45 protein-coding genes (2 of these 45 only partly in view) are annotated in these 57,671 nt (G+C 70.0%); 30 read left to right on the top strand and 15 right to left on the bottom strand.

Annotated features, from left to right (window positions below; all coding sequences use genetic code 11):
* Positions 1-325, bottom strand: the 5' portion of a protein-coding gene (locus tag OHT77_RS17005) for an SsgA family sporulation/cell division regulator (protein WP_328829316.1). The gene continues 92 nt to the left of window position 1, outside the view; the window shows 325 of its 417 coding nt (coding positions 1-325); the start codon lies at positions 323-325; the stop codon falls past the left edge of the window.
* Between the two features lie 446 nt (positions 326-771).
* Positions 772-1,683, bottom strand: coding sequence for a LysR family transcriptional regulator (locus OHT77_RS17000; protein ID WP_328829315.1), 912 nt, complete (start codon positions 1,681-1,683; stop codon positions 772-774).
* A 102-nt stretch (positions 1,684-1,785) separates the two neighbouring features.
* Between OHT77_RS17000 and OHT77_RS16995 the strand changes: the two genes are divergently transcribed.
* Together OHT77_RS16995 and OHT77_RS16990 are read left to right on the top strand one after the other, a co-directional pair.
* Positions 1,786-2,616 (top strand): SDR family NAD(P)-dependent oxidoreductase, encoded by an 831-nt coding sequence (locus tag OHT77_RS16995; protein ID WP_328834262.1) that lies wholly within the window; start codon positions 1,786-1,788, stop codon positions 2,614-2,616.
* A 101-nt stretch (positions 2,617-2,717) separates the two neighbouring features.
* On the top strand, positions 2,718-4,958 hold the full coding sequence (locus tag OHT77_RS16990; RefSeq protein ID WP_328829314.1) for a DEAD/DEAH box helicase: 2,241 nt from the start codon (positions 2,718-2,720) through the stop codon (positions 4,956-4,958).
* Here the strand turns inward: OHT77_RS16990 and OHT77_RS16985 are convergent.
* Positions 4,953-7,568, bottom strand: coding sequence for a discoidin domain-containing protein (locus OHT77_RS16985; protein WP_328829313.1), 2,616 nt, complete (start codon positions 7,566-7,568; stop codon positions 4,953-4,955). The genes OHT77_RS16990 and OHT77_RS16985 overlap by 6 nt on opposite strands.
* Positions 7,569-7,726: 158 nt before the next feature.
* Positions 7,727-9,007 (bottom strand): serpin family protein, encoded by a 1,281-nt coding sequence (locus OHT77_RS16980; RefSeq protein ID WP_328829312.1) that lies wholly within the window; start codon positions 9,005-9,007, stop codon positions 7,727-7,729.
* A 281-nt stretch (positions 9,008-9,288) separates the two neighbouring features.
* Between OHT77_RS16980 and OHT77_RS16975 the strand changes: the two genes are divergently transcribed.
* From OHT77_RS16975 to OHT77_RS16950, 6 genes are all read left to right on the top strand, one after another.
* On the top strand, positions 9,289-10,656 hold the full coding sequence (locus tag OHT77_RS16975) for a DUF4190 domain-containing protein (protein ID WP_328829311.1): 1,368 nt from the start codon (positions 9,289-9,291) through the stop codon (positions 10,654-10,656).
* 147 nt (positions 10,657-10,803) lie between these two features.
* Positions 10,804-11,556, top strand: coding sequence for a GntR family transcriptional regulator (locus OHT77_RS16970; protein WP_266772134.1), 753 nt, complete (start codon positions 10,804-10,806; stop codon positions 11,554-11,556).
* Positions 11,557-11,959: 403 nt separating this feature from the next.
* The gene (locus OHT77_RS16965; RefSeq protein WP_328829310.1) at positions 11,960-12,151 is read left to right on the top strand and encodes an SPOR domain-containing protein; all 192 of its coding nucleotides are present in this window, start codon (positions 11,960-11,962) and stop codon (positions 12,149-12,151) included.
* Positions 12,152-12,174: 23 nt separating this feature from the next.
* A complete protein-coding gene (locus tag OHT77_RS16960) occupies positions 12,175-12,585 on the top strand; it encodes a (deoxy)nucleoside triphosphate pyrophosphohydrolase (RefSeq protein WP_328829309.1) in 411 nt (136 codons plus the stop codon).
* 435 nt (positions 12,586-13,020) lie between these two features.
* Positions 13,021-13,428: an ATP-binding protein gene (locus tag OHT77_RS16955; RefSeq protein ID WP_402022617.1), complete on the top strand. Its 408-nt coding sequence runs from the start codon at positions 13,021-13,023 to the stop codon at positions 13,426-13,428.
* A gap of 251 nt (positions 13,429-13,679) precedes the next feature.
* Positions 13,680-16,352, top strand: coding sequence for a SpoIIE family protein phosphatase (locus OHT77_RS16950; protein WP_328829307.1), 2,673 nt, complete (start codon positions 13,680-13,682; stop codon positions 16,350-16,352).
* 25 nt (positions 16,353-16,377) lie between these two features.
* On the opposite strand, the gene OHT77_RS16945 is transcribed toward OHT77_RS16950, so the two are convergent.
* Positions 16,378-18,000: a hypothetical protein gene (locus OHT77_RS16945; protein WP_328829306.1), complete on the bottom strand. Its 1,623-nt coding sequence runs from the start codon at positions 17,998-18,000 to the stop codon at positions 16,378-16,380.
* A 195-nt stretch (positions 18,001-18,195) separates the two neighbouring features.
* Here OHT77_RS16945 and OHT77_RS16940 point away from each other — a divergent pair, with 195 nt between their 5' ends.
* The 3 genes from OHT77_RS16940 (at position 18,196) to OHT77_RS16930 (ending at position 20,549) form a co-directional block, all read left to right on the top strand.
* A complete protein-coding gene (locus tag OHT77_RS16940; RefSeq protein WP_328834261.1) occupies positions 18,196-19,326 on the top strand; it encodes a hypothetical protein in 1,131 nt (376 codons plus the stop codon).
* Positions 19,327-19,410: 84 nt separating this feature from the next.
* Entirely contained in the window at positions 19,411-19,551 is a 141-nt protein-coding gene (locus OHT77_RS16935) for a hypothetical protein (protein ID WP_328829305.1), read from the top strand.
* Complete coding sequence (locus OHT77_RS16930) at positions 19,548-20,549, top strand: phosphotransferase family protein (protein ID WP_328829304.1); 1,002 nt, start codon at positions 19,548-19,550, stop codon at positions 20,547-20,549. Before OHT77_RS16935 ends, OHT77_RS16930 begins: the two co-directional genes overlap by 4 nt.
* On the opposite strand, the gene OHT77_RS16925 is transcribed toward OHT77_RS16930, so the two are convergent.
* From OHT77_RS16925 to OHT77_RS16910, 4 genes are read right to left on the bottom strand one after another with little or no spacing between them, the layout of a single operon-like run.
* A complete protein-coding gene (locus OHT77_RS16925) occupies positions 20,524-21,300 on the bottom strand; it encodes a succinate dehydrogenase/fumarate reductase iron-sulfur subunit (RefSeq protein ID WP_328829303.1) in 777 nt (258 codons plus the stop codon). The genes OHT77_RS16930 and OHT77_RS16925 overlap by 26 nt on opposite strands.
* Positions 21,297-23,243: a fumarate reductase/succinate dehydrogenase flavoprotein subunit gene (locus OHT77_RS16920; protein ID WP_328829302.1), complete on the bottom strand. Its 1,947-nt coding sequence runs from the start codon at positions 23,241-23,243 to the stop codon at positions 21,297-21,299. The genes OHT77_RS16925 and OHT77_RS16920 overlap by 4 nt, the downstream gene beginning before the upstream one ends.
* Positions 23,243-24,064, bottom strand: a complete 822-nt coding sequence (locus OHT77_RS16915; protein ID WP_328829301.1) for a hypothetical protein — start codon at positions 24,062-24,064, stop codon at positions 23,243-23,245. The genes OHT77_RS16920 and OHT77_RS16915 overlap by 1 nt, the downstream gene beginning before the upstream one ends.
* Before the next feature lie 18 nt (positions 24,065-24,082).
* Positions 24,083-24,373 (bottom strand): hypothetical protein, encoded by a 291-nt coding sequence (locus OHT77_RS16910; RefSeq protein WP_019058435.1) that lies wholly within the window; start codon positions 24,371-24,373, stop codon positions 24,083-24,085.
* A gap of 293 nt (positions 24,374-24,666) precedes the next feature.
* On the opposite strand from OHT77_RS16910, the gene OHT77_RS16905 reads away from it, so the two are divergent.
* The 7 genes from OHT77_RS16905 to OHT77_RS16875 all read left to right on the top strand — a co-directional run bounded on the left by OHT77_RS16905 (position 24,667) and on the right by OHT77_RS16875 (position 35,906).
* The gene (locus tag OHT77_RS16905) at positions 24,667-26,832 is read left to right on the top strand and encodes an ABC transporter family substrate-binding protein (RefSeq protein WP_328829300.1); all 2,166 of its coding nucleotides are present in this window, start codon (positions 24,667-24,669) and stop codon (positions 26,830-26,832) included.
* A 275-nt stretch (positions 26,833-27,107) separates the two neighbouring features.
* Complete coding sequence (gene typA / locus OHT77_RS16900) at positions 27,108-29,015, top strand: translational GTPase TypA (protein WP_328829299.1); 1,908 nt, start codon at positions 27,108-27,110, stop codon at positions 29,013-29,015.
* Between the two features lie 684 nt (positions 29,016-29,699).
* On the top strand, positions 29,700-30,734 hold the full coding sequence (locus OHT77_RS16895) for an ABC transporter permease (protein ID WP_328829298.1): 1,035 nt from the start codon (positions 29,700-29,702) through the stop codon (positions 30,732-30,734).
* Between the two features lie 97 nt (positions 30,735-30,831).
* Positions 30,832-32,640 carry an ABC transporter substrate-binding protein gene (locus OHT77_RS16890; protein ID WP_328829297.1) on the top strand — a complete coding sequence of 603 codons (1,809 nt, stop codon included), beginning with the start codon at positions 30,832-30,834 and terminating at the stop codon, positions 32,638-32,640.
* 94 nt (positions 32,641-32,734) lie between these two features.
* A complete protein-coding gene (locus OHT77_RS16885) occupies positions 32,735-33,715 on the top strand; it encodes an ABC transporter permease (protein ID WP_328829296.1) in 981 nt (326 codons plus the stop codon).
* A gap of 8 nt (positions 33,716-33,723) precedes the next feature.
* Entirely contained in the window at positions 33,724-34,785 is a 1,062-nt protein-coding gene (locus OHT77_RS16880) for an ABC transporter ATP-binding protein (RefSeq protein ID WP_328829295.1), read from the top strand.
* An 11-nt stretch (positions 34,786-34,796) separates the two neighbouring features.
* Complete coding sequence (locus tag OHT77_RS16875) at positions 34,797-35,906, top strand: ABC transporter ATP-binding protein (RefSeq protein ID WP_328829294.1); 1,110 nt, start codon at positions 34,797-34,799, stop codon at positions 35,904-35,906.
* 264 nt (positions 35,907-36,170) lie between these two features.
* On the opposite strand, the gene OHT77_RS16870 is transcribed toward OHT77_RS16875, so the two are convergent.
* The 5 genes from OHT77_RS16870 to OHT77_RS16850 form a co-directional block, all read right to left on the bottom strand.
* Positions 36,171-37,217 carry an ABC transporter ATP-binding protein gene (locus OHT77_RS16870; protein WP_328829293.1) on the bottom strand — a complete coding sequence of 349 codons (1,047 nt, stop codon included), beginning with the start codon at positions 37,215-37,217 and terminating at the stop codon, positions 36,171-36,173.
* 26 nt (positions 37,218-37,243) lie between these two features.
* Positions 37,244-38,284 carry an ABC transporter ATP-binding protein gene (locus tag OHT77_RS16865; RefSeq protein ID WP_328829292.1) on the bottom strand — a complete coding sequence of 347 codons (1,041 nt, stop codon included), beginning with the start codon at positions 38,282-38,284 and terminating at the stop codon, positions 37,244-37,246.
* A 50-nt stretch (positions 38,285-38,334) separates the two neighbouring features.
* Entirely contained in the window at positions 38,335-39,315 is a 981-nt protein-coding gene (locus OHT77_RS16860) for an ABC transporter permease (RefSeq protein ID WP_328829291.1), read from the bottom strand.
* Between the two features lie 103 nt (positions 39,316-39,418).
* Positions 39,419-41,152 carry an ABC transporter substrate-binding protein gene (locus OHT77_RS16855; protein WP_328829290.1) on the bottom strand — a complete coding sequence of 578 codons (1,734 nt, stop codon included), beginning with the start codon at positions 41,150-41,152 and terminating at the stop codon, positions 39,419-39,421.
* Between the two features lie 93 nt (positions 41,153-41,245).
* The gene (locus OHT77_RS16850; protein ID WP_328829289.1) at positions 41,246-42,271 is read right to left on the bottom strand and encodes an ABC transporter permease; all 1,026 of its coding nucleotides are present in this window, start codon (positions 42,269-42,271) and stop codon (positions 41,246-41,248) included.
* Between the two features lie 449 nt (positions 42,272-42,720).
* On the opposite strand from OHT77_RS16850, the gene OHT77_RS16845 reads away from it, so the two are divergent.
* The 5 genes from OHT77_RS16845 to OHT77_RS16825 are packed head-to-tail and all read left to right on the top strand — an operon-like array spanning position 42,721 to position 48,355.
* Positions 42,721-44,355 (top strand): peptide ABC transporter substrate-binding protein, encoded by a 1,635-nt coding sequence (locus OHT77_RS16845; RefSeq protein WP_328829288.1) that lies wholly within the window; start codon positions 42,721-42,723, stop codon positions 44,353-44,355.
* A 54-nt stretch (positions 44,356-44,409) separates the two neighbouring features.
* On the top strand, positions 44,410-45,333 hold the full coding sequence (locus OHT77_RS16840; protein WP_328829287.1) for an ABC transporter permease: 924 nt from the start codon (positions 44,410-44,412) through the stop codon (positions 45,331-45,333).
* Positions 45,326-46,306 (top strand): ABC transporter permease, encoded by a 981-nt coding sequence (locus OHT77_RS16835; RefSeq protein WP_328829286.1) that lies wholly within the window; start codon positions 45,326-45,328, stop codon positions 46,304-46,306. The genes OHT77_RS16840 and OHT77_RS16835 overlap by 8 nt, the downstream gene beginning before the upstream one ends.
* 8 nt (positions 46,307-46,314) lie before the next feature.
* Positions 46,315-47,289 carry an ABC transporter ATP-binding protein gene (locus OHT77_RS16830; RefSeq protein WP_266772177.1) on the top strand — a complete coding sequence of 325 codons (975 nt, stop codon included), beginning with the start codon at positions 46,315-46,317 and terminating at the stop codon, positions 47,287-47,289.
* Positions 47,282-48,355, top strand: coding sequence for an ABC transporter ATP-binding protein (locus OHT77_RS16825; RefSeq protein ID WP_328829284.1), 1,074 nt, complete (start codon positions 47,282-47,284; stop codon positions 48,353-48,355). The genes OHT77_RS16830 and OHT77_RS16825 overlap by 8 nt, the downstream gene beginning before the upstream one ends.
* Positions 48,356-48,505: 150 nt before the next feature.
* On the opposite strand, the gene OHT77_RS16820 is transcribed toward OHT77_RS16825, so the two are convergent.
* Entirely contained in the window at positions 48,506-50,623 is a 2,118-nt protein-coding gene (locus OHT77_RS16820) for a S9 family peptidase (RefSeq protein ID WP_328829283.1), read from the bottom strand.
* Positions 50,624-50,838: 215 nt separating this feature from the next.
* Between OHT77_RS16820 and OHT77_RS16815 the strand changes: the two genes are divergently transcribed.
* From OHT77_RS16815 to OHT77_RS16785, 7 genes are all read left to right on the top strand, one after another.
* Positions 50,839-51,033 carry a hypothetical protein gene (locus OHT77_RS16815; RefSeq protein WP_019058412.1) on the top strand — a complete coding sequence of 65 codons (195 nt, stop codon included), beginning with the start codon at positions 50,839-50,841 and terminating at the stop codon, positions 51,031-51,033.
* Positions 51,034-51,056: 23 nt separating this feature from the next.
* Complete coding sequence (gene mshB / locus OHT77_RS16810) at positions 51,057-51,956, top strand: N-acetyl-1-D-myo-inositol-2-amino-2-deoxy-alpha-D-glucopyranoside deacetylase (protein ID WP_328829282.1); 900 nt, start codon at positions 51,057-51,059, stop codon at positions 51,954-51,956.
* Entirely contained in the window at positions 51,956-52,372 is a 417-nt protein-coding gene (locus OHT77_RS16805; RefSeq protein ID WP_328829281.1) for a DUF6113 family protein, read from the top strand. The genes mshB and OHT77_RS16805 overlap by 1 nt, the downstream gene beginning before the upstream one ends.
* Positions 52,373-52,522: 150 nt before the next feature.
* Positions 52,523-55,030: a hypothetical protein gene (locus tag OHT77_RS16800; protein ID WP_328829280.1), complete on the top strand. Its 2,508-nt coding sequence runs from the start codon at positions 52,523-52,525 to the stop codon at positions 55,028-55,030.
* A 149-nt stretch (positions 55,031-55,179) separates the two neighbouring features.
* Positions 55,180-56,106 (top strand): ABC transporter ATP-binding protein, encoded by a 927-nt coding sequence (locus OHT77_RS16795; RefSeq protein ID WP_266772186.1) that lies wholly within the window; start codon positions 55,180-55,182, stop codon positions 56,104-56,106.
* A complete protein-coding gene (locus OHT77_RS16790) occupies positions 56,103-56,843 on the top strand; it encodes an ABC transporter permease (RefSeq protein WP_328829279.1) in 741 nt (246 codons plus the stop codon). The genes OHT77_RS16795 and OHT77_RS16790 overlap by 4 nt, the downstream gene beginning before the upstream one ends.
* Before the next feature lie 5 nt (positions 56,844-56,848).
* A protein-coding gene (locus tag OHT77_RS16785) for a sensor histidine kinase (RefSeq protein WP_328834260.1) crosses the window boundary here: on the top strand, positions 56,849-57,671 show its 5' portion. The gene runs 377 nt beyond the window's last position; only the first 823 of its 1,200 coding nucleotides appear in the window; it begins with the start codon at positions 56,849-56,851; the stop codon falls past the right edge of the window.

Below are 57,671 nucleotides of genomic sequence, written 5' to 3'. Positions count from 1 at the left end.
GGAAGTGGTGCAGGGCGACGCTGTCGAAGCGGATCATCGCGATGCCCTCCGGAGAGTGGAACTCAACTGCCGTATGCGCGGGGCCGTATGGCCTGATGTGCACGTTGCCCATCCCGGCCGGGGTCACGAGACCCTCCTCCAGCAGCGCCCGCGCGAACGTCCACGTCACCTTCTTGCCGTCGAGCGATATCCAGGCGGGGAACAGGAGTTGGACGGCGAAGGGGTCCCCCGAGGAGTAGCGAAGGGTGACCGTGACGGCCAGCTCCTGGTCGTCGTCGGCGATCAGGCGGGCGCCGGTGGGCTGTTCCAGGGTGAGGTGGTTCATGGGCGGTCTCCGAACTCGGGCGGGGCGGCGGCCTGTTGTGCCGGCACATCCTGTTGAGAGCGCGGAGGGGCGGTTGATTACGCCGGGACGGAAGAAGGTTGATGTGATCTGGGCCACGTTCCGCTGACGACGGTCCCGCCGCCGCGTACGCCCGGATCTGCGAGGAGCAGCAGCCATCGGTCGCTGGTGGCGTAACTCCCCGTTGCTGCCACCCCCAGTGGTCTCGGAGCCCAAGCCGACGGACCCGGTGACCGGGGGAGAGGGCGGTGGTGAGGGTGACGGCGTAGGCCATGGCGACGGATCGCCGGGCGAGCCCGTGAAGGAGACGCCGTACCCCGTCGTCCCGGAGCCCACGACCACACCCGCCCCTTCGGCCGACCAGCCCTGTACCCAGGCACCGGAGTCGGGTCGGACGAGCGCATAGCCGTACCGCGGGTGCGTCCCGCTCAGCGGCCCGTCGCCAGGCGGCACGCCTCCGCGTACGCCCGGACCAGGGGGCGTGCACCGTCCTCGCGCCGCCACGCGAGGGCGTAGCGGCTCGGCGAAATCCCGTGCACCGGGCGGGTGATGACCCCGCCGAGGGTGATCAGCCGGGCGTTGCCCGTGGCGACCAGGCAGACACCCAGGCCGGCGGCCAGCGCCTCGTACGTCTCCTCCGTGCTCGCGATCTCCGCGCCGATGCGCGGTGGCCGTCCGCCGCGTTCGTCCAGGGCGAGCCAGTGGTCGCGCAGGCGGCCCGCGCTGGGCGGGAGGGCGAGGAACGGTTCGTCGAGGAGGTCCGCGAAGTCGATGTGGGGGCGGCTCGCGAGGGGGTGCGTGTCCGCGAGCGCGAGCAGGCGGGGTTCCTCGGCGACCACCGTCCAGTCGTAGCGCTCGCCGCTCGTCGCCTCGGGGAGGGGCAGCCAGACGAAGGCCACGTCCGTGTCGCCGTCGGCGAGTCCGGCGGTCGGGTCGTCCCAACTCACCTGGCGTAGCCGGACGGTGGCCTCCGGACGCGCGGCCGTGAAGCGGGAGCGGATCGCGGGCAGGAGGCCGCCGCGGCCGGGGCTCGTGCTCATGCCGACCACCAGCGTGCCGCGTTCGGCCGCGCCGACCTCGGCCAGCGCGGACGCGCCCTCCGCCCAGACCGCCAACAGCCGCTCGGCGTACGGCAGGAGAGCCGCACCGGCCGGGGTGAGCGCGACGCCCTGCCGGTCGCGCCGGAACAGTTCGGCGCCCAACTGCCGCTCCAGCGCCCGGATCTGTTTGCTCAGGGCGGGCTGCGACACGTACAGCCGCTCGGCCGCGCGCGTGAAGTGCAGCTCCTCGGCGACCGCGACGAAGTAGCGCAGGTCCCGCACATGGACGTCCGTCGTCATAACCAACGGTTATCAGAGCGGGTCTTGGACGGGCAACCGGCGGCGGCAGCAAGGTGGTCGGTGACGGAAGCACGTGAACTCACCCGAATTCCTGGAGTCCTGATGAACAAGGTGTGGCTGGTGACCGGTGCGAGCAGCGGATTCGGGCGGGCGATCGTCGAGGCGGCGCTCGCGGCCGGTGACGTGGTCGTCGGCGCGGCCCGGCGGACCGAAGGCCTGGACGACCTCGTCGCCGCCCGGCCCGACCAGATGGAGACACTGCGCCTGGACGTCACCGACACGGGGGCGGCGCAGGCGGCCGTACGGGATGTGGTGGCGCGGCACGGGCGGATCGACGTGCTCGTCAACAACGCGGGCCGTACGCACGTCGGCGCCTTCGAGGAGACCACCGAGCAGGAACTGCGCGACCTGTTCGACCTGCATGTCTTCGGGCCCGCCGCCCTCACGCGCGCGGTACTGCCGCACATGCGGGAGCGGCGCTCCGGGGCGATCGTGCAGATGAGCAGCATGGGCGGCCAGATGTCCTTCGCGGGCTTCTCGGCGTACAGCGGAACGAAGTTCGCCCTGGAGGGACTGTCCGAGGGGCTCGCGGACGAGGTCGCCGAGTACGGCATCAAGGTGCTCGTCGTGGAACCGGGCGCCTTCCGCACCGCCCTCTTCGACACGGCCCGGGCCGGGGTCAGCCCCGACAGCGGGGTCTACGCGCGCGTGAGCGAGACCCGCGCCTCCGTCGCCGCCAACGCCGGCATCCAGCCCGGCGACCCCGCCAGGGCGGCGGCCGTCGTCCTCGCCGCCCTCGACGCCGAGAACACCCCGCTGCACCTGCCGCTGGGGGAGGACGCGATCGGCGCGGTGCTCGGGCATCTGGACCAGGTGCGCGCCGATGTCGAGGCGTGGGAGAAGCGGGCGCGGGCAACCGGGTTCGAGGCCTGACAGCGGGCCCGCGGGCGGCCGGGGGTGCCGTCCCGGTCCGGTTGTCAGTGGCGCGTGCCACGATGGGTGGGCACCGGGACGACTGGGGAGGGGGGGGTGACATGGAGGGCGAGATTCCGCGGGCCGGACGGCGGGCCAGGGAGCTGTGCGAGCGGGGCACGCAGCTGTACGACGTGGCGCGCACCCTGCGCGCCGACCACACGCGCGCACTCGACGCCGTCCGCTCCGCCTTGGAGCCCCTGCGGGCCGAACTGGTCGCGCAGGAGCTGGAGTCGATCCCGGTCGCCCGCCTGAAGGACGTCACCGAGGGCCGGCTGCGGCTCGGGGCGGTGGAGGCGGCGGGGCTGACCTCCGTGCGCGCGGTGCACCAGGCGAGCCGGTACGAACTGCGGCAACTGCCCGGCGTAGGACAGCAGACCGCCGACCGCGCGCTCGCCGCCGCCCGGCAGATCGCGCGCGCCGTCGCGGAGACCGTCTCCGTCCGCATCGACGTCGACCACCCCGAGCCCCGCACCACCGCCCTGGTCATCGCGTTGCAACGGCTCGTGGAGGCGGGCCCGGAGCTGCGCCGCGCGCTGGACGCGGCCACCCGGCTCGACGAACGGCTCGGCGCCCTGCTCCCCGTGGCCCGCCCCGCCAGCAGCAAGCTCCTGATGGCGCTCGCCAGCCGGAGGCGGAGGGACGGCGCGCTCGCCGCGGTCGCCGAGATCCGTGAACTGGTCGGCGACCCGGCCGCCAAGGACGCACGCCTGCTGATCGCCCAGGCCTCCACCGACCTGCTGCGCCCGTCGGTCTCCGAGATCGAGGCCTGGGTCGACTTCGAGCTGCGCTCCGCCGAGTACTACAGCCAGCTCGCCGAGGTCGACGGCCAGCAGCCCGACCTCGCGGCCAGCGAGGGCTTCCTCCCCGCGGAGCTGGCCGAGCGCGTGCACGCCCAGCCGCTGGACGACACCCACCGCCGGGTCTCCCTGCGCGGATACCAGTCGTTCGGGGCGCGCTTCGCCCTGGCCCAGCGCCGGGTCGTCCTCGGGGACGAGATGGGGCTCGGCAAGACCGTCCAGGCCATCGCCGCCCTCGCCCACCTCGCGGCCGAGGGCCAGCACCACTTCCTGGTGGTCTGCCCGGCCAGCGTACTGATCAACTGGACCCGTGAGATCCGCACCCGCAGCACCCTGCGCGCGCTGCCGGTGCACGGCCCGGACCGGCACGAGGCCTACGCGGAGTGGGGCGAGCGCGGCGGGGTCGCGATCACCACGTTCGACACCCTGCACACCCTGCCCGCACCGGCCGACCCGTCACCCAAGGGCAGGAGGACGGCCACCGACGCGCCTACGGCCCCCACCCCGGGCATGCTCGTCGTGGACGAGGCCCACTACGTGAAGAACCCCGACACCCGGCGTACGAAATCGGTCGCCCTGTGGACCGAGCGCTGCGACCGCGTCCTGTTCCTCACCGGCACCCCCATGGAGAACCGGGTCGAGGAGTTCCGCACCCTCGTCCGCCACCTCCGCCCCGACCTGCTGCCGGCCGTCCGCAACGGCACGGCGGCGGCCGGACCGCACGCCTTCCGCAAGTCCGTCGCCCCCGCCTACCTGCGCCGCAACCAGAAGGACGTGCTCACCGAACTGCCCGCCCTGGTCCAGGTCGACGAGTGGGTGGAGCTGGGCGCCGCCGACCGCGACGCGTACGACCGCGCGGTCGGCGACGGCAACTTCATGGCGATGCGCCGCGCCGCCTACGCCAACCCCGAGAAGTCCGCGAAGCTCCAGCGCCTGCGCGAGCTGGTCGCCGAGGCCGCGGACAACGGCGTGAAGGTGGTCGTCTTCTCCTACTTCCGTGACGTCCTCGCCGCGGTGGAACAGGCCCTGGAGAAGGGCGTGTTCGGCCCCATCTCCGGCAGCGTCCCGGCGGCCCGGCGACAGCAGCTCGTCGACGACTTCACCCAGGCCGCCGGCCACGCCGTCCTGCTCTCCCAGATCGAGGCCGGCGGTGTCGGCCTCAACCTCCAGGCCGCCTCCCTCGTCATCCTCTGCGAACCCCAGGTCAAGCCGACGGTGGAGCACCAGGCCGTGGCCCGCGTCCACCGCATGGGCCAGATACGCACGGTCCAGGTGCACCGCATGCTCGCCGCCGACAGCGTGGACGACCGGCTCCTGACCATCCTCAAGAACAAGGACCGCCTCTTCGACGCCTTCGCCCGGCGCAGCGACCTGGCGGAGGCGACGCCGGACGCGATCGACATCTCCGACGCGTCCCTGGCCCGCCGCATCGTCGAGGAGGAGCAGCGCAGGCTGGCGGGCGAGCCGACCGAGCCCGTTGCCAAGGAGATTGGGCGGTCATGAGCGCACGTCGAGTTCGGCGAGCGCGGCACCCGTACCGCCCCGCACGCTGACGCGGACATACCGCGCGGGTGTCCCGTCCGGGGCGTGCCAGGTCCGCCGGTCGGTCGAGACCTCGACGGTGACAAACGTCGGCCGCTTCGTCCAGGTGGGCCGCACCGTCCCGACGCGCTCCGCGTGACCCAGGTCGACGGTGAGGGACCCGCGGTCGGCGTCCGGGGACCAGGAGGTCGCGGGGCTGCCGTCGACCGCCGCCTCCGGGTAGCGGCCGGAGACCGAGGAGGTCGCCGTCGCCGGGTGACAGCGAGCCAGGTCGGCGGTGGGGGTGAGATCGGGGCGCCGGGTCTTCAGGGTGACCGTGCCGGAGAGGGTGCGGCGCCCCTCGGGGGTGTCCAGCACGAAGGGCGCACCGGATCGCAGCCGTACCGTCGTCGTCTTCGCCCCGATCGCGATGTCGTACGTACGCCCGCGCCAGCGCAGCCCCGACAGGCGTACACCGTCGGTGAGTTGGGGCGGCAGGCTCGGGTCGAGGTGGAGGGTGTCGGGGCGCAGACGCAGCCCGGTGAGGCCGTGGGTGAAGACCTGGAGGAAGCCGCCCTTCCCGGTGAGGAAGTCCTGCGCGGGGGAGCCCGCGAGCGGGTCCGACGCGCCCGCCTTGTCACCGCGCGACTCCGAGAACAGGGCGAACGGACCGCGCGCGAACGGCTGGTAGGCCCGCCGCAGGTAGGTGTACGCGGCACAGCCCGGCTCGTCGATCGCCGCCGCGTCGATCGCGTGGACGGCGTCGGTCATGGCGGGACCGTCCGGGTCGGTGCGGCCCGCGTAGTAGTCGAGGGTGGCGGCAGCGGCACCGGCCGGCATGGGCCACTCCAGCGGGTAGATCAGCAGCACGGTGTCGGCCTGCTTGATCTGGGAGCCGTTGTAGCCGTCGTACTGCAGGAAGATCCTGCGCTTCGGGTCGTAGGGGATGCGCAGATGGTCCGCGACGGTGAGCCAGTCGCTGGGGGCGGGGGTGCCGAGGGCGCGGGCCGCGTCGGTCGCGGCGCGCAGGGCGGTGGCGGCGACGGCGTTGGTGTAGACGCCGTCGTCGACGCCGTTGCTGTACTCGTCGGGCCCGGCGACCTCCTTGACGGAGTACGAGCCGTCGGTGTTCTTCGTGGCCCGTGAAGTCCAGTACTGCGCAAGGCCGTTGAGGAGGGGCCGGCCCCGGGTGCGGAGCCAGGTGCGGTCGCCGGTGGCGAGGTAGTACTGCCAGGCGGCGAGGGCGATGTCGCCCTGGAGGTGGTTCTGGGTGAGGCAGTGCGGGGGCTGCCAGCTCTGGCACTCGTTCCACAGCCGACCGTGACTCGCGCTCGTCCAGGGGAAGAACAGCCCCTTCACGGCGGTCTTCGCGGCGTTCTCGGCGGCGGCCGTGCGGGTGCGGTAGCGGTATTCGAGGACCGGGCGGGCGAGGTCGGGGTGGGTGGCCAGCAGCGACGGGAACATCCACGTCTCGGCGTCCCAGAACACCATGCCCGCGTAGTTGTCGCTGGTCAGTCCGGCGGGCGCGATGCTGTTCCGGGCGCCGGACCGCAGCGCGGACAGCAGCCCGTACTGGGCGGAACGGACCCAGAGTTGGAGATCCGGATGTCCCGGCACCTCGATGTCCGACGCCCACAACGCCCGCCACGCGGCGGTGTGCGAGGCGAGCAGCGCGTCCCACCCGCGCCGTGCGGCCCGGACGGCGGCGTCCTGCGCGGCGGACCGGGGATCGGGCGAGGTGAGGGAGGTGTCGACGCCGACGTACTTGGTGGCGGTGTAGGTCCGCCCGGAGCGCACAGGGACGACGCTTGCCTGGCTGGCGCTCAACTCGCCCTGTTTATTGGCACGTTGACCACGCCCCGGCGCGTCCAGCACGGAGGCGACGGCCCCGTCGACGCCTGTCCCGTCCGTGCGGAAGGCCACGCCGATGGTGTGGTCGCCGAGGTGTCCGCCGTCGGTCCGCGTGATCCGGCGGGCGCCGCGCCCGTCGAGCCGGTCGGTGAGGGTGAGCCGACCGTCCCAGTGCGGGGTCGCGCGCAGGCGTACGGCGCCGGTGTGCGGGGCGTCGCGGGCGGCGAGGACGTCGTAAACGAGGTCGGTGCGGCGGCCGTCGGTTGTGGTCCAGGTGAGGGACGTACGGACGGAGCCGCAGCGGAGGTCGAGGGCCTGGCGGTAGTGCGAGACCCGGCCGCGGTCGCCGTAGGTCTCGGCGCCGGCGGTGACGTCGAGACCGGTCCAGTTCGGGAGCCCGGCGAGCGCCTCACGCCCGGCGGTGTTCGCGGGGCCACGGGCGTAGAGGCCGGAGACGAACGTGCCGTCGTAGCGCGGGGTGTAGAGCGGCCACCCGGTCTTCTCGCCGGTCGCGGCATAGCCCGCACCGGCGGGTGAGACGCGGGTGCCGAGGTAACCGTTGCCGACGTAGGGGTGGTACGTGTCGGTGGGGTCGATCCGGGTGGCGGAGGGGGTCCAGCCGGGGGTGCCGCAGTCGGCGCGGGGATGGGCGCGGGGCGCGGCGACCGCCGGGGAGAGGGTGAGCGGGAGGAACAGGGCGGCGGCGAGGAGGGGGAGCAGAAGGCGGGTGGGTTTGGGCACCGTTCGACGATGGGGTGCGGCGGGGAGCGGGAGTGGAGGGCGCGCGGGGGGTTACCACGGACGGGGGTGGGTGAGGGGTTCCCCTGCCCGGGTCGGTCGGTCTGTCGCAGCGGGCGGGTGCCTCCCGCTACGACCGGAGAGGGAGGCGTATCGCCGCATCAGGGCGTGGGGTTCGGGGTGTTCCCGTACGGGGTCGGGTCGGTGACCCACCCGGCTGTCAGGGCCAGGCGGGACTCGCGGTGTACGGCCAGGAAGGCGAAGGGGCGGTCGAAGCGGGCCCTGACGACGGTGGTCGTGCAGCGGAGGTCCGGCGGGGCGCCGCCCGGGGCCGTGGCGACGGCGGTGACCGCGGCGGCGCGGAAGCCGAGGGCGCCGAACTGGGCGATCGTCGACTGCTCCGCCTGCCCGATGGCCAGCGGGGACGGGCTGATGCCGGGGAAGTGACCGGCCCTCGGGTCCAGCGCCGTGGTGAGCCCGAACAGGCCGCGCAGGTAACGGAGATCGTGCCGCGCGCGCAGGTCGTACGCCACGGTCGTGACGGACAGCTCCGGCGGTTGCGGTGTGGCACAGCGTTGTTGCTCGACCCGCAGGCCCGGTCCCACGTCCCCGTACGGGAGTTGGCCGCCGGGCACCACGGGGATGCGGCGGGCCAGGATCTCGACTCCCGTGCCCAGCACCTGGGCCGGGGTCATGTGCTGCTCGCCGAGCAGGAGGTGGACGTCGATGCCGTTGTCGCCGGGGACCTTGAGTTCGGTGACATGACCGTGCGGGCCGCCCGCCACGCCGACCCGGTCGAGCCGGACACCGGTGCGGTGCAGCCCGGCCAACCGCCGCCCCCGCCACGGTCCGGCGTCCGGGGTGAGCATCAACTCGCCGAATTGGCGCGGCCATTCGGTCCGCAGCGCGAGCGCGCTCGCCAGGACCAGCTGCACTCCCTCGTCCAGCGCGACCGGCATCCGCTCGATGAGCCCGCCCGTCCGCTCGGCGGCCCACGCGTCCAACTCCCGCTGACAGGAAGGCAGATCCTCGGTCAGTACGCCGTGCGTGCCCGCCGGGAGCCCGGCCCGCCACTCCTCCCGTACGGCCAGTTCGGGTCCGGTCCACAGCCCGAGTGCGGAGTTCAGGCCAGGCATCGCCGCCATCCCGGCCAGCAACTCCCGTGCGGCGGCGGCAGCTTGGTCGCCCGGTACCCCCACCGCGTCCGCGAGTTCCGCCCGCGCGGCCCCCGACGCCCCGTCGGCGAGAAACGCGAGCAGCGGCCACACCCCGGCCGCCGAGAAGACCGTGGCGCCGGCCAGCGGGGAGGCCGGGCCGTGGACCGCCGAGTCACCGCTCAGCGCCTCCGCCCAACGCGCCGTCAGCCGATTGACCGCGTCGACCGTCCGTCCCGTCGCCGGTACCTCGACCACCGCGCCCCGACCCGCCGTTCCCCCGCCCATCGCGCCCCGCCCCGCTCCCAATTCCGCCCCCGTGGATCCCGTAGCGCAAGATCACGTCCCCGCGCACGGGAAGGCTATCGTCGGCACCCCGGCCCCCGATGATCAGCCCCGGCCCACCGCGCGGCAAGCGCGTTCACCGCCCGTACCGTCCCCCGCGCAACCCGCATACCGCCCCCGCTCATCTCACGCTTACCATGCGCCAAGTCGTACGACAGTCCCGCATCTGAAGATCTCCAGCGCTCCCCCCGGAGATCCCCGCCTGAACCAGGAGCACGGTACCCGTGTCCATACCTCCGCCTCCGGAGCCCCAAGGGCCGTCCACCCAGGGCCCCGAGAGCCCCCAGGACCAGCCGCCGGCCCCGGGTCCGTCTCCCACCCCGCAGGCAGCCACCCCGTACAACCCGTACGCCCCGCCGGAGTCGAAGCCGCAGGACCCGTACGCCCCGCCGCCGTACGCACAGCCCCAACTCCCTTACGGGACACCGCCGCAGAGCCCTTACGCCCCGTACCCCCAGGGTTCCCACACCCCTCCGGGGCCCCCGAGCCCCTACGGGCCCCAGCCCTATCAGACCTGGGGGCAGGGCTACACCCCGTACAACAACCCCGCGCCCCTGAACGGCATGTCCGTCGCCGCGCTCGTGCTCGGGATCCTGTGCTGCATACCGGGCGTCGGAGTCGTCCTCGGGCTGATCGCGCTGAACCAGATCAAGAAGCGGGGCGAGCGCGGGCGGAGCATGGCGGCGGCCGGGATGGTGCTGTCGGCGTTCGGGCTGATGGTCTGGGTGCTCGGCGCGACCGGCGCGGCGACCGGCCTCTGGGACGACATGAAGGACAGCGCGCGCAACAACACCAGCGCCTCGCCCGCGAAGGGCGAGTGCTTCGACGCGCCCAGCGGTTCGCTGGAGGGCCGGGCGTACGACTTCGACGTGGTGCCCTGCTCCGTCGAGCACGACGGCGAGGTGTTCGCCGTCGTGCAGATGGACGGCGGCGGCTACCCCGGGGACAAGGAGGTCACGGCCACCGCCGACGACAAGTGCTACGCCCTCCAGGACGCGTACGCCATGGACGGCTGGGCCGTACCCGATGACGTGGACATTTACTACGTCACCCCGACCTCGCAGAGCTGGAGCCTGGGCGACCGCGAGATCACCTGCGTCTTCGGCAACACGGACGAGGACGCGAGCCTGCCCGGCGGTTCGCTGCGCAACGACGCCACGACCCTCGACCAGGACCAGGTCGCGTATCTGAAAGCGGCTCACGTCCTGAACACCGCGCTGGACTCGGCGCCCGACGCGCAGTACGTCGAGGACGACCTGCCGGGACACCGGGCCTGGGCGGGCCGCGTCTCGACCGCGCTGACCCGGCAGGCCGACCAGCTGGAGGGCCACGAGTGGCCGGCCGCGTCGAAGCAGCCGGTCGCGGACCTGGTCAAGGACCTGCGGGCGGCGCAGAAGGAGTGGGCGAAGGCGGCCACGGCCTCCGACGCCGACGAGTTCTACGCCCACTACGACAAGGGCGCCGACCTCATCGACCCGAAGAAGTCCGTCACCGCCCGCAAGGCTCTGGGGCTCGCCACGACCCCTCCGTCGTACGACGGGAACGACAGCGGCGGGGACGGCGGGGGAGACGCCGGCGGCATGGAGGTGTGACGGCTCCTATAGCGGGGAGAAAGTGCCTGGGTAAAGCCCACGCCGGGCATAAGTCATCACATCGAGTGATTCTCTGGCCTTTGCTTGCATGGCACAACCCACGGTTGCCAGGCTGTTGCTGTCTGTACAACCTGATGGGAGCGGCCAGTGACATTCGGTGAGCAGCCGGCGTATCTGCGCGTCGCGGGTGATCTCCGCAAGAAGATCGTCGACGGCCAGCTGCCCCCGCACACCCGGCTGCCCTCGCAGGCTCGGATCCGCGAGGAGTACGGGGTCTCCGACACGGTCGCGCTCGAGGCGCGCAAGGTGCTGATGGCGGAGGGGCTGGTCGAGGGCCGCTCCGGGTCGGGGACGTATGTGCGCGAGCGTCCCGTGCCGCGGCGCGTGTCCCGCTCCGGGTTCCGGCCGCCGGCCGGTGCGACGCCGTTCCGGCAGGAGCAGGCCGAGGGCGAGGCGCGCGGCACCTGGGAGTCCAGCAGCGAGCAGGCCGAGGCCAGCGGCACCATCGCCGAGCGGCTCGCGCTCCAGCCCGGCGAGCGCGTGATGTGCACGAAGTACGTGTTCCGGGACGCCGGCGAGACGATGATGCTCTCCACGTCCTGGGAGCCCCTCGCGGTGACCGGACGTACGCCCGTGATGCTGCCCGAGGAGGGACCGCTCGGCGGGATGGGGGTCGTCGAGCGGATGCGCGCGATCGACGTCGTCGTCGACAACGTCACCGAGGAGGTCGGCGCCCGGCCGGGCCTCGCCGAGGAGTTGCTCGCCCTGGGCGGAGTCCCCGGGCATGTGGTCCTGGTCATCCAGCGGACGTACTACGCCTCGGGGCGCCCGGTGGAGACGGCCGACGTGGTGGTCCCGGCGGACCGGTACCGGATCGCGTATCACCTGCCGGTGAAGTAGCGCACCGGCAGCGGTGGTGAAGCGGCGCACCGAGTGGTGCAACGGGGCGTGCGGTGTGGTGCGTCGTAGTGCGTTTCAGGTGAAGTAGCGCACGCTTCCCGGCAGTTGGTCCGGCTTGTCGGCGGAACCGGTCAATTCGCCCTGCCCTGCGGGCCGTTGGATTCCGGTCTTTCTCGCAGGTCGTTCACGGCACCTGTAGCGTGCCTCTCACCGGAAGCATCGAGGTGCGCCAACGGCGCGTTCATCGGTGTGCGCCCCCTGCGTCTTGGCTGGTTGCGTACCTCTTTGTGAAAAGCCGTATTCGCTGCGTGAAGGTTAGGCGTAGGCTCCGGCATATGCGGATTGCGGTTTCCTTATGGGGTGGGGCACGGCACGAACCGCGAGCTGGAAGCGGAGGGGCGCGATGAACGACAACACGATCACCCTGCCCTGGCTCGTGATACGGCAGGACGACAACGGCAATCGCTACCGCGTGGGCAGGTACGCGACCCGCGCCGAGGCGCAGAAGATCGCGGACAGCCTCGACGACCGCGGGCACAAGCAGCTCTACTGGGTCGAGCGGATCGGCCAGCACGGCGACGCGACCCGCAACTGACCGCACCCCGTAGGCTCCCGCGCATGACGACACGGATCGTGGTGGTCGGAGCCGCCCTGTTCGACGACGGCCGCCTCCTCGCCGCGCGCCGCAGCGCACCCCCCGAACTCGCCGGACGCTGGGAACTCCCCGGCGGCAAGGTCGAACCCGGAGAGCGCCCCGAGGCCGCGCTGGTACGCGAGTTGAGCGAGGAGCTCGGCGTCGACGCGGAGACCGTCGAGCGCGTCCCCGGCGAATGGCCCCTGAAGTCCCCGTACACCCTCCAGGTCTGGACGGCCCGCCTCCGCCCCGGCTCACCCCAGCCGCACCCCCTCGAAGACCACGACGAACTCCGCTGGCTCACCCCCGCCGACATCTGGACCGTCGACTGGCTCGACCAGGACGTGCCGGCCGTACGGGAGACACTCGCGCTGCTCGATGCCCGGGCCCGCTGAGGCTGCCGCTGGCTCTCGACGCGAGGGTGCTGCTAGGTGGTTGGCGGCGCTCGACGCCCGATCGCGCTGAGGGCGTCGCCAACTCCCGATAGGAGGGCGCGCCGAGTCGGCTGTCTGCCTGCCGGGACGCCTGGACATGCTGAAGCCCTCGCCGGTTCTCAGCCCCCCAGCCCGCCGGAACTGTCGTCGCTTCTCGTCACCTCAGCCCGCCGGAGCTGTCGTCCCCTCTCGCCACCCCGGCGCCCGGAAGCCATCGCCCCCTCGGCACCGGGGCGCGTCGAAGTAGCAGCCCTGCATGTCGGGGGAGCGTGTCGGGCTCGGCGTACGCCGTTCGTGCCACAGTGCGCCCTTGGGGACGGTACCGGGCCCGAGATATCGGGTATGTGCCCATTAACCCCATGAAATCGGACATGGGTGTGCTGGCTGGCCCGGGATGTGATCGGCTTGATCGACACCGAAGGCGACTGCGTCGAGTGGACGTTCCCCGCGGACCCGGGGGCGGTCCGCACCGCGCGCTCGGCGGTGCGCGGCCAGTTGCGCGACTGGGAGCTCGACGCGCTCGCCGACATCGCGGCGCTGCTCGTGAGCGAGCTGGTGACCAACGCGTTGCGGCACGCCACGGGCCCTATCGGTGTCCGGCTGGTCCGTCCCAAGGGGCCGGGCGGTGTGCTCCTCGTCGAGGTCTCCGACCCGCTGCCCGACCCGCCCCGCGAGCGCGTCGCCCGCCCCGAGGACGAGAGCGGCCGGGGTCTCCAACTCGTCGCGGGCGCCTGCGTCCGCTGGGGTACCAGGCCGGGCGAAACGGGCAAGACGGTGTGGTTCGAGCTGGCCGTACCCGGGTGATCCGACCTGTACGGACCGGACAGGCGTGTCCATCGACTGGTTCAGGCCTGTGACGGTTGTCGATCCGCGTGGTTCGACTGCGTGTCCGCTGGTTAGAAGACTGGGAGTGTTGTCGCAGGCAGGTCCGAAATGCATCGGGATTGTCCTGTGATCGTGAACACCGTGTTGTGCGGCGCCGTAGTGCTGGATACTGCGGGCAGCCGCCCCCGGTGACTGGTGCCGGACGCGGTGAGCTGGAGGGGACGGTTCGCGTGAGCGAGATACCAGCGAAGGCCACGGAGTCCGAGGACCCGTCGGACCGCGCGAGGGCTGAGGCCGCGGGTTACATCGACGTGCCCGCCGAGGACTCCTTGTCCGTCGGCGACGCCATGTGGCAGAGCAGTCCACCCGGCTCGATCTACGACTACATCAAGGTCGCGTCCTTCTCCATCGGCCCCGACGGGCTCGTCGACCAGTGGAGCCTGCGGGCCGAGCAGCTCTTCGGCATCTCCACGGAGCGCGCGGTGGGCATGGATCCCATCGAGGCGTTCGTCGATCCCGAACTGCACGAGCACGGCCAGCGGAAGATGGCCGAGATCCTGGACGGCCGTGAGTGGACCGGCGTGGTGCCCTTCAAGGCGCCGGAGAGCGCCGAGGGCGAGCCGGGCAAGGAGGGGCTCGCCGAGGTCTATGTGATGCCGACCCGGACCGAGGAGGGCGAGCGGGCCGCGGTCTGCATCGTCGTCGACGTCCGCATCCTGCGCCGCATAGAGACGGATCTCGCCGCGTCGCAGTCGATATTCGGTCAATCTCCGTTCGGGTTCCTGCTGATCGACCCCGACCTGCGGGTCCGCCGGGCCAACCAGCAGATAGCCAACACCTTCGGCGGCACCCCCGACGACCACCGCGGCCGGGGCGTCCACGACTATCTGCAGAGCCCCGAGGCCGAGCGGATCACCGCGACCCTGCGCCGCGTCCTGGAGACCGGCAACTCCATCACGGACATGCAGGTCACCGGTCTGGTGCCGGGCTCCGACGAGCGCCGCCACTGGTCCATCAACCTCTACCGCGTGCACAGCGGAAGCGGCCGTCCGATCGGCATCGCCTGGCTCGGCACCGATGTCACCGAGCGCCGCGCCGCCGCCCGCGAGGCCGCCTCCGCGCGGCGCAATCTCGCCCTTCTGAACGAGGCCGGCGCCCGCATCGGGAACTCCCTCGACCTGGAGACCACGGCCCGCGAACTCCTCGACGTCGTCGTCCCCGGCTTCTGCGACCTCGCGACCGTCGACCTCTACCAGGGCCTCCTGGCCGGCGACGAGACCCCGCCGGGCCGCGCCGACGGCAGCGCCGAACTGCGCCGGGTGGCCTTCGCCAGCGCGGTCTCCGACGCCCCCTTCGTCGGCGGCGGCGCCCCCGTCTCCGTGGGCGCGGTCCACCACTACCCCTTCAACTCGCCCTGCGCGGACGCCCTGCGCACCGCCCGCCCGCAGTACGTGCCCGCCGAGGAGGGCGGCCTCGTCCAGTCCACGCTGGCCGTGCCGATGGTCGCCCACGACACCGTCGTAGGACTCGCGCAGTTCGCGCGGACGAAGGGCAGCGAGCCGTTCGGGGACCGGGACCGGGATCTCGCGGTGGAGCTGGCGGCGCGGGCCGCCGTCTGCATCGACAACGCGCGGCTGTACCGGCGCGAGCACGAACGGGCGTTGATACTGCAGCGGTCCCTGCTCCCGCCCGGCGACCCGGAGGCGTCCGGCCTCGACATCGCGTGTCGTTACCTTCCCGGGAACGCGGCCACGGAGGTCGGCGGCGACTGGTTCGACGTCATCGAACTCCCCGGCCACCGCACCGCGTTGGTGGTCGGCGACGTGATGGGCCGCGGGCTGCGCGCGGCGGTGGCGATGGGTGAACTCCGCACCGCCGTCCGTACGTTGGCCCTCCTCGACCTCGAACCGGCCGAGGTGCTCTCCGCGTTGGACGAGATCGCCCGCGGCCTCGGCACCCCCGGTGGCGTCCAGCAGGCCACCCGGGCCGCCCGCCGCCCCCGCGAGGCCGACCTCTCCGAGGTGTACCTCGCGACCTGTATCTACGCCGTCTACGACTCGGTGACCAGGCGCTGCACCTTCGCCAACGCGGGCCATCTCCCGCCGGTCCTGGTCGAACCGGGCGAGGCGGCGCTGATGCTCGACGTCCCGCCGGGGATGCCCCTGGGGGTCGGCGGCGAGCCCTTCGAGGAGGTGGAGGTCGAACTCCCCGAGGGCGCGCTGCTCGCGCTCTACACGGATGGACTGGTCGAATCCCGCGACCACCCCCTGGACGAGGGACTCCAGGCCTTCGTGGGCGCGCTGACGGACCCGGCGACCCGCAACCCGGCCGCCGACGACCAGCCGCACGCCAAGACGGCCCTGAACGCCGACACCCACCGTGACCTGGAGGACGTCTGCGACCACGTCCTCAGCACCCTCGACACCCACCACGGCGAGGACGACATCGCGCTCCTCATGGCCCGCGTCCAGGGCCTGCCCGAGGACTCCGTCGGCGACTGGACCCTCCCGCGCGAACCACGCAGCGTGGGCCGCGCCCGCGAGTACGCCCGCGGCCGCCTCCAGTCCTGGGACCTCGAACCCCTCGTCGACACCGCCGAGTTGCTCGTCAGTGAACTGGTCACGAACGCGCTGCGCTACGGCGAGGGCGAGATCAGGCTCCGCCTCCTCCTGGACCGCACCCTGGTGTGCGAGGTCTGGGACGCGGGCCTCGTCCAGCCGCGCCGCCGCCGCGCCCGCGACACGGACGAGGGCGGCCGGGGCCTCCAACTGGTCGGCCTCCTCTCGGCGGCCTGGGGCTCACGCCGGACGCCACGCGGCAAGACGGTGTGGTTCGAACTGCCGCTGCCCGATGGGGAGAACGGGATGGTGGACCCGGCGGAGGCGCTGCTCAGCCTGTTCTGACGGCTCCGGCTCCGGCCGCGCTGTGCTACGTCGGCGGAAGGCCCCGCCGTTTCCGGGTGTCCGGGCCGCCGAAGCCGAGGGGCGGCCCGCCGTCCGGGTCCTCGCCCAGGAGGATTCCGCCGAGGACCGCACCGCCGACCCCGCTCGTGTGCTCGTCGGCGACACCGGCGTACGGGTTGCCGTGCATCCGGACGTCCTGTTCGGCCAACTCCCGTGCCTCCAGGGCGAGTGCGTCGGCTGCGGCGGGGTCGGTGTCGAGCAGCCGTTGCGCTTCGGCCAGGCGGGTGCGGGCGTCGACGCCCACGGCACCCCGGTGCGTGCCCACGAAGCCGTCGGCCGCGCTGATGTCGGTGCGGGCCACGAGCCGTGCGGCGAAACCGAGGACGCCGTCCCGGCCTGCACCCAGCGGTAGCAGGGCCCGCGTGATGCGGCGGAGGGCGTCGAGAGGGTCGTAGGGGGCATCGCTGGTGAGCTCTTCGCGGACGGTGGCAAGGGTGGCGTGGGCGGAGGCGAGGCCGGAGGGGGTAGCGGCCCGCGCCCGTGCGAGCTCGGCCTCCGCGCCGGTGAGGGCGGCCGGTACCAACTGGGCCGCTTCGACCAGGGAGTTGGCGAGCCGTTCGACGCCGGTGAGGAAGGTGTCGGCCTGGCTGATGGCCCCCTCGGCGGCGCGGAGGTCGCGGATCGCTCTGCCGGTGTCTCCCAGGTCGGTCGCCTGGCGGGCCTGGTTGAGGTGCGTGGTGGCGAACACGAGCCGGTCCTTGGCCTGTTCGACGTAGCCGGTGACGGCGGTGGCGGCCGGGGCGCCGGGTGCGGGATGCCGGGCTTCCAGGTCGGCGAGGGCGGTCTCCACGGCCCCGGTACGGCCGGCGAGTTCCCGGAACCGTCCCTCCGCGACACCGAGGGCGTCACCCATGTCCCGCTCCAGCGCACGGAGTTGATCGAACCCGGGCGCTTCGGCATCGAGCCGCCGCCCGGCCTCGGCACACCGCCCGACGATCCCGGCGAGGGCCTGCCGCCGGGCGGCCTCCTCCTCCGGCGCCGGGACACCGTGCTCGTACCGCACCCGTATCGCGAACGCGGCGGAGAGCTCCCGCTCGGCCTCACGCAGGGCGTCCGCGAACGGCGCGACGGCATCCACCCCGAACCGGTCCTCGGCGAAGGCGAGTTCCTCCCGGCTGGTCCGCAGACAGTCGTCGGCCTGCACGAGGGCGGTACAGGCCTGCCGTTCCCGTACGGGGAGCGGGGTCACGGGCGGCTGGGGCGACACCACGCCGGGGGTCGTACGGGTACGGGCCCTACGGGTACGGCGGACGTACCCGTACCCCGCGAGGACGACGACTCCGCCCACGGCGACGAGGGGGAGGACGAGGTCGGCGGGGGAGGTGCTTCCGTCGGAGTAGTACCCGGAGTGGTCCTCAGGGTCCTGCGCGGTGGACCGGCGTGCGGCTTCGGGCTCGGTGCCCTGCACGGAGGCACGTGCGACGGGCTCGCCCCGGCCGGCCGCAACCGGAACCTCCCCCTTGATCGTCATCACCGGCAACACCAGCCACACGACCCCGGCCGCCCCACCCACCACGGCATGCACCACCCGCACGGATATGTGGGAGGTCCCGCGCCGCGGCCGGCCCCGTATCAAGGATGACGTCACATTTCGGAGCGTATGAGCAGGAATGCGGGCGCGCGACCGGGGTGGGCTTCGGGTGGGACGTGGGGGAGCGGGGTCGGTGAGTGGGGTGAGAGATGTACGGCTATGGGGAGGGGTGACGTGGGGATGGAACGGCGTGCAGGGGGTTCGGGCGCGGAGGCGGGCTCGGGGGAGGGGGACATATCGGGTGGTCCCGAGATGGCGGGCGAAGCCGAGGCGGGTGGGCTTGCCGGAGCCGCTGCTCCCCCCGAGGCCGCCGACGGCGCCGTACCCCCACAGGGGCCACCCGCACCCGCCGACGAAAGCAGCACTGCCGGGCGGGGTGGGAGGGCGCGGTGGATTCGGCGGAGCCTGGTCGCGTTGGTGGTCGCCCTGGTGGTGCCCGTCCTCGGCGCGGAGGGCGCCCTGCGCCTCAATTACACCGGTGACCTCGCCGACGGCACGTACACCCGGAGCAAGGACGCGATCTGGCTGGGGCACGCCTGGGTGGACGGTCGTAAGACCGACGCCGACCTGACAGCACTGGCCGGTCGGCTCAAGGGCACCGGTATCCGCGACCTGTACGTCCATTCAGGCCCCCTGGAGCACGACGGCACCCTCCCGGAGTCGGACTACCCCAAGGCGGCCTGGCTGATCGAGTCCGTGCACAGGGAACTCCCCGGCGTCCGCGTCCAGGCCTGGCTGGGGGACAAGCTCGCCACCGAGAGCCCGGACGGCCTGCGCCTGCAGAACCCCGGGACCCGTACCGCGATCGTCACCTCGACCCGCCAGATCCTCGCCGCCGGCTTCGAGGGCGCCCACTTCGACCTGGAACCCCTCCACTCCGGCGACGCGGACTACCTCGACCTCCTCGACCGGCTCCACGCGGTCACACGAGCCCACGACGCCCAACTCTCCGTCGCCGCCCACCAGATCGACCCGCTCCCCGCGTTCCACTCCTTCTGGGGCACCGTCACCGACCACCCCAAGTGGTGGTCGCAGGCGTACTTCGGCCAGGTCGCCCGCCGAGTCGACCAGATCGCCGTGATGTCGTACGACACGATGCAGCCCCTGCAGAGTCTCTACGGCGGTTACGTCGCCCAGCAGACCTCGCTCGCCCTGGAGGTCACCCCGGACTCCACCGACCTCCTGATGGGTCTGCCCTTCTTCCACGAGAACCGCTTCGGCCACCACGCCTCCGCCGAGACCGTCCCCGCCGCCGTACGCGGCGTCCGCCTCGGCCTGTCCCGCACGGACGCGGACCGTACGAACTTCGGCGTCGCCCTGTACGTCGACTTCGCGGCGACGGAGGCGGACTGGACGGCGTACCGGGAGGACTGGGTGCGCTGAGCAGGGCACGCTCAAGTGCCGTAAAACCGGGTGCTGTTCACCTCCCGGGGTGCGATGATCCGGCGAGCCTGAAGGGGGTGGGGGATGGGGTGGACGGGACTGGCCGCCGCGGCCTGTGCGCTGGCCGCGTCACCCGTCGCCGGGGAACCCGCCCACCAGCGCAGGGAGATGCCCGTCGCCATGCCCGTCACGACGACTCCGCTCACGGCCACCGCGCCCCGATGACCGCAACCCGCAGGACCCTCACCCCCACCGACCTCGCCCCCTACGCCCGCACCCTCGGTCACACCCTGGACGGCGTGACCCGTCTCCGGGGCGGTTCGAAGAAGGGCGTCTACCGGCTCACCTTCCGGGACCGTTCGACCGCCGTGGCCTACGTCTGGTCCCCGGACGAGGACCTCTGGGACGCGGGCCCCGCCGACCCCCGGGACCCCTTCTCCCACGCCTCCGGGCTCGACCTGTTCACCGCGGCGGCGCACCGCCTCGCCGCAGCAGGCGTCCGCGCTCCCCGCCTCCTTCACGCCGACCCCTCGCACACCCACCTCCCGGCGGACGTGGCGCTCGTCGAGGACCTCCCGGGCGGCACCCTGGAGGACCTGCTGGACGGTGACGCCGTAGTGGAGACGGGCGTGCTGGAGCGGACGGCGGCCCTGCTCGACACCCTGCACGCGTGCACCGGCCCGCGCTTCGGGAAGGTCGCGGTCGTGGACAACGGCGGTTCCTCGTACGGCGGTTCGTGCGAGGCGGTCGTTGCGGAACGGGCTCTGAGCGACCTCGACGAGCTACCGGCGCGCGATCCACGAGCGGCAGCCGCACACCCTCAACTGGCCGAGGCGATAGGGGCGTTGGCCGCTCAAGTGCAGCCCCGCACCGGACCCCCGACCCTCATCCACGGCGAACTCGGCCCCGACCACGTCCGCGTGACCCCCGACGGCGACCTCGCCCTCATCGACATCGAGGGCCTGATGTACTTCGACGCCGAGTGGGAGCACGTCTTCCTCCGCCAGCGCTTCGGCCGGCACTACGACGCCCTGCGCACCGACGACACCGTGGGCCTGGACGAGGCCCGCCTGCGTCTCTACCGACTGGCCACGCATCTCTCCCTCGTGGCGGGTCCCCTCCGCCTGCTCGACGTCGGGGACTTCCACGACCCGGAGTTCATGCGCGGCATCGCCGAGCACCACCTCGGCCTGGCCCTCAGCTTTCTGGAGAGCGCCTCCTGATCTTCGACCCCAGCCACACCAGCGGGTCGTACTTGCGGTCAACCGCCCTTTCCTTCAAGGGGATCAGCGCGTTGTCCGTGATGTGGATGCCCTCGGGGCAGACCTCGCTGCAGCACTTGGTGATGTTGCAGTAGCCGAGGCCGTGTTCGTCCTGGGCGGTCTTCTTGCGGTCGAGGCCGCTCTCGGCCGCCGCGTCCAGCGGGTGCATGTCCAACTCCGCGACCCGCATGAGGAATCGGGGACCGGCGAACGCCGTCTTGTTCTCCTCGTGGTCGCGCACCACATGGCAGGTGTCCTGGCACAGGAAGCACTCGATGCACTTGCGGAACTCCTGCGAGCGGTCGACGTCCTCCTGCATCATCCGGTACTCGCCGGCCGCGACTCCCTCCGGCGGTACGAACGCCGGAACCTCCCTGGCCTTCTGGTAGTTGAAGCCGACGTCCGTGACCAGGTCGCGGACGACGGGGAAGGCACGCAAGGGCGTGACGGTGATCGTCTCCTCGCGGGTGAACACCGACATGCGGGTCATGCACATCAGCCGGGGGCGGCCGTTGATCTCCGCCGAGCACGAACCGCACTTGCCCGCCTTGCAGTTCCAGCGCACGGCGAGGTCGGAGGCCTGGGTGGCCTGGATGCGGTGGATGATGTCGAGGATCACCTCGCCGTCGTTGACCTCGACCTCGAAGTCCTCCAGGTCGCCGCCCTCGACGTCCCCCCGCCACACCTTGAAGCGGGCCTCGTAGCTGCTCACTCGTAGAGCTCCTCTTCGGCGAGGTACTTGACCAGCTCTTCCTTCTCGAAGAGGGCGAGCAGGTCGGCGCGGATGGGGTCGGTCGTCTCACGGGTCAGGCTGATCTGGCCGGACACGGGGTCGGTGGCGGCCGCCAACCCGCCTTCGGGGTGCGTCAGTTGGCAGATCAGGTTGATGCGGCGCCAGTCGCGGTTCATGCCGGGGTGGTCCTCGCGGGTGTGTCCGCCGCGCGACTCGGTGCGCTCCAGCGCGGCCCGCGCCACGCACTCGCTGACCAGCAGCATGTTCCGCAGGTCCAGGGCGAGATGCCAGCCCGGGTTGAACTGCCGGTGGCCCTCCACTCCGGCCCGGCGTGCCCGGACCCGCAGGTCCGACAGTTTCTCCAGCGCCTGTTCCATCTCGCCCTCGCGGCGGATGATGCCGACGAGGTCGTTCATGGTCTGCTGGAGTTCCTGGTGGAGGGTGTACGGGTTCTCAGGGGTACGGCCGTTCTCCTGGCCGGGTTCCGGGCCCTCCGCCGAGAACGGGCGCAGTGCCTCCGCCGCCGCCAGGTCGACCTCGGTGTCGTCCACCAGGGGCCGTTCCGCCGCCAGGGCCGCCGCGTGGTCGGCCGCGTGCCAGCCCGCCCGGCGGCCGAACACCAGCAGGTCGGACAGGGAGTTGCCGCCCAGCCGGTTGGAGCCGTGCATGCCGCCGGCCACCTCACCGGCCGCGAACAGCCCCGGTACCCCGCGCGCCGCCGCCGTGTCCGAGTCGACCGCGATGCCGCCCATCACGTAGTGACAGGTCGGGCCGACCTCCATCGCCTCGGCGGTGATGTCGACGTCGGCGAGTTCCTTGAACTGGTGGTACATGGACGGGAGTCGGCGCCGGATGACCTCCGCCGGCATGCGTGTTGACACGTCCAGGAAGACCCCGCCGTGCGGTGAGCCGCGGCCCGCCTTCACCTCGGAGTTGATGGCGCGGGCGACCTCGTCGCGGGGGAGCAGTTCGGGGGGACGCCGGTTGGTGTCCGGGTCCTCGTACCAGCGGTCGCCCTCCTCCTCCGACTCGGCGTACTTCTCCTTGAAGACGTCGGGGATGTAGTCGAACATGAACCGCTTGCCCTCGGAGTTGCGCAGCACCCCGCCGTCGCCGCGCACCGACTCGGTGACGAGGATGCCCTTCACGGACGGCGGCCAGACCATGCCGGTCGGGTGGAACTGCACGAACTCCATGTTGAGCAGCGGCGCCCCCGCGAGCAGCGCCAGCGCGTGGCCGTCGCCCGTGTACTCCCACGAGTTCGACGTCACCTTGAAGGACTTGCCGATCCCGCCCGTCGCGATCACCACGGAGGGGGCTTCGAGGACCAGGAAGCGGCCGGTCTCGCGCTCGTAGGCGAAGACCCCGGAGACCCGGCTGCCGTCCTTCAACACCCGTGTGACCGTGCACTCCTGATAGACCTTCAGACGGGATTCGTAGTCACCGGTCTCCTTGTGGTCCTCCTGCTGGAGCGACACGATCTTCTGCTGGAGCGTGCGGATCAGTTCGAGGCCCGTGCGGTCGCCGACGTGCGCGAGGCGGGGGTACTCGTGGCCGCCGAAGTTGCGCTGCGAGATCCGGCCGTCCTTCGTACGGTCGAAGAGGGCGCCCCAGGTCTCCAACTCCCATACCCGGTCCGGGGCTTCCTTCGCGTGCAGCTCCGACATGCGCCACTGGTTGAGGAACTTGCCGCCGCGCAGGGTGTCGCGGAAGTGGACCTGCCAGTTGTCGTGTTCGTTGACGTTGGCCATCGCCGCCGCGATGCCGCCCTCGGCCATCACCGTGTGGGCCTTGCCGAACAGCGACTTGCAGATCACCGCCGTACGGGCACCGAGCTCGCGTGCCTCGATGGCGGCCCGGAGGCCCGCGCCACCGGCACCGACCACGACGACGTCCCACTCCTGTCGCTCGACCACGGACATCAGAAGAACCTCGGATCGTTGAAAGCGCCGGAGGCGACCAGGTACACGTAGAAGTCGGCAGCCGCCACGCTGATCAACGACGCCCAGGCGAGCTGCATATGACGGTTGTTCAGTTTCCCGACGAACTTCCACGCCCGGTAGCGCACGGGATGCCTGGAGAAGTGCTTGAGCTTGCCGCCGACGATGTGCCGGCAGGAGTGGCAGGAGAGGGTGTACGCCCAGATCAGCACGATGTTGGCCAGGAAGACGAGGGTGCCGAGGCCCATGTGGCCCCAGTGGTAGTGCTCGTCGCGGAAGGTCAGCACGGTGTCGTAGGTCAGGGTGCCCGCCACCAGGATCGCCGCGTAGAAGAAGTACCGGTGGACGTTCTGCAGGATCAGCGGGAAGCGGGTCTCACCGCTGTACTTCTTGTGCGGCTCGGCCACCGCGCAGGCCGGGGGCGAGGCCCAGAAGCCGCGGTAGTAGGCCTTGCGGTAGTAGTAGCAGGTCAGCCGAAAGCCGAGCGGGAAGATCAGGATGATGATGGCGGGGGAGATGCCCCACCAGCTCCCGAAGAGATCCGCGTTCGGGCCCGCGTGCATGGTCCGGCAGCGATCGGCGAGACAGGGTGAGTAGAACGGCGAGACATAGGGCGCCGTGTAGTAGTTCGAGTCCGCGAAGGCCCGCCATGTCGAGTAGACGACGAAGGCCAGCAGTCCGGCGGCGGTGACGGCCGGGGCCAGCCACCAGCGGTCGGTCCGCAGATGCGGGGCGTCGATCGCGGCGCGCGTACCGGTGTGTACGCCGCCGCTCTTCGGTTGGGGTTCCGTACCAGTGGCCAAGTCAGGACTCCGGTCGGTTCAGGGTGCGTGGCGGTCGTGGGCGCCGAGTCCCTCGTCGTCCGAGTCCGTCCACAGGGTGTTGTCGTAGGGGGTGTCGGGGATGGAGACGAGATCGGGGCGCCGGGGGCGCTCGATCCCTGGTGCGGCGTCACGCAGCAGCGCGACGCTCTCGCGCAGACGGTCGGCGTCGGCCTTGACCCTGCGCATCTCCAGGCCGCCGCTGCCGAATTGGTTCTCCAGCCGTCCCACCGACCTGAACAGGTCGTCGAGACAGCGCTGGACTGACGTCAGTTCGTCGTGCACGGACATGACGTGACCTCACTTCCGCGGGCGTCGGCCCTGGACGGCAACGTTCATGCGCCTGCGAGTGTTGCGCGTCACACCTGCCGGTGGGAAGCGGTGTGCACGGATTGGCCGGGGTGCGTTGGTGTGTACGGGGGCAGATTCGACCATTGCGCCGCACGGGTGGGCTTCCCGGCGCCCCTCGCCGTGTCGCCCCCGAAGGCCGAACCGTTTCCTCTTCAGTGGCGGCATAGATCTGATCAGCTCCATATACCACCAAAAGTGATCAGAAGTCCCGCGGTCCACCGGAGGTAGCAGTGATGTCCCACGACGGCGTCAGACTGCGCGCGGTCATGCGCTCGGTCGTCTTCCTCACCGCGGGCGCGCTCGCGGTGCCCACCCTCGCGTCCTGCGGCTCCGACGACGAGTCGGGCAAGCCGCTCGCCGCCCAGGACATCGCCCCCGCCGGGCGCGACCTGGTCGCCGACGGCGGCACCCTGCGCTGGGCCGTGGACGACGTACCGGAGACCCTCAACACGTTCCAGTCGGACGCCGACGACGCCACCACCCGCGTCGCCGAGGCCGTGCTGCCCGCGATGTTCCGGCTCGACGCGCAGGGGCGCCCGCAGCGGGACGCCGACTACCTGGAGTCCGCGAAGGTCGTCGACACCGAGCCCAAGCAGGTCGTCCTCTACAAGCTGGACCAGCAGGCCGTGTGGAGCGACGGCCGCGAGATCGGTGCCGCCGACTTCGCCGCCCAGTGGCGCGCCCTGTCCGGCAAGGACTCCGCGTACTGGACCGCCCGCAACGCCGGGTACGACCGCATCGAGAAGATCGAGCGCGGCGCCAACAACCTCGAGGTCAAGGTCACCTTCAGCAGGCCGTACGCCGACTGGAAGGCGCTGTTCTCGCCGCTGTACCCCAAGGACGTCATGGGCACCCCGGACGCCTTCAACGACGGCGCGCGCCGCAAGCTGAAGGTGACCGCCGGGGCGTTCTCGGTGCAGAAGGTCGACCGCAAGGACAAGGAGATCGTCCTCGGCCGCAACCCGCACTGGTGGGGCCGGCCCGCGAAGCTCTCCCAGATCGTGCTGGCCGCCGTACCGCTGGACAAGCGGGCGGCCGCGCTCGCCGACGGCAGTGTCGACCTGGCCGAGATCGACCCCGCCGACGCGAGCCGGATCGCCCTCGCGGGCCGGGCCAAGGGGACGAGCACCCCGCTGCAGGGCGCCACCCCCACGGGCAAGGACGAGAACAAGAACGAGAGCCGGCAGAAGAAGAAGCTCAGCAAGAAGGAGCGCAAGGCGCTCGCCAAGTTCCTGCGCCAGCAGGACGCGCTGCGCGCCTTCACCGTCCGCCGCTCGCTGGAGCCCGCGTACACCCAGCTCGCCCTCAACGGCTCCGAGGGCCCCCTCGCCGACGAGCGTGTCCGGCGTGCGGTGGCCCGCGCGCTCGACCGTACGGAACTGGCGAAGGTCGTCCTCAAGCCGCTCGGCCTGCCCGCCGTGCCGGTCGGCAGTCACCTCGCGCTCTCCGGGCAGGCCGCGTACGCCGACAACAGCGGCGCGCTCGGCGGCCAGGACACCACGGAGGCGCAGGCGCTGCTCGCCGACGCCGGCTGGGTGCCCGGCGGACCGGTCAAGGACAAGGGCGAGAAGGCGGCCGGGTCCGAGGGCAAGAAGAGCAAGAAGTCCGATGACGGTGCCGAGTCCGAGGGCGGCTCCGACGGGCAGTACATCGTCGGCGAGGACAACAAGGACCCGCAGGACCACACCAAGAAGCACGGGCACGGCGACGAGAGCTCCAAGCACCTCGCCGACGGCAAGCAGTACGACGGCCGCAAGGTGAAGCAGGGCGGGGCGCCCGGCGCGTACGCCCCCAAGGGCACGGCCGCCCCCGCCGACGCGAAGACCGGTCTGCTCGCCAAGGACGGCAAGCCGCTCGCCCTCCGCTTCGTGCTCCCCTCCGGCACCGGCTCGGAGTCGCTGGGCGCGGTCGCCGACAGCATCTCCCGCATGCTGGAGAAGGTCGGCATCCGCACCGAGATCACCAAGGTCTCCGACGACAGCTACTTCAAGGACCACATCGCGTCCGGCCAGTACGACCTCGCCCTCTACTCGTGGCCCGCGTCCGCCTTCCCCGCCACCGACGCGCGCCCGATCTTCGCCAAGCCGGTCCCGGCCGCGGACGGCTCGCTCAACGTCGAGCAGAACTACACCCGCGTCGGCACCGACCAGGTCGACCAGCTCTTCGACCAGGCCGCCTCCACCCTCGACGAGGACGAGTCCGCCGCCCTGGTCCGCAAGGCCGACGCCCGCATCTGGGCGGCGGCCGGCTCGATCCCCCTCTACCAGCGCCCCCAGCTCACCGCGGCCCGCAGGACCCTCGCCAACGCCGGCTCCTTCGGCTTCCAGACCCCGCTCTACGAGGACATGGGCTTCCTGAAGAAGGGCGCGACCCCGTCCGCGAGTCCCACCAAGGACTGACCTCCCGCACACCGGACGCGTACGGCCGCCGCCCCGCAGCGCATTGCGGGGCGGCGGCCGTCGTGGCGAGAGGAAAAGGAACGCGGCGGGGCCGGTTTTCTCCTGGCCCAGGGCCCGTGCGGCCGGGCGCGGTGCCGTCCGTAAGGCCCTGCGGAGGCCTCATCCCCATACGCCACGTACGATGGGGTAAGGCCGTGGCGTGTCCAGCCCGGCAGGGTCCGCGTAACACAGAGGTACGCGCAGGCCTTCCTCACTCTCCGGGAGTTCGCCGCAATATGGCCACGCGCCACGACATCCGCAACGTCGCCATCGTCGCCCACGTCGACCACGGGAAGACGACCCTCGTCGACGCCATGCTGAAGCAGGCCGGTGCCTTCGCCGCGCACGCCGCCGAATCGCTCGACGACCGAATGATGGACTCGAACGATCTGGAGCGTGAGAAGGGCATCACGATCCTGGCCAAGAACACGGCCGTGAAGTACCACCCGAAGGATGGCGGCGACGTCATCACCATCAACATCATCGACACCCCGGGCCACGCCGACTTCGGTGGCGAGGTCGAGCGCGGTCTGTCGATGGTGGACGCGGTGGTGCTCCTCGTCGACGCCTCCGAGGGCCCGCTGCCCCAGACCCGCTTCGTGCTGCGCAAGGCGCTCCACCAGCGCCTGCCCGTCATCCTGTGCATCAACAAGACGGACCGCCCCGACTCCCGGATCGACGAGGTCGTCAACGAGACGTACGACCTCTTCCTGGACCTGGACGCGGACGAGGAGCAGATCGAGTTCCCCATCGTCTACGCGTGCGCGCGGGACGGCGTGGCCTCGCTGACCAAGCCGGAGAACGGCACGGTCCCGCAGGACAGCGACAGCCTGGAGCCCTTCTTCTCCACGATCCTGGCGCACGTCCCGGCCCCCCAGTACGACGAGGAGGCCCCGCTCCAGGCGCACGTCACCAACCTGGACGCCGACAACTTCCTCGGCCGTATCGCGCTGCTCCGTGTCGAGCAGGGCGAGCTGCGCAAGGGCCAGACCGTCACGTGGATCAAGCGCGACGGCACGATGTCCAACGTGCGCATCACCGAGCTGCTGATGACCGAGGCGCTCACCCGCAAGCCGGCCGAGATGGCGGGCCCCGGTGACATCTGTGCCGTGGCCGGTATCCCGGACATCATGATCGGCGAGACCCTCGCCGACCCCGAGAACCCGATCGCGCTGCCGCTCATCACGGTCGACGAGCCGGCGATCTCCATGACCATCGGCACGAACACCTCGCCGCTGGTCGGCCGCGGCGGCACCGGCAAGGGCGCCTCCGCGAAGGCCGCCGTCAAGGACCGCAAGGTGACCGCCCGCCAGGTCAAGGACCGCCTGGACCGCGAGCTGATCGGTAACGTCTCGCTGCGCGTCCTCGACACCGAGCGCCCCGACGCCTGGGAGGTGCAGGGCCGCGGTGAGCTGGCGCTGGCCATCCTGGTCGAGCAGATGCGCCGTGAGGGCTTCGAGCTGACCATCGGCAAGCCGCAGGTCGTCACGCAGATCATCGACGGCAAGGTGCACGAGCCGGTCGAGCGCATGACGATCGACGTGCCCGAGGAGCACATGGGCGCGGTCACGCAGCTCATGGGCGTCCGCAAGGGCCGGATGGACAACATGTCCAACCACGGCTCCGGCTGGGTCCGCCTGGAGTTCGTCGTCCCGTCCCGCGGCCTCATCGGCTTCCGTACGGAGTTCCTGACCGGTACGCGCGGCACGGGCATCGCCCACTCCATCCACGAGGGCCACGAGCCGTGGTTCGGCGTGCTGACGACCCGTAACAACGGCTCGCTGGTCGCCGACCGCGCCGGTGCCGTCACCGCCTTTGCGATGACGAACCTCCAGGAGCGCGGTGTGCTGTTCACCGACCCCGGCACCGAGGTGTACGAGGGCATGATCGTCGGCGAGAACTCGCGCGCCGACGACATGGACGTGAACATCACCAAGGAGAAGAAGCTCACCAACATGCGCTCGGCCGCCGCCGACTCGTTCGAGGCGATCGTCCCGCCGCGCAAGCTCTCCCTGGAGCAGTCCCTGGAGTTCTGCCGCGACGACGAGTGCGTCGAGGTGACCCCGGAGGCCATTCGCATCCGCAAGGTCGTCCTGGACCAGAAGGAGCGCGGCCGCTCCGCGAGCCGCGCCAAGCACGGCTGACGCATACGATCGCAGGCGCTGTGAGGCGCTGATACCGGCCAACTGAGCCCGGGCGTCCCCATCTTGGGGGCGCCCGGGCTTTTTGCAACCGGTTTTGCCCCTGCCCTCCGGGGCAGTGTGTCCGTAATGCGGAGATCCTCGCCCGATAGCCATGTAACAAGTCCGTTTCGTGGCCTTCTCGAGGCGAACAGTTTGTCCATGTTTTGGAAGATGTACGCGTCAGCTGTGACTGAATTGAGATTTAAAGACAGTGGTCGGCACCTGACACATGGCAGATAGTTAGCCGCGTAGCGCTCGGGTCAATGGGTCACCGCGCCGTGGGGACGGCGCCGACTCGCGAGCACCAGGGGGTGTCTGACCCTCCGTCAGGGGTGACGGAGGAAAGACGTCTACCCCCTCCTGTTGGTGAACACGTGGAGTCATGAGGAGGAGCCCCATGCGTGGTGTCACGAACGCCAGGTGGGACACGCCGTCCGTCAGTAGCAACTTCGCCCGCCCATACGGAGATTGGCTCTGAGGAGTCGGCCGGTGGTGTAGTGCCGCCGTTCAACTACGCGCGTCCGGCTGCGGGGTTACCGCCGCACCGGGACGCTCCTGACCTCTCTCCGTGATCCGACCGGTGACCGCGCACACCCTGCGCCGGCCGCCCGCTCGGCACACCCACACCTGTGAAATGGGCGAACAGTGACCAGTCCTATCGACATTGAGGACGGCGGAACCTCGGTCGTCGTCGACGGCGAACCGGGGCCGCAGACCGAACCCGAGGCCAAGAAGCTGGAGGGACGCTCTCCCGGCCAGCTGATGTGGGTCCGCTTCAAGCGCGACCGCACCGGCGTCATCTCGGCGTACGTCGTGGCGTTCTTCTTCCTCGTCGGACTCCTCGCTCCGCTGATCTCCAAGCTGTACGGCAAGGACCCGTACACCGTGTACGCGGACGAACGCCCCGACCTCTTCGACAGCGCGGGCGTCCCGCTGCAGCCCAACGGCGGCATCAGCAGCCAGTTCTGGTTCGGCCTCGAACCCGGCAACGGCTACGACGTGTTCACCAAGCTCCTCTACGGCATCCGCACCTCGCTGATGATCTCCGTCTGCGTGACGATCGCGACCGTCCTCACCGGCATCCTGCTCGGCGTCGCGGCCGGCTACCTCGGCGGCAGGTCCGACTACTTCATCAGCCGGGTCATCGACTTCCTCCTCGCCTTCCCCGCCCAGCTGTTCTTCATCGCCAGCATGCCGGTCGTGGTCTCCCTCTTCGTGAGCCCCACCGACGAGACACCGACGTACGTCCGTGTCGTGGCCCTCATCGCCGTGCAGTGGTTCCTCGGCTGGATGAGCCTGGCCCGCATCCTGCGCGGCACCAGCCTGGCGCTGCGGGAACGGGAGTTCATCGAGGCGGCGCGGGTCAGCGGGGCCTCGCCCTGGCGGATCATCAGCAAGGAGATCCTGCCCAACGTGGTCACGCCGATCCTCGTGCAGTCCACGTACATGCTTCCCGGCTTCGTGACCGCCGAGGCCGGACTGTCCTACCTGGGTGTGGGCATCGTCGAACCGACGCCGGACTGGGGACAGATGTTCTCCAAGGCGTCGACGGAACTGGTGATGCAGAACGACATCACCTACATGTTCTTCCCGGGCGTCTCGATGATCATCTTCATCGTGGCCTTCAACCTGCTCGGGGACTCGGTCAGGGACGCCTTCGATCCCAAGACGGCGCGCTGACCGTCCGTTGGTGGGCGTCCGCGCCCGACTACCGCACGGATCTCGCACGGCACTTCCCATGTGCACTGGTGACACACAGATAGGTGGAAACTGAGTGATGAGTAGGGGCGGACGCCACGCATACGCCGCGCTCTCCGTGCTCGCGGCCGGGGCTCTTGTGCTCACCGGTTGCAGCAAGGGCGGCAGCGACGCGAGCGACAACAACAAGCAGGACAAGGAGAACGCGGCAAGACAGCAGAAGTCGATCAAGTTCGGCGACGCCGCGGACTCCACCGGACCGGCCGCGGCCGTACCCGGCGCCAAGCCGGGCGGCTCGATCGAGGTGCTGCAGCGTGACAGCTACGCCCACCTCGACCCGGCCCAGATCTACGTCTCGGACGAGGGCTCGCTCGCGACCCTGATCCACCGCGGTCTCACCGGCTACAAGACGACCACGGCCGACGGCAAGGGTCACGAGGTCGTCGGCGACCTCGCCACCGACTCCGGTACCACCACGGACGGCGGCAAGACCTGGAAGTACACGCTCAAGGACGGCATCAAGTTCGCCGACGGGACGCCGATCACGTCCAAGGACATACGCCAGACCGTCGAGCGGCTCTTCGCGCCCTTCATCAACCAGGGCCCGTCTTACCTCCAGCAGTGGCTGGCCGGCACCTCCGGCGCCGACTACCGCAAGCTGCTGCCGGACGGCCCGTACAAGGGCAAGCACCTGCCGGACAGCGTGCTGGAGACGCCGGACGCCAAGACCGTCGTCTTCCACTTCAAGACCCCGCACGCCGACCTGCCGTACGCCCTCGCCATGGCGGGCTACGCGGTCGTCTCCGCCAAGGGCGACACCCAGGCCAAGTACGACAAGTCGCCGGTGACGAGCGGCCCGTACAAGATCCAGTCGTTCAAGTCGGGCAAGTCGATGGTGCTCGTGAAGAACACCAACTGGGACCCGAAGACGGACCCGATCCGTCACCAGTACGTGGACCAGTTCAACTTCACGTTCAACCAGCAGTTCGAGACGTCGACGAAGGCCCTCCTCGCGGACAGCGGCGCGGACCAGACCGGCATCAGCTTCAACAACCAGGTCGACGCGGGCAACCTGTCCAACGTCCTCAAGGACCCGAAGATGAAGTCCCGCACGATCTCCGGCTACCAGCCGTACGTGGGACAGATGAACATCAACATGAGCCACACGGCCATGAAGGACAAGACGGTCCGTGAGGCCATCGCCTACGCGCTGCCCATCACCCCGTTCGTCCGCGCCTTCGGCGGCACCGACGCGATGGAGGTCGCCGGCGGTCTGATCAGCCCGACCGTCTCCGGCTACGACGCCGCGTTCGACCCCTTCGGCAAGAAGAAGAAGCCCGCCGGTGACCCGGTCAAGGCCAAGGAGCTGCTGAAGAAGGCCGGCAAGCTCAACATGAAGCTGACCTTCGGCTACACCAACACCCCCGAGGGCCAGCAGTACTCCACCGCCATGGCGGCCGGCCTCAAGAAGGCCGGCTTCAACGTCCAGCGCCAGGAGATCCCGGCCGAGACCTACTACGACCAGGTCTCCAAGCTGGACAACAACTACGACATCTTCCACACCGCGTGGGGCGCGGACTGGCCGTCCGCCTCGACCGTCATCCCGCCGCTCTACGACGGCCGCGGCATCGCCGACGGTGCGCAGAATTACTCCCAGGTCAACGACCCCAAGGTGAACGCCGACATCGACGCGGCGAACAAGATCACCGACCCGGTCAAGGCCGCGGCCGCCTGGGAGAAGATCGACCAGTACCTCGTGAAGGACGTCGTCAACGTCGTCCCGACCGCGTACTACAAGCAGACCCAGATCGCCGGCTCCAAGGTCGGCGGCCTCGTCTACGACGACGTCATCGGCGGCGTCGACCCGCGACGCCTGTTCGTCAAGTAACCGCCGTCCGTCCGGCACCCGGTGCTCCCACCCCGCTCAGGGGCGGCGCACCGGGTGCCGGGCGGCCCGCCGACGTCAGAGAGCTGCCCCTGTCATGCTGCGCTTCCTCGTCCGCCGGTTCCTCGGCGCCGTCGTCATCCTGTTCCTGCTGAGCATCGTCACGTTCCTGCTGTTCTTCGGGATGCCACGCGACCCGGGCCTGCTGATGTGCGGCAAGACGTGCAACCCGACCAGCCTCGCGAACATCCACCACGTGCTCGGCCTCGACAAGCCGATCAGCACGCAGTACGGGATCTTCCTGAAGAACCTCGTCATGGGCAGCAACGGCTTCGCCCAAGGCCCGTGCCCCGCCCCGTGCTTCGGGTACTCGTACCACACCAACGACCAGGTCTGGGCGACGCTCATCGACCGGCTGCCCACCACGGTCTCGCTCACCCTCGGCGGCGCCTTCTTCTTCCTGCTCATCGGCCTCGGCACCGGCCTGCTCGCCGCCTGGAAGCGGGGCACGATCATCGACAAGACGGCCACCGCCGGGGCGATGGTGCTCAGTTCGATGCAGATCTACTTCCTGGGACCACTCGCACTGGCGCTGCTGGTCTACCAGACCCACATCTTCGACAAGCCGGCGTACAACAACTTCACCGCCAACCCGATCAGCTGGTTCGCGGGGCTGATCATCCCCTGGGTGGTGCTGTCCACGATCTTCGCCGCGCAGTACACCCGTATGGCGCGCTCGGCGATGATCGAACAGCTCCAGGAGGAACACGTCCGTACGGCCAAGGCGAAGGGGATGTCCCGCAGATACGTCTTCTTCCGCTACGCCTGGCGCGGCTCGCTGATCCCCATCGTCACCATCTTCGGCATCGACCTGGGCTCACTGCTCGGCGGCGCCATCATCACCGAGTACACCTTCAGCCTGCCGGGCCTCGGCAACCTCGCCGTCCAGGCGGTGTTCTACAGCGACCTGCCGCTGCTGCTGGGCGTGATGATCTTCTCCGCCACCATGATCCTCCTCTTCAACATCATCGTCGACGCCTGCTACGCCTTCATCGACCCGCGCGTGCGGCTGGCCTAGGAGCACTCGTGACCACATTGACCAAGGAAGCCGGTGCACCCTCGCCGGCCGACGCGGGTGCCTTTCTCTCGGTGCGGGACCTGCACGTCAGCTTCAAGACCGAGGACGGCATCGTGCGTGCCGTCGACGGCCTCTCCTTCGACGTCGAACGCGGCAAGACCCTCGGCATCGTGGGGGAGTCCGGCTCGGGCAAGTCGGTCACCAACCTGACGATCCTCGGCCTGCACAACCCGATGTTCACCACCGTCGAGGGCGAAATCCTCCTGGACGGGCAGGAGTTGACCACGGCACGCGAGCCCGAGCTGGAGAAGCTGCGCGGCAACAAGGTCGCCATGATCTTCCAGGACCCGCTGACCGCGCTCTCCCCGTACTACACGGTGGGCCGTCAGATCGCCGAGCCGTACATGAAGCACATGGGCGCCTCGAAGAAGGTCGCGTGGGAGCGCGCGGTCGAGATGCTCGGCAAGGTCGGCATCCCCAACCCGAAGGAACGGGCCAAGGACTACCCGCACCAGTTCTCCGGCGGTATGCGCCAGCGCGCGATGATCGCCATGGCGCTGGTCTGCGACCCCGACCTGCTGATCGCCGACGAGCCCACCACGGCGTTGGACGTGACCGTCCAGGCCCAGATCCTTGACCTCCTCAAGGACCTCCAGCAGGAGTTCGGCTCCGGGATCGTCTTCATCACGCACGACCTCGGTGTCATCGCCGACATGGCCGACGACATCATGGTCATGTACGCGGGCAACGCGGTGGAACGCGGCACGACGAACGACGTCCTGCGCTCACCCCAGCACCCCTACACCTGGGGCCTGTTGAACTCCATGCCGCGCCTGGACTCGGACCTGAGCGCCCCGCTGGCCCCGATCCCCGGCGCCCCGCCCTCCCTCCTGAACCCGCCGTCGGGCTGCCGTTTCCACCCCCGCTGCACCTTCCAGGACCGGGTCGGCGGCACCCGCTGCGTCACCGAACGCCCGCTGCTCGCCCCCGACCGCGCCTCGGCATGCCACCTGACGGCGGACCAGAAGCGGACCATCTTCATCGAAGAGATCAAGCCCCGACTGGGCTAGGAGGAGACGTCATGACAGAGGACCTCGTCCTGCCCGCCCCGCGCGACGGAGTACCGGAGGACTCCGGTGACCCGCTGCTCGTGGTGGAGGGCCTGACCAAGCACTTCCCGGTGAAGGGCGGCTTCCCGATCCGCCGAACGGTCGGCGCCGTCCAGGCCGTCGACGGCATCGACCTGACCGTGCACGTGGGGGAGAGCTTCGGCCTCGTCGGCGAGTCCGGCTGCGGCAAGTCGACCACGGGCCGGCTGATCACCCGGCTCCTGGAGCCGAGCGCGGGCAGCATCACCTACCGCGGCCAGGACATCTCGCACGCGAGCCGCAGCCAGTTGGCGCCGATCCGGTCCGAGATCCAGATGATCTTCCAGGACCCGTACTCGTCGCTGAACCCGCGGCAGACGGTCGGAAAGATCATCTCGGGGCCGATGGAGATCAACGGCATCCAGCCGGAGGGCGGCCGTGAGAAACGGGTCCGCGAACTCCTGGAGATCGTCGGTCTCAACCCCGAGCACTACAACCGCTTCCCGCACGAGTTCTCCGGCGGCCAGCGCCAACGCATCGGTGTGGCAAGGGCGTTGGCCCTCGACCCCAAGCTGATCGTGGCCGACGAACCGGTCTCCGCCCTGGACGTCTCGATCCAGGCCCAGGTGGTGAACCTCCTCCAGGAGGTCCAGCGGGAACTCGGCATCGCCTTCCTCTTCATCGCCCACGACCTCGCCGTCGTACGGCACTTCTCGCACCGCGTGGCCGTCATGTACCTCGGCAAGATCATCGAGGTGGGCGACCGGGACTCCATCTACACCCGTCCCCGGCACCCCTACACCCACGCCCTGCTCTCCGCGGTCCCCGAGGTCAACCTCGGCGACGACCAGGCCGTAGGCCGCGAACGCATCCGCCTCGCCGGCGACGTCCCCTCCCCGATCTCACCTCCCTCCGGCTGCCGCTTCCGCACCCGCTGCTGGAAGGCCCAGGACAAGTGCGCGGCGGAGGAGCCACCCCTCATCCAGATCGAGGGCAACCGCGCCGCCCACCTCACGGCCTGCCACTTCCCGGAGGAGCCGACGATCGAGGCGCGCGACGAGGACATCATCCTGGACCCGGCGCTGACGGCGCTGGAGGAGTAGGAGCAGGGGTTACGGCCTTACGGCCGGGGTCGGCCGACACGCCCTTGCCCGCACCGCCGCACAGGCCGGTGCGGGCAGGGGCGTATCGGCGCCGCCCGCACGCCGGGCCGGCTCAGCGGCCAGGGGACCGCGCTCTCCTCGTGACGAAGGCCCGCGCCTGGGTGGGCGCGGGCCTTCGTCCCCTGGAACCGGACGTTCATGGGCTCGGGTCAATGGGCCGGTGAAAGTCCGTTCCTGAAGGGGGCGGCTGACTAAAGGGGTGTGTCAGGCCGCCGCCTCGGGGTCCTTGGAGAGGCGGGGTCCCGGAACGGTGTCCGCCGTCTCGGGGAAGTGGCACGCGGTGAGGTGGCCCGGCTTGTTGCCCTCGACCTGCACCAGCGGCGGAGCCTCCGTCGCGCACTTCTCCACCGCCTTCCAGCAGCGGGTCCGGAAACGGCAGCCCGTGGGCGGGTTGATCGGCGACGGTACGTCACCGACCAGCCGGATGCGGTCCCGGGCGGGCGTCTCGTCCACCGTGGCCTCGGGCACGGCGGACAACAGGGCCCGCGTATAGGGGTGGCGCGGGTTGCCGTACAGGTCGTCGCGGTCGGCGATCTCCACGATCTTGCCGAGGTACATTACCGCGACCCGCTGTGAGAAGTGCCGGACGATCGCCAGGTCGTGGGCGATGAACACGAACGCGATGCCGAGTTCGCGCTGGACCTTCTGGAGCAGGTTCACGACCTGCGCCTGGATGGAGACGTCCAGGGCGGAGACCGGCTCGTCGGCCACGATCAGCTTCGGTTCGAGCGCCAACGCGCGGGCGACACCGATGCGTTGACGCTGGCCGCCGGAGAACTCGTGCGGGAAGCGGTTGTAGTGCTCGGGGTTGAGACCGACGATCTCCAGCAGCTCACGGACGCGGGCCTCGCGGCCGCCGGCCGGGTTGATCTCGTTGATCTCCATCGGGCCGGACACGATCTTGCCGACCGTCTGCCGCGGGTTCAGCGAGGCGTACGGGTCCTGGAAGATCATCTGGATCTCGGACCGGATCGGCGCCAGCTGCTTGCGGTTGGCGTGGCTGATGTCCTGGCCGCGGTAGTGGATCGTGCCGCCGGTCGGCTCCAGGAGCCGGGTGATCAGCCGGCCCGTGGTCGACTTGCCGCAGCCGGACTCGCCGACCAGGCCCAGGCTCTCGCCCTCGCCGACCTGGAAGTCCAGCCCGTCGACGGCCTGGACGGCACCGATGGTGCGCCGGATCGGGAAGCCGCCCTTGATCGGGAAGTGTTTGGTCAGCCCGCTGACGTCCAGGAGGGGGTTCGCGTTGCTCATGATGGTGAAGTCCCGTTTCTAGTACGTCAGTTGTGCTGGGCTACGGCGAGAAGGTCGGCGAAGAGTTCCTGGCGCTGCGCCGTGGTGAGATGGCAGGCGGAACCCCGGCCGTCGACCACCTCCAGCACGGGCCGTTCGCTCGAGCACCGTCCGCCCTCGACCTGCTCCGCGAAGGTGCACCGCGGGTGGAAGCGGCAGCCGGTCGGCGGGTTGAGCAGCGAGGGCGGCGAGCCGGGGATCGGCGACAGCGGTACGTCGACCGGTCCTTCGAGGCTCGGCATGGAGCTGAGCAGACCGAGCGTGTACGGGTGCTGCGGGTCCGTCAGCACTTCCTTCTTGGTGCCGCGCTCCACGCACCGGCCGCCGTACATCACGAGGACGTCGTCGGCGATGTCGGCGATGACGCCGAGGTCGTGCGTGATGAACACGATCGCGGTGCCGAACTCCTGCTGGAGGTCCTTCAACAGGTCCATGATCTGGGCCTGGACGGTCACGTCGAGGGCCGTCGTCGGTTCGTCGGCGATCAGCAGCTCGGGGTCGCAGACCAGCGCCATGGCGATCATCGCGCGCTGGCGCATACCGCCGGAGAAGAGGTGCGGGTAGTCGTCCACCCGGACCTCGGGCTGGGGGATCCCGACGCGCTTCAGCATCTCGATCGCGCGCTCGCGGGCCTCCTTCTTGGAGGCACCGGTGTGCTTGCGGTACACCTCGCTGATCTGTTTGCCGACCGTGTGGTACGGCGACAGCGAGGCCAGCGCGTCCTGGAAGATCATGGACATCTTGTTGCCGCGCAGCCGCTCCAGCTCCCGCTCCGTGGCGCTGAGCAGCTCCTTGCCGTCGAGCAGGATCTCGCCGTCGATCGCCGTACGGTCGCGGTCGTGGAGGCCCAGGATCGCCAGGTTGGTGACGGACTTGCCGGAGCCCGACTCACCGACGATGCCGAGCGTCTTGCCCTTGACGAGGTCGAAGGACAGCCCGTCGACGGCCTTGACGATGCCGTCCTCGGTGGAGAAATGGACCTTCAGATCCCTGACGGAGAGGAAAGGCTGCTGATCGGTGCTCGTCACGGGGACGCTCCTGGGGGGTGATGCGGGGGGTAGGGGGCAACGGGCGGAGGTCAGGCGAGCCGGATCCGCGGGTCGATGAAGGCGTAGGCGGCGTCGACGATGATGTTGAAGAACACGATCGCGGCGGCCGCCAGGACGGTGACCCCGAGCAGCATCGGCAGGTCGCTCTGGTTGACGGAGGTCACCGCGAGCCGGCCGATGCCCTGGAGGCTGAAGACCTGCTCGGTGATGATCGCGCCGCCGATCAGGGTGCCGAGGTCGATGCCGAACACCGTGACGATCGGGCCCATGGCGCCGCGCCAGGCGAAGCGCAGGAACACGTTGGCACGCGAGAGGCCCTTGGCGCGGGCGGTGCGGACGTAGTCCTCGCTGAGCTGCTCGACGAGCTGGGAGCGGGCCATGCGGGTGTAGTTGGCGGTGAAGATGATCGACAGCACGATCCACGGCAGGAGCAGACCGGAGAACCACGAGATGGGGTTGTCGGTCAGCGGCGTGTACGAGGGCTGGTCGAGGATGCCGGCCTTGAAGACCAGGAAGTACAGGGCCAGGTAGCCGATGAAGTAGATCTGGAGCGAGGAGCCGAGCAGCGACGCCGAGGTGGCGAACTTGTCCAGGAACTTGCCCTGCTTGAGCGCGGCGATCATGCCGGTGCCGACGCCGAAGACCAGGAAGATGGCGGCCGAGCCGAAGGCGAGCGAGAGGGTCAGCGGCAGGCGGTCCATGATCGTGCCGAAGACGGGCTCGTTGTTGGCGAAGGAGTAGCCGAGGCAGGGCGCGTTGCAGTTCCCGAAGCCGCTGTAGTCCCGACCGACGAAGATCCCCTTCAGCCAGTACCAGTACTGGACCGGGATCGGATGGTCGATGCCCAGGTTGTGCCGGATCTGCGCCAGCGAGGCCGGCGTGCAGTTCTTGCCGCAGGACATCATGGCCGGGTCACGCGGGACGGCGTAGAAGAGCCAGAAGGTGATGGCGCTGATGATCAGCAGAATGACCAGCGCGCCGATCGTACGGCGGACAAGGAAGCGGAACATGGGGTCAGGACTCTCCGGGCGAGGCGCCGTTGCCGGGGCGTGAGGGGTGAGGGGCCGGTGGGGGCGGCCCCGTGACGGGGCCGCCCCTGGTGCCGGGGGGCGCCTACGCCTTGGCGTAGAGCTTCGTGAGCGCGATGCAGGTGTTGGCGGCGTCGTAGACCACGTTGCCGACCTTGGTGCCGTGCATCCAGTTGCGGATGGAGTGGTAGTCGGGGACGCAGGCGGCGAGCTCCATGACCTGCTTGTCGATGGCGCCCCACGCCTTGTTGGCGGCGTCGCCGTCGGTGATCAGGGACGCGGCCGCGATGGCCTTGTCGACGCTCGGGTTCTTCAGCTGCGAGTAGTTGCTGCGGCCGTCACCGATGTTCTTGCCGTCCCAGCAGGGGTAGAAGACCGAGTAGCCGCCCGGCCAGTCCGGGCTCCAGCCGGCCGCGAACAGGTCGTACTGGTTGTCGATCTTGCCGATCTGGGTGTAGAAGGTCGACTTGTCGATCTGCTTGTTGACGACCGTGAAGCCGGCGGCCTCCAGCGCGTTCTTGATCGCGACGGCCTGCTTCACCGCGTTGTCCGACGTCTGGTAGGCGATGACCAGCTTCTGGCCGACCTTGCCGGCCTCCTTCAGGAGGGCCTTGGCCTTGACCGGGTCGCCACCGGGCTTCTTGGTCTTGCCGTACAGGTCGAACTCCGTGTAGCCGGGCGTCACCGGGCTGAAGATCGTGGTCGCGATCTCGCTGGTGGAGGCACCGCCGCGGATGGTCTGGAGCTGCTGGAGCGGCCAGGCGTAGTTGATGGCCTGGCGGACCTTGACGTCCGTGATGCGGGTGGTGTTGATCGGCCAGTAGTAGGTCACCGCGTCGACCGCGGTGAGGACCTGGGCCTTGAGCTTCGCGTTGGTGAGGACCTGCTGGGTCCGCTCGGCGGCGACCTCGTTGAAGATCGACATCGTGTACTGGTCGTTGCCCTTGTCCGCGATGTAGCGGTCGGTCGACGTCAGCGTCTCGAAGCCGAACTGGAAGACGAACTTGTCCGGGTAGGCGTTGCGGATCGGGTCCGTCGCCGGGTCCCAGTGCGTGTTGCGCGAGTACGTCAGGGACTTGCCTATGTTGCGGGCCTCGATCCGGTACGGGCCACAGGAGAACGGCTTCTTGTCGTACTTCTCCTTGGTGTCCTTCGACTTCTTCACCAGGGAGTAACCACGCATGGCGAGCGTGAAGTTGAAGTCACCGCGGGCCTCGTTGAGGCGGAAGGTGACGGTCTTGCCGTCGATCTCGATGGAGTCGAGGTTCTTGCCCTCGTAGGGACCCGTGTACTTGTCGCCGCCCTGGAGGAACTGCTGGACGTAGCGGGGGCCCTCGGTGATGAAGGAGGCGAAGAGCCGCTCGAAGGTGTGGCGGACGTCGTCCATGGAGAGGTCGGAGCCGTCCTCCCACTTGATGCCGTCCTTGATGGTGAACGACCAGGTCTTGCCGCCGTCCTTCATCGTGCCGGCGTCCGTCGCGACGTCGCCGACGAGGGTCTGGGCGCCCTTGGAGTCCATCTTGTAGCCGGTCAGACCACGCATGATCGGGACGGTGATGGCGCCCTCGGTCGAGACGTAGATCTGCGCCGGGTCCAGGTGGTCCATGTCGAACTGGTCGAGCCCGTAGATCGTCCCGCCCTTGACCGCGCCCGTGACCTCCGGGGCGGGGCCGGTCGAGTCGGCCTTGGTGCCGACCTCGATCTTGGCGGCCTTGGCCTTGCTGACCGAGGGGACCTTGTTGTTGCCCGAGGACGAGCCGCCGCCGCCACAGGCGGTCAGCACGGAGCTCGACGCGGCCACCACGCCGGTCGCGATCATGAAGTTTCTACGGGAAAAAGACACAGTAACCCTGCCTTACGGGTGGGACGGACCAGCCGGACGACATTGACCGGACCGGAGATGAGAGATGGGTCAGCGCTTGGACTTCGGGTCGAGCGCGTCGCGCGCCGAGTCGCCGAGCAGGTTGAACGCCAGGACGAAGATCACCATGGAGAGGCCCGGGAAGAGCATGAAGGTGAAGTCCTGGGTGTAGAACTGGGCGCCCCGCTGGATCATGACGCCCCAGTCGGGGGTCGGGTCGATCATGCCGACTCCGAGAAAGGCGAAGCCCGCCTCAGCGGTCACGTAGGCCGGGAGCATGAGCGTGGACTGGATGAGGATCGGGGTCCACAGGTTCGGCAGCAGTTCCTTGAAGACGATGCGCGCCGGTGACGCCCCGGTCACCTTGGCGGCCTCGACGAACTCCCGCTCGCGCAGGCCGAGTACCTGGCCGCGCAGCAGTCGGGCGATGGACGCCCAGCCGAAGAACGAGAGCATGATGATCAGCGCGGTGGCTCGCAGCCAGGTCGGGATGTTGTCGTCGGCGGCGACGAACAGGCCGAACACCACCGGCATGAACGCGATGATGAACAGCGTCGAGGGGATCGACAGCACGATGTCGACGATCCGGCCGACGATGTAGTCCGTCTTGCCGCCGAGGTAGCCCGCGGTCACACCGATCACGACGCCGACGGCGGTGGTGATCAGGGTGGCGGCCAGGGCGATGCCGAGCGAGGTCCGGATCCCGTAGATCAGGAAGGTGAAGACGTCGCGGCCCAGCTGCGGTTCGATGCCGAACCAGAACTGGGAGCTCATGCCGCCGTTCGCGCCCGCCGGGTACGAGAAGGCGTCGAGCAGGCTCGGGTCCTGGCTCGCGTACGTCGTGTACGGGTCCTTGCCGTACAGCTTCGATATCAGCGGTGCGGCGATCGCGACCACGAAGAAGAAGATCACGATGATCGCCGATATGACGCCCGTACGGTCCCGTTTGAAACGGCGCCACGCGAGCTGACCCGGGGACCGGCTCTCGTTGGCCTTCGAGGCGGGAGAAGTGATCGACTTCTCGAGGCTCTCGTCGGTCACTTCGAGCGGGACCGCGGATGAGGTTGGGGGGATCATGCTGCTCCTGGCCCAAGGGGGTCTGAATGAGACTCCGCAGGGCACTCCCCTACGGGCTACGCCGGACTTTTTCAACGCAATTCATGCAAGGTCAATAAAATCTGGGTCGACTTGGGTTTCTCTTTACCTTCTTTGCCGAGTCATGACCATTCCGTAGCTACGCGGGTAGCGTGCCGTGATCGATCCGTGCTTTATATCGGGCCAACTGCACTAAACGGGCAATGAGTTCGTTATGCGGACGCCTCTGTATCGGAATGCGTACACCGGGGCGTCACAATCCAACGGTTCTGCATCGCTTCGCGGTGATCCATTGTGCTCCTCCCGAGAGATCGACTGAACGGACCCCCCGGGTAGCTCGAACGGGTGGGCCCGCAGGCGGTATGTGCCTTATGAGTCGATATTTGCCGGTAATGGATCGGCATGGTTCGGCTTTCCTGAGGAGGCACTCGATGCGTGGAGCCACGCACGCCAAATGGGCCGCTTGCGCGGCGGCGGTAGCCCTTGCGGCGACCGCCTGTGGGGGCGGCGGGAGCAGCAGCGGCGGCGGCGGTGACGGCAGCGCGGTGCTCAGCGCCTCCTGGGGAGACCCGCAGAACCCGCTGGAGCCGGCCAACACCAACGAGGTGCAAGGCGGCAAGGTCCTCGACATGGTCTTCCGCGGTCTGAAGCGGTACGACCCGAAGAGCGGCAAGGCCGAGGACATGCTGGCCGACAAGATCGAGACCACGGACTCGCAGAACTTCACGGTCACCGTGAAGAGCGGCTGGAAGTTCAGCAACGGCGAGGCGGTCACCGCGAAGTCCTTCGTCGACGCCTGGAACTACGGCGCCAGCCTGAAGAACAACCAGAAGAACGCGTACTTCTTCGGGTACATCGAGGGCTACGACAAGGTCCACCCCGACAGCGGCTCGCAGTCCGCCAGCACGCTCTCCGGGCTGAAGGTGACCGGCACGGACACCTTCACCATCAAGCTCACCCAGAAGTTCTCGACCTTCCCGGACACCCTCGGCTACGCGGCCTACTCGCCGCTGCCGTCGACGTTCTTCTCGGACCACGCGGCCTGGCTGAAGAAGCCGGTCGGCAACGGGCCGTACACCATCTCGTCGTACACCAAGGGCTCGCAGATGCAGCTCAAGAAGTGGGACGGGTACACCGGTTCGGACAAGGCGCAGAACGGCGGGGTGACCCTCAAGGTCTACACCGACAACAACACCGCCTACACCGACCTGATGGCCGGCAACCTCGACCTCGTCGACGACATCCCGGCCTCGCAGCTGAAGAACGTCAAGAGCGACCTCGGTGACCGGTACATCAACACGCCCGCCGGCATCATCCAGACCCTCGCGTTCCCGTACTACGACAAGAACTGGAACAAGAGCGGCTCGGACAAGGTCCGCCAGGGGCTGTCCATGGCCATCAACCGGGACCAGATCACCAACACGATCTTCCAGAAGACCCGCACCCCGGCCACCGACTGGACCTCACCGGTGCTCGGCACCGAGGGCGGCTTCCAGGACGGGCTGTGCGGGGACGCCTGCAAGTACAACCCGACCGAGGCGAAGAAGCTGGTCCAGGAGGGCGGCGGGATCCCCGGCGGCCAGGTCAAGATCACGTACAACGCGGACACGGGCTCGCACAAGGAGTGGGTGGACGCCGTGTGCAACTCCATCAACAACGCGCTCGGCAACGACAAGGCATGCGTCGGCAACCCGGTCGGCACCTTCGCCGACTTCCGCAACCAGATCGGCCAGCACAAGATGACCGGGCCGTTCCGGGCCGGCTGGCAGATGGACTACCCGCTCATCCAGAACTTCCTGCAGCCGCTCTACTACACCAACGCCTCCTCGAACGACGGCCAGTGGTCCAACAAGGACTTCGACAAGCTCGTCAACCAGGCCAACGCGGAGACGGACACCGCCAAGGCGGTCAAGCTCTTCCAGCAGGCCGAGGGCGTCGTCCGGGACAACATGGCGGCCATCCCGCTCTGGTACCAGAACGGCAGCGCGGGCTACTCCGACCGGCTCTCCAACGTGGCGCTCAACCCGTTCAGCGTCCCCGTCTACAACGAGATCAAGGTCAGCTGAGCCGACGACAGGGGCGGTCTCGCACGAGGCCGCCCCACGATCCCCGGAGCCCCCATGGGACGGTACGTAATCCGGCGTCTGCTGCAGATGATCCCGGTCTTCATCGGCGCCACACTGTTGATCTTCCTGATGGTGAACGTGATGGGCGACCCCGTCGCGGGCCTGTGCGGCGAGCGGCAGTGCGACCCGGCGACCGCCGCCCAGCTCAAGCGGGAGTTCGGCCTCGACAAGCCCGTGTGGCAGCAGTACCTGACCTACATGGGGAACGTCTTCACCGGTGACTTCGGTACGGCGTTCAACGGCCAGAAGGTCACCGAGCTGATGTCGACCGCGTTCCCGGTCACCATCCGGCTGACCCTCGTGGCGATCGTCATCGAGATCGTCGTCGGCATCGCGCTCGGTGTGATCACCGGCCTCAAGCGCGGCCGCCCGATCGACACCACCGTGCTGCTGCTCACCCTGGTCGTCATCTCCATCCCGACCTTCGTCACCGGTCTGCTGCTGCAACTGCTGCTCGGCGTCGAATGGGGCTGGATCAAACCGTCCGTCTCCCCGGAGGCGACCTTCAGCGAACTGATCGTCCCCGGGCTGGTGCTGGCCTCGGTCTCCCTCGCGTACGTGACCCGGCTGACCCGGACGTCCATCGCGGAGAACCGGCGCTCCGACTACGTCCGCACAGCCGTCGCGAAGGGCCTGCCGAAGCGCCGGGTGATCGTCCGGCACCTGCTGCGCAACTCCCTCATCCCGGTGGTCACCTTCATCGGCACCGACATCGGCGCCCTGATGGGCGGCGCCATCGTCACCGAGCGGATCTTCAACATCCACGGGGTCGGCTACCAGCTCTACCAGGGGATCGTCCGCCAGAACACCCAGACCGTGGTCGGCTTCGTGACCGTCCTCGTCCTGGTCTTCCTGGTGGCGAACCTCCTCGTCGACCTCCTCTACGCCGTACTCGACCCGAGGATCCGCTATGCCTGAGCAGCCGTTCGAACCGGAGCGCGCCATCGCCGGCACCGGCATGGGCGGACCGATGGACCTCGCGACGAGCGAGGCGGAGACCCTGGAGAAGACACCAGGAGGACCCGAAGGCACGGGCCCCGCGGGCAAACCCCGCTCCCTCTGGTCGGACGCCTGGCGCGACCTGCGCCGCAACCCCGTCTTCATCATCTCCGCGCTCGTCATCCTCTTCCTGGTCGTCATCTCCCTCTGGCCCTCGCTGATCGCCTCGGGCAACCCCCTCAAGTGCGATCTCGCCAAGGCCCAGGAGGGCTCCCAGCCGGGCCACCCCTTCGGCTACGACGGCCAGGGCTGCGACGTCTACACCCGCACGGTCTACGGCACCCGTACGTCGGTGACGGTCGGCGTCCTCGCCACGCTGGGGGTGGCGATCTTCGGGTCCGTGCTCGGCGGACTCGCCGGGTTCTTCGGCGGGGTGTGGGACTCGATCCTGTCCCGGGTCACCGACATCTTCTTCGCGATCCCCGTCGTCCTCGGCGGTCTGGTGCTGCTGTCCGTGGTGACCAGCAACACGGTCTGGCCGGTCATCGGGTTCATGGTGCTGCTCGGCTGGCCGCAGATCTCCCGCATCGCCCGCGGCTCGGTCATCACCGCCAAGCAGAACGACTACGTCCAGGCCGCGCGGGCGCTCGGCGCCTCCAACTCCCGCCTGCTGCTGCGGCACATCACCCCGAACGCGATCGCCCCGGTGATCGTCGTCGCCACCATCGCGCTCGGCACCTACATCTCGCTGGAGGCGACCCTGTCGTACCTCGGCGTGGGGCTGAAGCCGCCCACGGTCAGCTGGGGCATCGACATCTCGGCCGCCTCCCAGTACATCCGCAACGCCCCGCACATGCTGCTCTGGCCCGCCGGAGCCCTGGCGATCACGGTCCTCGCGTTCATCATGCTCGGCGACGCGGTGCGCGACGCCCTCGACCCGAAGCTGAGGTGACCGGCGTCATGCTGCTCGAAGTGCGGGACCTGCACGTGGAGTTCAGGACCAGGGACGGGGTCGCCAAGGCCGTCAACGGCGTCAACTACAGCGTGGACGAGGGGGAGACCCTCGCCGTGCTGGGGGAGTCGGGGTCCGGGAAGTCCGTGACCGCGCAGGCCGTCATGGGGATCCTCGACACCCCGCCGGGGAAGATCACCGGCGGGGAGATCCTCTTCCGGGGCAAGGACCTGCTGAAGTTCAAGGAAGAGGAACGGCGCAAGGTCCGCGGCGCCGAGATGGCGATGATCTTCCAGGACGCGCTGTCCTCGCTCAACCCCGTGCTCTCCGTGGGCGACCAGCTCGGCGAGATGTTCATCGTGCACCGGGGGATGTCCCGGAAGGACGCGCGCACCAAGGCGGTCGAGCTGATGGACCGGGTGCGGATCCCGGGGGCCGCGCAGCGCGTCCGGGACTATCCGCACCAGTTCTCCGGCGGTATGCGCCAGCGCATCATGATCGCCATGGCGCTCGCCCTGGAGCCGGCGCTCATCATCGCCGACGAACCCACCACCGCCCTCGACGTCACCGTCCAGGCCCAAGTCATGGACCTGCTCGCCGAGTTGCAGCGCGAGCTGCACATGGGGCTCATCCTCATCACCCACGACCTCGGGGTCGTCGCCGACGTCGCCGACAAGATCGCCGTGATGTACGCGGGCCGGATCGTCGAGTCGGCCCCCGTCCACGACATCTACAAGGCGCCCGCCCACCCGTACACCAAGGGCCTGCTGGACTCGATCCCGCGCCTGGACCAGAAGGGCCAGGAGCTCTACGCGATCAAGGGCCTGCCGCCGAACCTGATGCACATCCCGCCCGGCTGCGCCTTCAACCCGCGCTGTCCGATGGCCCAGGACGTGTGCCGGACCGACGAACCCGAGCTGTACGAGGTGGATCAACACCGGGGCAGCGCCTGCCACTTCTGGAGGGAGTGCCTCAATGGCTGAGCCGATCCTGGAGGTCGAGGGGCTCGTCAAGCACTACCCCCTGACCCAGGGCATCCTCTTCAAGAAGCAGGTCGGTGCCGTCAAGGCCGTCGACGGCGTGGACTTCACGCTCGACCGGGGCGAGACCCTCGGCATCGTCGGGGAGTCCGGCTGCGGCAAGTCGACTGTCGCCAAGATGCTGGTCAACCTCGAGCGGCCGACCGAGGGGTCGATCAAGTTCAAGGGCGAGGACATCAGCCGGATGTCGGGCAGGGCCCTGAAGGCCGCCCGCCGCAACATCCAGATGGTGTTCCAGGACCCGTACACCTCCCTCAACCCCCGTATGACGGTGGGCGACATCATCGGGGAGCCGTACGAGATCCACCCCGAGGTGGCGCCGAAGGGCGACCGGCGCAAGAGAGTTCAGGATCTGCTGGACGTGGTCGGGCTCAACCCCGAGTACATCAACCGGTATCCGCACCAGTTCTCCGGCGGCCAGCGCCAACGCATCGGCATCGCACGGGGGTTGGCGCTGCGCCCCGAGGTCATCGTCGCCGACGAACCCGTCTCCGCGCTCGACGTCTCCGTGCAGGCGCAGGTCATCAACCTCCTCGACCGCCTCCAGGACGAGTTCGACCTCTCCTACATCTTCATCGCGCACGACCTGTCGATCGTCCGGCACATCTCGGACCGGGTCGGGGTCATGTACCTCGGCCGGATCGTGGAGATCGGCAGGGACGCCGAGATCTACGACCACCCGACGCACCCGTACACCCAGGCGCTGCTGTCCGCCGTGCCCGTGCCCGACCCGGACGCGCGGGAGCACCGGGAGCGGATCATCCTGTCGGGTGACGTGCCGTCGCCGACGAAGATCCCCTCCGGGTGCCGGTTCCGCACCCGGTGCTGGAAGGCGCAGGAGCGCTGCTCGCTGGAGGTGCCGCTGCTCGCGGTACCGGCCGAGTTCCGGCTCGTGAGCGGGCCCGCGGCGCACGACTCGGCCTGTCACTTCGCCGAGGAGAAGACGGTCGTACCGCAGGACGCGCCGCCCGTGGAACCCACGGACGATCTTGATCAGGGGGCGGAATAACCGTACAAACAGGCATCAACCGCGTTAACACGCAGGCAACTCGGCCGACCCGGTCTCGATATACGGACGAGTCAATCTGAATCACGTACGGCCGTGCGGGTGCCGTAAACGGACCGGGGCGCGCCATGTCGCCCCGGTCCGTTGCCGTACCTAGGCGAGCCCCAACGACCGCTTCAGGAAGTCCACCTGGAGCAGCAGCAGATTTTCCGCGACCTGTTCCTGCGGGGTCATGTGGGTCACGCCCGACAGGGGGAGGACCTCGTGCGGGCGGCCGGCGGCCAGGAGGGCCGAGGACAGCCGCAGGGTGTGCGCGACCACCACGTTGTCGTCCGCGAGGCCGTGGACGACCATCAGGGGCCGCTGCGGGTCCGCCGGGGACGACAGGCCGTCGTCCGTGACGAGACTGCTCTTCGCGTACGACTCCGGGTCCTTGGCCGGGTCGCCGAGGTACCGCTCCGTGTAGTGGGTGTCGTAGAGGCGCCAGTCGGTCACCGGGGCGCCCGCGATGCCCGCGTGGAAGACGTCCGGGCGGCGCAGCACGGCGAGTCCGGCGAGCCAACCCCCGTACGACCAGCCGCGGATGGCCACCCGGGAGAGGTCGAGCGGGTGGGACTTCGCGAGGTCCTGGAGGGCGTCGATCTGGTCGTCCAGGGAGACCGTGAAGTCTCGGTGGACGGCCTTCTCCCAGGCCGGTGAGCGGCCTGGGGTGCCGCGGCCGTCGGCGACGAGGACCGCGAAACCCTGGTCGGCGAACCACTGCGAGGTGAGGTGCGCGTTGTGCGCGGCGACCACCCGGGGGCCGTGCGGACCGCCGTAGGGGTCCAGCAGAACCGGAAGCGGGTCGGTCCCGTCGTAGTCCCGTGGCATAAGCAGGGCGCACGGGACGCGCCGTGCGCCCCCCTCGGTGAACGTGATGCGCGGGGACAGGCCCGGATCTTCGGCGTACGACGCGACCGGCACCGTCTTCTTGCCCTCGCGCAGCACCTGGACCTGCGTGCCTGGGCGGTCCGGCACCGCCGAGAGCAGCACGGTCACGCCCCCGGCGCGGACCGCCGAGTGCACACCGGGTTCCTGCGAGAGGCGCTCCAGGCCGAGTTCGTTGACGCGGTAGACGTGCACCTCGCCGGTTTCCGGGGTGGGCGCGTCCTCGCCCGCCGACGCGGAGATCAGCACGTTGTCGTCGGAGACGTCCAGCACCGCGCGGACGTGCAACTGCGGCCCTGTGAGCAGCCGTTCACCCACCGAGAGCACCCGCGCGCCGCCCTCGTCGGCGATCCGCACGAGCCGTCCCGAGGGGCTCCAGCACGGCACTCCAGGGAAAAGATCAAGCCAAACTGGATCTTCGTCGGCATGCACCATGCGGGTCGCCCCCGAGCCGGGCTCGACGGCGAGGAACAGCTGGCTGCGCTGGTCCCGGGCCTGCACGAGCAGCAGCGGCGCACCCGCCGCTGACCAGTGCACTCGCGCCAGATACGGGTACCGGGCCCGGTCCCAGGCGACCTCCGTGCGCGAACCGTCGAGCCCGATCACGTACAGCCGTACGTCCGCGTTGGCCGTGCCCGCCGCCGGGTACGCGACCTGCTGCGGCTCGCGCTCCGGGTGGGCCGGGTCGGCGATCCACCAGCGCCGTACCGGCGTGTCGTCGGCGCGTGCGACCAGCAGCCGGTCCGAGTCCGGCGACCACCAGAAGCCGCGCGTCCGGCTCATCTCCTCGGCCGCGATGAACTCGGCCAGACCGTAGGTGACTTGTTCCGACTCCGGCTCGGCGAGCGCCCGGTCGCCCGCGCCGTCGGCCCCCACGACCCGCAGGGCGCCGCCGGTGACGTAGGCGATGTGCTGTCCGTCGGGGGACGGGCGGGGGTCGATGACCGGTCCCGGGACCGGGAGTTCACGTGCCGCGCCGGACTTCAGGTCGGTGCTGAAAAGCCGCCCTGACAAGGCGAAAGACGCCAGCTCGACCTCGCTGTCGGTGGCGTAGCCGACGATCCCCGCACCGCCCTCGCGGGTGCGTTCGCGGCGGGCCCGCTCCTCGGGGGAGAGGTGCTCCGAGGCGCCGCCCAGGAGGGCGCGCGGGTCGGCCGCCACGCGCTCCTCGCCGTCCGCCGGGGTGAGCACCCACAGGGCGTTCGCCCGGTCCGTGCCGGAGGGCGAGCGCAGGAACACGACCCGGGAACCGTCAGGTGACACGGTGAACGCGCGCGGCGCGCCGAGCGTGAACCGCTGGGTACGGGCGTGCCGTCGGGGGAAGGAGTCAGCCTCGGTCGTCATGCCCCGACCATATTGGCCATGCGCCCCCTTGTGCGGCTGTGCGCCGAGCGATGCGCGAGCGCGGATAGTTATGATCACTAGCGCTGCGTGGGTATGAACCTGCTGGCTCCTGTATGGATTTGCTGTACCGATTTGCTCTAGGGATCCACCCCATGGATCCATTGCCCCCATAGTCCGACCCCCCTAGTCCCTGGGATCATTGGAGGTGAGCCGCCGTGGCACTCTCGATTTCGGCGGTGGTGCTGCTGGCGATCGTCGTCTTCCTTCTGGTCAAGAAATCAGGGCTGAAGGGCGGGCACGCGGTCGTCTGTGTCCTCCTCGGGTTCTATCTGGCCTCGTCGACCATCGCGCCCACGATCAGCGATCTGACGACGAACATCGCGAGCATGATCGGCAGCATCAAGTTCTGACGGCCCACCTTTAGGGTGGGCTCATGACGGAACTGCCCTCCCCCACCCTGCGGGCGGGGGGACCCCCATCTCGCGGCGCTCGTCGTCTGCTGCTGGTGCACGCGCACCCGGACGACGAGTCGATCAACAACGGCGCGACGATGGCCAAGTACGCGGCCGAGGGTGCCCACGTGACGCTGGTCACGTGCACCCTCGGAGAGCGCGGCGAGGTCATCCCGCCCGCACTGCGGCAGCTGTCGGGCACGGCACTGGCCGAGGAGCGGGAGCGCGAGCTGACCGCCGCCATGAAGGCGCTCGGCGTCCTCGACCACCGCCTCCTGGGCGGCCCCGGCCGCTACCGCGACTCCGGGATGATGGGCACCTCGGACAACGACGACCCGGCCTGCTTCTGGCGCGCCGACGTCGACGAGGCCGCAGCACACCTCGTCGAGGTGATCCGCGAGACCCGCCCCCAGGTCCTGATCACCTACGACCCCGCCGGCGGCTACGGCCACCCCGACCACATCCAGGCCCACCGCGTCGCCATGCGCGCCGCCGAACTCGCCGCGGACGCCGGGCAGTCGATCGCCAAGGTCTACTGGAACCGCGCCCCCCGGACCGTCGTGGAAGACGGCTTCGCGCGGCTGCGGGACGCGCTGCCGGAGCTGCCCTTCGCCGAAGCGGCCGCCGTGGACGACGTACCCGGAGTCGTGGACGACGGGCGGATCACCGCCGTGATCGACGGCACGGCCCACGCCGACGCCAAGACCGCGGCCATGCGCGCGCACGCCACGCAGATCGAAGTCGCCCCGGGCGCACCGTACTTCGCGCTGTCGAACGGCCTCGCGCAGCCGATCTTCCCCACCGAGTACTACGAGTTGGTCCGCGGGGAACCCGGTGGGTCGGCACCCGAGACCGATCTCTTCGAAGGGCTGGACCTGTGATGAGCGCCAACAACGGCGGGAGCCTGCTCGCCCAGCCGCTGCAACGGCCGTCCGCGCTACGGGTGTTGGCCTACGCCGGGCTCTTCGTGCTCGGCGCGGTCGTCGGGACGGCCGGGGCGCTGGTGCAGGCCGCCTGGTTCCCCGGCGGGCTGCTGCTCGCGCTCGTGGGAGCGGCCGGACTGTTCCTCGGCGGGGCGAGAGCGGCCGGGGGCAGAGGCGGGGCCGTGGCGCCCGCCGCCGGCTGGATGGTCGCCGTCATCCTGCTCACCGCGAGCCGCCCGGAGGGCGACTTCCTGTTCGGTGCGGGCGTCGGTTCCTATCTGTTTCTGCTCGGCGGGATGGTCGTAGCTGTGATGTGCGCCACGTTGGGTTTGGGGCGGCAACCAAGCAGCCCTGACGTCCGACTTGGCAAGTGACGTACCACTTCGCGGTGACGCGCGCGTGCGAGTCCGGTGTGGGTTTCCCCAGCGGCCGTGGGATACCGCCAAGAAGTGGCCAGTATGGTGGTGCGCGCCGCCGAGTCGCCCGTGGGTGTCGGGCGGCGGAGCCAACCGGGAGAACCTGCCTTGAGTCGTGAAACTGACACTCCGTCCTCCGGGCCCGACGGGCGCGGCGGAGCCGCTTACCCCTCGGGGACCCCGCCGTACGGGACGCCGGCGGCTTCCGACGACCGTACGGATGCCGGGCGTTCGGCCGCGCAGCCGGAGGAACGCAAGACCGAGACGACGCTGACGACCCGGATCCGGATCAACATCCCCGGTTCGCGGCCCATTCCGCCCGTCGTCGTGCGCACGCCCGTCGCGGACACCGAGTCCGGCGACGGCTCCACGACCGCCGAGGTGCAGCTGCCGAGTTCCGCGCTGCCCACGCGCCCGGTCGAGCCGGGCGCCGAACTCGCCCTGCCCGCCGCCGAGGAGAAGACCAGCGACTGGTTCGCACCCCGCAAGTCCGGCCCCGCGAAGGGCGGTCAGGGCGGTGGCGGCACCAACGGTGCCGGGATTCCGGGCGGTTCGGCCGCGGGCAACCCGAGCGCGCCGGCCGCCGGTGCGCCCGGTGCTCCGGGTGCGGGCCGGCCGGGTGCCGGTCGCCCCGGTGGTGTGGTCGGCGGCATGAACGTGACGGGCGCCGCCCGCCAGGCCGCCGCGAACGGCGGTACGAACGGCGCCGGCATCGGCGGTGCCACCGGCGCCGGACCCGTCGCCCCCGGGCACGGTGGCGGCACCGGCTCCTTCGACGTGACCGAGGCGCTGGGGGCGGGACCCCGCGCCAACGGCGGTCCCAACGGCGGCGGCCCCGGTGAGCCCAGGCGCGACGACCTGCCGTACTTCTCCGACAACGGACAGCAGGCCGGCTTCCCCGGGCCCAACGGCCAGGGCGGTTACCCCGAGCCGAACGGCCAGGGCGAGCAGGGCGGATTCCCCGGGGGCAACGGTCCCGGCGGGCGGGCCGAGCAGTTCCCCGGCCCGAACGGGCAGGGCATGGGCCCCGGCGGCCCGGGCGGTCCCGGCGGACCCAACGGTTTCAACGGCCCGAACGGGCGCGGCGGTCACGGCGGCCCCGAGGGCCCCGCAGGCCCCACCGGCGGTCCGGTCACCGGCGACGGCCTCATGCTGCCGCCCGGCCCCACAGGCGGGGCACAGGGCGCGCCCAGCGCGCTCAGCGGCTACGCGGACGGACCGGGTGCACCGGGCGGCACGAACGGCGCCGGCGGACCGGGTGCCTCCACCGGCCGCCACGGCGGTCGCGGCAGGGGCCCGAACGGTCCCGGCGGCCCCGGCGGTCAGAGCACGCCTCCCGGCATCGGCCCAGGCGCCCCCGGTGGCGCGAGCCTCCCCGGCGGGATGATCCCCGGCGGCGGTCTCAGCGACGACACCGCGATCCTCACCCCGCAGAAGCCCGCCCCCGAACCTGGTGGCCCCGGCTACGGCGCCCCCGCCGACCAGGTCTCCGGACACACCGTCACCAGCGGTATGCCGGTGATCCCCGGCAACGGCACCTCGCCGTTCGCCCCGGGCACCCACCCGGACGGACCGCTGCCGCACACGCCCCCGAAGCTCCCCGAGCCCGGTGCGGCGCAGAGCGCGCCCGCCGGGAAGAACGCGGGCAAGAGCGCGAAGAAAAAGAAGAAGGGCCGCAGCAAGCTGGTCCTGCTCTGCGTCGGCGTGTTCGTCATCGCGGGCGGCGCCTACGGTGCCGGTCTGCTGATGAACCACACCGACGTGCCCAAGGGCACCACAGTGCTCGGCCTCGACATCGGCGGCGGCACGCGGGACGACGCCGTCAAGAAGCTCGACGACGCGTTCGGCGACCGCGTGAACAAGCCGCTGAAGCTGTCGGTCGGCGGCAAGACGGTCTCGCTCAAGCCGGACCAGGCGGGCCTGCAGTTCGACACCACGGCGACGGTCAGCGCGGCCGCGACCAGCGACTACAACCCGGTCTCCGTGATCGGCTCGCTCTTCGGCCAGCACCGCGTCGTCGCGCCCGTCATGCCGGTCGACGAGGAGAAGCTCGCCGCCGCGCTCGGCGACCTCGGCGGCGGCTCCGGCTCCGGCGCGGTCACCGAGGGCACGATCCAGTTCACGTCCGGCAAGGCGGTCGCCGTCTACGGCAAGGCGGGCAAGGCCATCGACGCGGCCGCGTCCACCCAGGCCGTCGAGGAGGCGTACCGCAACGAGGTGGAGACCGGCACGGCCACCCCGGTGACCGTCCCGACGACCACCAAGCAGCCGACGGTCTCGAACACCGAGGTCGACCGCGAGATGAAGGCGTTCGCGGAGCCGGCGATGTCCGCGCTCGTCACCGTCAAGACGGACACCGGGGTCTCCCTGCAGCTGAGCCCGAAGAACTCTCTGTGGAAGTTCCTCAAGGTGAAGGCGGTCAACGGCAAGCTGACGGACAGCCCCGACCTGAACGCCCTCCAGTCGCTCTACGGCAGCCTCTTCGACGGCGTGAAGATCACCCGGGCCACCGGCCAGAAGACGGCCGTCACCCCGCAGGACGTCTACGGCGCCCTGCGGCAGGCCCTGATCAGCAAGACGAACCGGGTCGGGACCATCGTCACGAACCCCAGCTAGCGCACGATCACCGTACGAAGGGGCACCCGGCACAGCGCCGAGTGCCCCTTCGTCGTAGGCGAGCCGTCGGCGTACATGACATCTGTCATGCGGCACACCGGACCGCCGACACTGCCGGGCGGTGGCCCCTGGACGCCACGATGGGTGGCATGACGACAACAGCGGGGACCGCGACCACAGCGGTGGTCGGGTTTGATCAGGTGAGCAAGAGCTACGGCGAGGTCCGGGCCGTCGACGGGCTGTCGCTCGTGCTGCACCCGGGGGAGACGGTGGCCCTGCTCGGTCCGAACGGGGCCGGGAAGTCGACCACCCTGGATCTGCTGCTCGGGCTCAAGCAGGCCGACACCGGGAAGGTCGAGGTCTTCGGGACCAGCCCGCGGGAGGCCATCGTCGCCGGGCGGGTGGGCGCGATGCTGCAGAGCGGCGGGCTGATGGACGAGGTCACCGTCGGTGAACTGGTCCGGCTGGCCTGCGACTTGCACCCCAAGCCGTACAAGGTCGGGGACGTGATCGCCCGTGCGGGCATCGCGCAGATCGCCGACCGCAAGGTCAACAAGCTCTCCGGCGGCCAGGCCCAGCGCGTCCGCTTCGCCCTCGCCACGGCGGGCGACAGCGACCTGATCGTCCTCGACGAGCCGACCACCGGCATGGACGTCACCGCCCGCCAGGCCTTCTGGGCCACCATGCGCGAGCAGGCCGACCAGGGCCGTACGGTCCTCTTCGCCACCCACTACCTCGAAGAGGCCGACGCCATCGCGGACCGCGTCCTGGTCCTGCACCGCGGCCGGTTGCTGGCGGACGGCACCGCCGCCGAGATCAAGGCGAAGGCAGGCGCGCGCAAGGTCGCCTTCGACCTGGAGGGCGAGATCGACGAGGCCCCGCTGCGCTCCCTCCCGTTCCTCACCAGCATCGACATCAGCGGCTCCACGATCCGCATCCAGTCCACCGACGCGGACGCGACCGTCCACGCGCTCTACGGCCTGGGCGTCTACCCCCGCAACCTCGAAGTCGCCGGGCTCGGCCTGGAGCAGGCCTTCGTCGCCATCACCGCCGCCGAGGAGGCCAAGCAGTCATGAACAGCCTGATCAAACTGGAACTCACCCGCGCCCTGCGGAACCGCAAATTCCTCTTCTTCTCGGTGATCTACCCCTCGGCCCTGTTCCTGCTGATCGCGGGCAGCGCGGGCAGCACCGACAAGATCGACGGCACCGGCCTGACGGTCGCGACCTACATGATGGTCTCGATGGCCTCCTTCGGCGCCCTGACCGCCGTCCTGATGGGCAACAGCGAGCGCATCGCGAAGGAGCGGGAGAGCGGCTGGGTACGGCAGTTGAGGCTCACCACGCTGCCCGGACGCGGCTATGTGATCGCGAAGACGGCCAGCGCCGCCGTGGTCAGCCTGCCCTCCATCGTCGTCGTGTTCATCGTCGCCGCGACCGTGAAGGACGTACGGCTCGACGCCTGGCAGTGGCTCGCGCTGACCGCCGCGATCTGGGCCGGCAGCCTGGTCTTCGCCGCCCTCGGGGTGGCCATCGGGTACATGGCGAGCGGCGACGCGGTCCGCCCGATCACGATGATCACCTACTTCGGTCTGTCGATGCTGGGCGGCCTGTGGATGCCCGCGACGACGTTCCCCGACTGGCTGCAGTCCATCGCGAAGTGGCTGCCCACGCACGCGTACGCTGCGCTGGGGCAGGCGATCGAGCAGAGCCAGTCGCCCCACGCCAAGGACATCACCCTCCTCGTCGCCTACTTCGCCCTCTTCGCGGGCGGGGCGGCCTGGCTGTACCGGAAGGACACGCTGAAGGCGTGAGCGCGATGACGGACGACGGCCCGGACGGCGCCGAGGTGCACCGGGCGATGCGCATGGGGGAGCCCCCGCGGAACCTGGGCGAGGCCGTGCGCAAGCTGGTGTGGATCCTGCCCTGGCTGGTCTTCTTCAGCTCCCCGATCGACGACCTCCTCTCCGGCCACCACGGCTCCGCGGCCACGGTGTTCGGCTGGATCGGCTTCGGCACCTTCGTCGGGACGTACCTGGCCCTGGTCTTCCGGAACATGGGCCGGGCGTTCTCCGGCCCGGTCGTCGGTGTCCTGGTGGCAGGACTGGGGGTCCTGGCCGTCGCCCTCTCCCTCACCCTCGGCCCCGACTGGCTCGGCCTCTTCGTCTACGTCTCCGTCGCCTGCGGGGTCACGCTCCCGATGCGGGCCGCGTACGTCACGATCCCGGCGACGACGGTCACGATGCTCCTGGTCGGCCTGCACGGCGGCGAGGACGACGCGTGGGGCCTGGTCCTGCTGGTGCTGCTGATCGGCTTCTCGATGACCGGCGTACGCGAACTGGTGCGCACGACCATCGAGTTGCGCAAGGCACGCGCCACGGTGGCCCAACTCGCGGCGAACGAGGAGCGGTTGCGGCTGGCCCGGGACCTGCACGACCTGCTGGGCCACTCCCTCTCCCTGATCACCCTGAAGAGCGAGCTGGCCGGCCGGATGCTCCCCGACCACCCCGACAAGGCGGCCCAGCAGGTCGCCGACATCGAACAGGTCAGCCGCCAGGCCCTGGTGGACGTCCGCGAGGCCGTCACCGGCTACCGCCGCCCGCGCCTCGCCGGTGAACTGGCGGGCGCCCAGGTCGCGTTGA

Source organism: Streptomyces sp. NBC_00252, assembly GCF_036187565.1.
Lineage (GTDB): Bacteria > Actinomycetota > Actinomycetes > Streptomycetales > Streptomycetaceae > Streptomyces.
The sequence above is the reverse complement of the archived record's forward strand: the minus strand, read 5'-3'. Positions and strand labels throughout refer to the sequence as shown.

Coding starts and splice junctions, on each gene's coding strand:
- OHT77_RS16820 (WP_328829283.1), bottom strand. CDS start 50,623: ATGACGACCGAGGCTGACTCCTTCCCCCGACGGCACGCCCGTACCCAG.
- OHT77_RS16790 (WP_328829279.1), top strand. CDS start 56,103: ATGAACAGCCTGATCAAACTGGAACTCACCCGCGCCCTGCGGAACCGC.
- OHT77_RS16920 (WP_328829302.1), bottom strand. CDS start 23,243: ATGTCCGTGGTCGAGCGACAGGAGTGGGACGTCGTCGTGGTCGGTGCC.
- OHT77_RS16845 (WP_328829288.1), top strand. CDS start 42,721: ATGCGTGGAGCCACGCACGCCAAATGGGCCGCTTGCGCGGCGGCGGTA.
- OHT77_RS16980 (WP_328829312.1), bottom strand. CDS start 9,007: ATGGGCGGGGGAACGGCGGGTCGGGGCGCGGTGGTCGAGGTACCGGCG.
- OHT77_RS16965 (WP_328829310.1), top strand. CDS start 11,960: ATGAACGACAACACGATCACCCTGCCCTGGCTCGTGATACGGCAGGAC.
- OHT77_RS16855 (WP_328829290.1), bottom strand. CDS start 41,152: ATGATCGCGACCGGCGTGGTGGCCGCGTCGAGCTCCGTGCTGACCGCC.
- OHT77_RS16830 (WP_266772177.1), top strand. CDS start 46,315: ATGCTGCTCGAAGTGCGGGACCTGCACGTGGAGTTCAGGACCAGGGAC.
- OHT77_RS16885 (WP_328829296.1), top strand. CDS start 32,735: ATGCTGCGCTTCCTCGTCCGCCGGTTCCTCGGCGCCGTCGTCATCCTG.
- OHT77_RS16835 (WP_328829286.1), top strand. CDS start 45,326: ATGCCTGAGCAGCCGTTCGAACCGGAGCGCGCCATCGCCGGCACCGGC.
- typA (WP_328829299.1), top strand. CDS start 27,108: ATGGCCACGCGCCACGACATCCGCAACGTCGCCATCGTCGCCCACGTC.
- OHT77_RS16805 (WP_328829281.1), top strand. CDS start 51,956: ATGAGCGCCAACAACGGCGGGAGCCTGCTCGCCCAGCCGCTGCAACGG.
- OHT77_RS16995 (WP_328834262.1), top strand. CDS start 1,786: ATGAACAAGGTGTGGCTGGTGACCGGTGCGAGCAGCGGATTCGGGCGG.
- OHT77_RS16930 (WP_328829304.1), top strand. CDS start 19,548: ATGACCGCAACCCGCAGGACCCTCACCCCCACCGACCTCGCCCCCTAC.
- OHT77_RS16960 (WP_328829309.1), top strand. CDS start 12,175: ATGACGACACGGATCGTGGTGGTCGGAGCCGCCCTGTTCGACGACGGC.
- OHT77_RS16910 (WP_019058435.1), bottom strand. CDS start 24,373: ATGTCCGTGCACGACGAACTGACGTCAGTCCAGCGCTGTCTCGACGAC.
- OHT77_RS16990 (WP_328829314.1), top strand. CDS start 2,718: ATGGAGGGCGAGATTCCGCGGGCCGGACGGCGGGCCAGGGAGCTGTGC.
- OHT77_RS16905 (WP_328829300.1), top strand. CDS start 24,667: ATGTCCCACGACGGCGTCAGACTGCGCGCGGTCATGCGCTCGGTCGTC.
- OHT77_RS16935 (WP_328829305.1), top strand. CDS start 19,411: ATGGGGTGGACGGGACTGGCCGCCGCGGCCTGTGCGCTGGCCGCGTCA.
- OHT77_RS16875 (WP_328829294.1), top strand. CDS start 34,797: ATGACAGAGGACCTCGTCCTGCCCGCCCCGCGCGACGGAGTACCGGAG.
- OHT77_RS16860 (WP_328829291.1), bottom strand. CDS start 39,315: ATGTTCCGCTTCCTTGTCCGCCGTACGATCGGCGCGCTGGTCATTCTG.
- OHT77_RS16890 (WP_328829297.1), top strand. CDS start 30,832: ATGAGTAGGGGCGGACGCCACGCATACGCCGCGCTCTCCGTGCTCGCG.
- OHT77_RS16940 (WP_328834261.1), top strand. CDS start 18,196: ATGGCGGGCGAAGCCGAGGCGGGTGGGCTTGCCGGAGCCGCTGCTCCC.
- OHT77_RS16795 (WP_266772186.1), top strand. CDS start 55,180: ATGACGACAACAGCGGGGACCGCGACCACAGCGGTGGTCGGGTTTGAT.
- OHT77_RS16825 (WP_328829284.1), top strand. CDS start 47,282: ATGGCTGAGCCGATCCTGGAGGTCGAGGGGCTCGTCAAGCACTACCCC.
- OHT77_RS16840 (WP_328829287.1), top strand. CDS start 44,410: ATGGGACGGTACGTAATCCGGCGTCTGCTGCAGATGATCCCGGTCTTC.
- mshB (WP_328829282.1), top strand. CDS start 51,057: ATGACGGAACTGCCCTCCCCCACCCTGCGGGCGGGGGGACCCCCATCT.
- OHT77_RS17000 (WP_328829315.1), bottom strand. CDS start 1,683: ATGACGACGGACGTCCATGTGCGGGACCTGCGCTACTTCGTCGCGGTC.
- OHT77_RS16850 (WP_328829289.1), bottom strand. CDS start 42,271: ATGATCCCCCCAACCTCATCCGCGGTCCCGCTCGAAGTGACCGACGAG.
- OHT77_RS16870 (WP_328829293.1), bottom strand. CDS start 37,217: ATGAGCAACGCGAACCCCCTCCTGGACGTCAGCGGGCTGACCAAACAC.